This window comes from Actinomyces bouchesdurhonensis (assembly GCF_963540955.1).
GTDB lineage: Bacteria > Actinomycetota > Actinomycetes > Actinomycetales > Actinomycetaceae > Pauljensenia > Pauljensenia bouchesdurhonensis.
Map to the genome: position 1 here is coordinate 1 of NZ_CAUTSL010000018.1, position 42191 is coordinate 42191.

Consider the following 42191-nt stretch of genomic DNA (forward strand, 5'->3'; position numbering starts at 1 on the left):
CGGTGCCGTCGGAGACGACCGCGACCGTGTTGGCCTTCATGGTCAGCAGGTGGGCTTTCTGGGGCATGTCGTGGATGGCGGTGCACACGCGGGCAACGCCGGGGGTGTAGGCGCGCGAGAGGTCATCACGGTTACGCAGGGGCACCTTGGAGTGGATTTCCACCTTGCCGCCGATGTGGCTCATGAAGGTCTGGTCGGCAACCGAGTCGGAGGCCACGCCAGGCAGCGCGTTGATGACGTCACGGACCTCGCGACGGTGTTCGGAATCGCGCATGTCGCACGTCAGGTCGATGATGATGCGCCCGCGATCGGAGTCGGCCACGTCCAGGCCCTTGATCTCCGCTCCGGTTGCGGAGACCACGTCGACGATGGACGCGATCGAGGTGGTCTTCTCGTCCACCTCGATGCGGTAGGAGGCGGTGTACGACGGCGAAGTGCGCATGTCTGTCCTTTCGTTGGGCGCTCGGCCAGGCGGCCTGGCTGTCCTCTGTCGTTCATCCTAGGGACAGTTGGTGGTGCTTCGGTAGGGGAAGGCCACAACGTGGACAGGTGGGCGCGGTGAGGGACGAGGCCGGGGCGGGCTATCGGGGCCGCGCAGGGAGCGCGAACGCGCGGTGAGGGACGAGGCCGGGGCGGACTATCGGGGCCGCGCGCGGGGCGCGAATGCGGGGTCGGGATACGACGGGGGCCGGGATCGCATGCGATCCCGGCCCCCCAACGGGAGTGCGGATGCCTCAGGCTCCGACCATCTCCATGATGAGCTCGCGCACGCGGGCGGCGTCTGCCTGCCCGCGGGTGGCCTTCATGACCGCTCCGACGAGGGCGCCGGCCGCCTGGACCTTGCCGCCCTTGATTTTCTCGACGATGTCGGGGTGGGCGTCCAGGGCCTCCTGGACGGCCGCGGTGAGGGCACCGTCGTCGGAGACGACCTCGAGGCCTCGGGCTTCGACGACCTGCGTCGGGTCGCCTTCGCCCGCGAGGACACCCTCGAGGGCCTGGCGCGCCAGCTTGTCGTTGATGCGGCCCGCGTCGATGAGACCCTGGAGCTCAGCGACCTGAGCGGGGCTAACCCCGGCCTCGTCGAGGGGAACCTCGCGTTCCTTGGCGCGGCGCGAGATCTCGCCCATCCACCACTTGCGGGCGGAGGCGGGATCGCAGCCCGCGGCGACCGTGGCCTCGATGAGCTCAAGGGCGTCGGCGTTGATGACGTCGCGCATCTCCATGTCCGCATACCCCCACTCGGTGCGCAGGCGGCGACGCTTGGCGACGGGCAGCTCGGGCAGCGAGGCGCGCAGCTCCTCGACCCACGCCGAATCCGGGCGGATCGGCACCAGGTCGGGCTCGGGGAAGTAGCGGTAGTCCTCGGAATCCGACTTCTCGCGGCCGGACGACGTGGAGCCGTCCTCCTCGTGGTAGTGGCGGGTCTCCTGCAGGATCGTGCCGCCCTCGGACAGGATCTGGGCCTGACGCTGCATCTCGTAGCGCACGGCGGAGGCGATGCCGCGGAAGGAGTTCACGTTCTTCGTCTCGGTGCGAGTGCCCAGTGGCGAGTCGGGCGTCGGGCGCAGCGACACGTTGATGTCGGCGCGCACGTTGCCGCGCTCCATGCGGGCCTCGGACACGTCGAGGGCACGGAAGATGTCGCGCAGGGCCTGCACGTAGGCGGCGGCCACCTCGGGCGCGCGCTCGCCGGCGCCCTCGATCGGACGGGTCACGATCTCCACGAGCGGCACGCCCGCACGGTTGTAATCCACGAGCGAGTGATCCGCGCCCTGGATGCGCCCGTCCGCACCACCGATGTGCGTGTTCTTGCCCGCGTCCTCCTCCATGTGCGCGCGCTCAATCTGCACGCGGAACATGGTGCCGTCCTCAAGCTCGACGTCGACGTACCCGTCGTGCGCGATCGGCTCGTCGGACTGAGAGGTCTGGAAGGCCTTCGTCAGGTCCGGGTAGAAGTAGTTCTTACGCGCGAAACGGCAGTACTCCGCAATCTCGCAGTTCAGGGCCAGGCCGATCTTGATGGCGTACTCGACGGCCTTGTGGTTGACGACCGGCAGGGAGCCGGGCAGGCCCAGCGACACGGGGGTCACGAAGGTGTTCGGGTCGCCACCAAACGCGTTGGGGGCCGCGTCGAACATCTTGGTCGTGGTGCCCAGCTCGACGTGCACCTCAATGCCGAGAACCGGGTCGAAGCGGCGGGCCGCCTCGTCGTAATCCATGAGCTCAGTCATCACTTTTCCTCCCAGTTAGCTGCGGGGCACTGACCCGCCACGTCGTCGCTGAGGGCTTCCACGAGGGAGGCCACCTTGTACATGATCAGGTCGCCGCGCGCGGGGGCCAGGACCTGGAAGCCGATCGGCAGGCCCTGCGAGGACACGCCGTTCGGGATGTTCATGCCGGGGATGCCCGCCAGGTTCGCGGGGATCGTGGCGACGTCGTAGAGGTACATGGCCAGCGGGTCGGAGGTCTTCTCACCGAACTTGAAGGCCGTCTCGGGGGCCGTGGGCGACACGAGGACGTCGACCTGGTCGAAGACCGCGTCGAAGTCACGCTGGATGAGCGTGCGGACCTTCTGGGCGCTGCCGTAGTAGGCGTCGTAGTAGCCGGCCGACAGGACGTGCGTGCCCAGGATGATGCGGCGCTTGACCTCGTCGCCGAAGCCGGCCTCGCGGGTGGCGGCCATGACGCGCTCGGCGGTCACGGGGCCCTCGGTGGGCTCGACGCGGATGCCGTAGCGCATGCCGTCGAAGCGCGCCAGGTTCGAGGAGACCTCGGCAGGCATGATCAGGTAGTAGGCGCCGAGCGAGTACTCCAGGTGCGGGCAGGAGACCTCGACGATCTGCGCACCCGCCTCGCGCAGCTTCTCGACGGTGGCGTTGAAGGCCTCGATAACGTCCTGTTGGTAGCCCTCGCCGCTCAGCTCCTTAACGACGCCGACCTTCAGGCCCTTCATGGAACCCTGCGCGGCCACGTTTTCAACGGCCTCGCGCAGGGCAGGAACCGGCTCATTCAGGGAGGTCGAATCGTGGGGATCGAAGCCGCCGACCAGCTCGGTTAAGGCAGCCGCGTCGGCGACCGTGCGGGTAACGGGACCGATCTGGTCCAGGGACGAGGCCATGGCCACCAGGCCGTAACGCGACACCGCGCCGTAGGTGGGCTTGGCGCCGACCGTGCCGGTCACGAACGCAGGCTGGCGGATCGAGCCGCCTGTGTCGGAACCGAGCGCGAGGGGCACCATGTAGGCAGCGACAGCCGCGGCGGAGCCACCGCCGGAGCCGCCGGGAATGCGCTCGGTGTCCCAGGGGTTCTTGGTCGCACCGAAGGCGGAGTGCTCGGTGGACGACCCCATGGCGAACTCGTCCATGTTGGTCTTGCCGACAATCGGCAGCCCGGCTTCCTTGATCTTGGTAGTGACGGTCGCGTCGTAAGGAGGCTCCCAGTCGCCCAGGATCTTCGAGGCGCAGGTGGTGCGCAGGCCGCGCGTCACGATGTTGTCCTTCAAGGCGATCGGCACGCCCGCCAGACGGTGCAGCGTCTCCCCCGCGGCGCGGCGCGCATCCACGTCGGCGGCGGTCGCCAGGGCACCCTCACGGTCGACGGTGATGAAGGCGTTGACGCGATCGTCGATTGCGTCGATACGATCCAGGCACGCCTGGGTCAACTCGACGGAGGTGATCTGGCCCACAGCCAGCATGTCCGCCAACTCCAGCGCGTTCTTCTTCAACAGCTCGTTCATCAGTCCTCCCCTAGGATCTGCGGAACCAGAAACATGCCGTCCTGGGCGGCGGGCGCCTGAGCGAGCACCTCGTCTCGGTCCACGGTCTGCCCCACCACGTCCTCGCGCCACACGTTGGTGAGCGGGATCGGGTGGGAGGTGGCGGGAACTTCGGGGGTGGCGACCTCGGACACCTTGGAGACGGCGTCGGCGATCGCGTCGAGTTCACCCGCGAAGCGCGTGATCTCCTCGTCGGTCAATGCAACATGGGCCAGGCCCGCGACGCGGGCGACCTCGTCAGTACTAATGCGTGACATGTGTGGCATCCTACCCGTATGGTCTTTTCACAGCGACGCCAACTCACCAGGCAGACGTGGTCGATCGTCAAAAAAGCGGGAATCGCGCTGCTCGCCGCCCAGGCGGCCGCAGTCGTGACCGTGCACGCGATCGACCGCATGCGCACCGCCCGTATCCCCGGTGGCGTGCACGGTTTCCCGACCCTGCCTCCTGCCGACACGCAGATCGGCGACACCGTGGCGCGCACGTACACGGAGGGACACTCCCTGTACGAGGACATGCTGGAGGCCATCGAAGGGGCGACGCATCACATTTATTTCGAGACCTTCATTTGGCGCTCGGATAGCTGGGGACAGCGATTCAAGGACGCGCTGATCGCCGCCGCGCAACGCGGCGTCGAGGTCTTCTGCGTGTGGGACGGCTTCGGTGTCCTCAACCAGGATCCGCGCTTCTACAAGTTCCCCGCGATACCGAACCTGCACGTGCGCAAGTTCCCGACGCTGCGCTCGGGCCTGTTCACCCTGAACATTCGCCGCACGGGCCAGGATCACCGCAAGATCCTCGTGGTCGACGGCGAGGTCGGCTTTGTCGGCGGCTACAACATCGGCGACCCGTTCGCGAACGAGTGGCGCGACACCCACGTGCGCATCACGGGCGGGGCCGTGTGGGAGCTAGAGAACGGCTTCGTGGACTTCTGGAATCACTTCCGCCCCAAAACCTGCCCGGAGCTGCCTGATCAGGGTGCGCGCGCGTGGAGCGCGGACGTGACTGCGCAGTTCAATCTGCCCCACAACCTGCTCTACCCGATCCGAGGCATGTACATCGACGCGATCGAGCGGGCGACCGACCGCGTGCTCATCACGACGGCGTATTTCATCCCGGACCGCGAGGTCCTCGGCTCCCTGATCGCTGCCGCCCGCCGTGGCGTGCGCGTCCAGGTGCTGATACCCGAGTATTCCAATCACATCCTGGCGGACTGGGTTGCGCGCCCCTACTACGGGGAGCTGCTGCGCGAGGGCGTGGAGATCTGGCTGTACCAGCACGCGATGGTCCACTCGAAGACGATGACGGTGGATGGCCGTTGGTCGACGATTGGCACTGCGAACATCGATCGCCTGTCGATGCGCGGCAACTACGAGGTGTGCCTGCAGTTCTTCTCGCGCCCGCTCGCCGCGCGCATGGAGGAGATTTTCAACAACGACCTGACGACGGCCCGCCGCCTGACGATCGACGAGTGGGAGAAGCGCTCGATGCTGACCCGTTTCGGCGAACTCCTCCTGGGTCCCTTCGAGCCTTTCGTCTAACCGGTCTTTCCGCCCCTCCTAGCGCGCTCAGCCCCGGCCTCGTCACAGGCCGACGGCCGCCAGGCCTCCCTCGAGGAGGTCCGCGAACTGCTGCTCGGTGATCACGGGGACGCCCAGGGCCTCGGCCTTGGTGGCCTTGGATCCCGCGCCGGGACCTGCGACCACGAGCGAGGTCTTCTTCGAGACCGAGCCCGCCGCCTTACCGCCGCGCGCGGTGATCGCCTCCTTGGCGCCCTCGCGGTCGTATCCGGGCATCGCGCCCGAGACGACGATGGTGAGACCCGCGAGGACGTCCGACGCCTCCTCGGGGGCCTCGTCGGCCATGCGCACGCCCGCGCGCGCCCACGCCTGAAGCACCTCCAGGTGCCAGTCGACCGTGAACCAGTCGCGCAGGGAGCGGCCGATTTCCTCGCCCACGCCCTCGACGGCGGACAGCTCCTCGACCGAGGCGGCGCGCAGGGCGTCCATCGAGCGGAAGGTGTCCGCGAGCGCGCGGGCCGCCGTGGGGCCGACGTGGCGGATGGACAGGGCGACGAGGACGCGCGCGAGGGGCTGGCTCTTGGCCTTGTCCAGCTCGGCGAGCATCTTCTCGGTGCCCTTGGAGGCGCTGGGCTCAATCGGCTCGAAGACGGTCTGCCCGCGCAGCTTGCGGGGCTTGTAGGCCTTCGTCCAGAAGTAGCGGACCTGCTTCCAGTCCCCGGTTTCCTCGCCCTTTTTCTTGACGGGCTTCCACACCATGACGTCGCGCAGATCCTCGGCTCGCAGGTCGAAGAGGGCGGCCTCGGTGCGCAGGGCGGGGGCCTGCGGGGCGGGCAGGAGAGCTTCGGCGCGGGTGATCTGCTCGCCGTGGGGCAGGTCGCGGCCGCCCTCGAGGGTGATGACGGTACCGTCCTCGAGCGTGACGGCGTGGCCGGCGACCAGGGCGGCGGCCACCTCGTCGCGGTCGCTCTCGGGCTGGGTCATCGCCAGCGCCGACTCGTCGCCGAGCCCCTCGACGTCCAGGGCGGAGCGTGCGCCCACGTGGGCGAGGCGCTCGGTGATCTGCGCGGGGCACGCGCCCTTGTTGGGGCAGCGCAGGTCGACGTCGCCCTCCTTCTCCTGGACGAGCGCGGTCCCACAGGAGGGGCACTGCTCCGGCATGACGAAGGGGCGCTCGGAGCCGTTGCGCGCGTCCTCGACGGGCGCGACGATCTCGGGGATGACGTCGCCGGCCTTGCGCAGGACGACGAGGTCGCCGATCAGGACTCCCTTGCGGGCGACCTCCTGGGCGTTGTGCAGAGTTGCGCGCGAGACATTCGATCCGGCGACCAGCACGGTGTCCATGACGCCGTAGGGGGTGACGCGGCCGGTGCGGCCCACCTGGACGCGGATGTCGAGCAGGCGCGTGTGGACTTCCTCGGGCGGGAACTTGTAGGCGGCGGCCCACCGGGGCGTGCGCGAGGTCGAGCCGAGGGAGCGCTGGAGGGCCAGGTCGTTGACCTTGACGACGACGCCGTCGATCTCGTGGACGAGGCCGTGGCGGTCCGCGCCGATCTCGGCGATCCGCTCCTCGATGACCTCGCGGCCCGTGAGCACGCGGGTGTAGGGCGAGACGGGCAGGCCCCAGTCGCGCAGCTGCTCGTACCAGCCCATCTGGGTGGTCGGCTCGGTGAAGTCCTTCCCGGCCTCGACGAAGCCGATGCCGTGGGCGACCATCGCGAGGGGGCGCTTGGCGGTCTCGGCCGGGTCTTTTTGGCGCAGGGAACCCGCGGCGGCGTTGCGCGCGTTGACGAAAGTTTTTTCGCCTGCCTCGACCCGGGCCTCGTTGAAGGCGGCGAAGTCGGCGACCGGGAAGTAGACCTCGCCGCGCACCTCGATGCGCGCGGGGACGGTGCCGGTGAGGGCCTGCGGGATCGACGCGATCGTGCGGGCGTTGGCGGTGACGTCCTCGCCGACGTAGCCGTCGCCTCGGGTGGCGGCGCGCACGAGGCGGCCGCTGTCGTAGAGAAGGTTGATGGACAGGCCGTCGACCTTCACCTCGGTCGTCATCTCCAGGTCGGCAATGCCGGTGGCCTCGGCCATGCGATTCTCCCACCCGGCGAGCTCCTCGAGGGAGAACACGTCGTCGAGCGACATCATCTGGGCGAGGTGGCGCACCTCGGTAAAGCCGGTGTCGACGCTGCCGCCCACGCTCATCGTGGGCGAATCCGCGCCGCGCAGCTGCGGGTAACGCTCCTCGATTTCCTCGACCTCGCGGTACATGCGGTCATAGTCTGCGTCCGCGAGGGTCGGCGAATCACGGTCGTAGTAGGCCGCTCGGGCCTCGTTGATGCGCTCAACGAGGTCGTTGTAACGGTCGCGGGTCATCTCGAACGTGGAGTCAGCCATGAGGTCCATTCTTGCATTGTGTGGCTCCCTCGGGCGCCGCTCGGGCGCAACCACCTCCCCAGGTGGCGTTATCCACATCCGTTGGGAGCGCAAACCGGTTATCCACAGGGGTCTCGTCACACTCGGCCCTATCCACAGTGGGCGCGCTCGCGCTTGAAGAGGCGTGAATGCAGCGAGATCGTGGAGATATGAACGATTCCGCCTGCCTGGCACGCACGGCCCTACGCACCGACCTCCACCTGGCGTGCGTGGAGGGACCCGACGTCGGACTCGTCATCGCGCCCGGAACAGTGGGACGCGCCGGGCAGGTGCCTTTGGCGTGCTCGAGCATCGCGCGCGAGCACGCCACGTTTTCCACCCGGGCTGGCAGAGCACACCTGCGTACCGCCACCGGAGCCTCGCCGATCCAGGTGTGTACCCGCCTGGGCCTGTGGCGGCGTCTGCACCGAAAGAATCGGCTCGCCCCCGGCAGGAGACTTCGTGTCGGAGCGGACACCTTCGAGGTCCGCTCGCGCCCGTGGACCCTGGCATGGCCTGGCGTTGATCGACGAGGCAGAGCCACGTCACCGGGAGCCGCTTTCCTTCGCGGTGCTCCCCTCGTCTCGTTCCTCGTCATGGCCTCACTGATGGTGTGGCGGCTCCGCTCGGTGCCCGTATCGCCTCGAGTGCTCTGGACTCTCGGGGGTGTCATTGGGGTCCTCGCGTGCGTTTGCGTCCTCGCAGTGCTCAGGCGTGTACACAGGCGTAAGCGTGGATGGGACGGGGCGGCTTTGGCTCTCGTGCTCGCCTCACTACCCACCGCAAGCGTTCCCCCGCGCGAGCGTAGTGTGGCCGTGTGGCCCGGACGAGCAACGTGGCTTCGGCGACGAGTGGCACTGGTCGCTCCCTCATCGTCCTCGCGACCTGACGACGCCGCCTCGCTCGGCATCGCGGGCAGCCACGGAGCCGAGTGCGCCTTGTGGTGCGCGGGACAAGTGGCCGCACAAATGGGCGGGGCACGCGTCTGGTGGAATCACCGATCTCCTGTTCTGCTCGGTGCGCAGGCCGTGGACATACACGTCACCGACCGAGAAACTTGCCCCTCATGCGCGCGCGGCAACTCCAATGAGAAGTCCATCGCCGTGCTGCACATCGGCTACGCCAGCCACATCGCCGACCTACCCTCCTGGTGCGCGCGCGTGTGCGTGAGCGATGAACTGCCCGTCTCACCACGGTGGTGGTGGACGGTGACGCGCACAACGAATCAAGACTGCCTGCCGAAGCGCGTCGATTGGGATCCTCACGCATCTGTCGGCACCGTTGGCAGTCTCAGCGTCGTTATCGGACACGCGCAGTCCGGACCCGTCGCCCTGGACCTCGTCTCGGACGGACCGCACGCCCTCGTCGCCGGGTGTACGGGATCAGGTAAGTCGGAGGCGCTGCTGGGCTGGCTCGCCTCGATCGCCCACTGCTATTCGCCTGAGCGCGTGCGTTTCATCCTCATCGACTACAAGGGCGGCTCCACGTTCGCGCGGCTGGCAGATCTGCCCCACACGCAGGCGCTGCTCACTGATCTTGACGCGGGGGCCACGGCACGAGCACTGGACGGGATCGCATCGGTCCTGCGGAGCCGTGAGGCAACTCTCGCCGACATGGGGCTACCCGACCTCGCGTCGTGGGAAAGAGCCCACGATACCGCCCCCGACACCGTCGCTGCGCCTCCTCCGCGTCTCATCGTCGCAATCGACGAATTCCGGGTCCTGGCTGACACGCATCCTTCGTCAATGGACGTTCTGCTGCGCTTGGCGGCCCAGGGACGCAGCCTCGGCCTCCACCTGATTGCCGCGACGCAGCGTCCCTCGGGGGCAATCAACGCGAGTATGCGCGCCAACATGGACATTCGCTTGGCCTTGCGGTGTGTGAGCGCCGCCGACTCCACGGACATCCTGGGGGACTGCCGCGCCTCTGCTCTGCCGCGTGTGCCCGGGCGCGCGGTGCTGGCGGGTGTAGGCACACTGCAGCTCACGTATATGGCTGACGTCGCCAGGGTCGTGGATGGATGCGGCAAGCGGTGGCCGAGGGCCTGCTCGGCCCCTCTGTGGGCGCCCGCCCTTCCTGACACTCTCTCATGGGAGGACATTGACGAGGCCTTTGCGGGGGTGAGCGTAGACACCGCTCTTACCCACCACGCCGCCGCCTCATCGCACGACTGCGGGATGAACGGTCCGTGTGCCCTGGCGCTCGGCCTCGTCGAAGGGATCGAGTCTCACTCGGCTCTTGTGTGGGATGGCGGCAGTATCCAGATTCAGACCAGCGCACACGAGGGGTCCCTCGCTGCCCGGTGGGTCCTGGCAATTGCCACAAGGATCGCCGGGGCGATCGACGTTCCCCTCCACGTCATCGCAGAGGAGGATGCTGTCGGAGCATCCTCCCTCTTGTCCGCATCTGACGTCGGGGCAATCGATCTGCTTCAAGGCGTGTGCGAAAACGGTCCTGCGGTCCTTGCTATCACCGACGTCTCGGCCCTACGATCCAATCTGGCCGAAGGACTGTCGATTCCCCAGGCCGAAGAGCTGTGGGCCTCGCTTCTGGGTAGGGCCAGGCGCGCCGGAATCGTCATCGTCGCCGCGTACGCCGGACGATTTACCTCCTCAACCTCAGCGATGGGAGCGTTCTCCATGCGGCTTGTGCGCGCCAGGGAGGCGAACGAGGCCCTACACGCGGGCCTGTCCCCGAGCGACCTTCGTTCCCTTGCGTCCGGACAGGCTCTCCTCGTGCGCCCGGGTGAGCCGACCGTTCTCGCATGCATCCCGATGGAGATGACGCCCCTGCAGCCCCGTCAAAGCGCGCGTTCGCTGTCTGGGGCGCGCGCGTGGCGCATTCCCTCTGCCAAAGAACTTGCATCATTGGTCAGTAATTCATCCATGCCTGCTCTGATAGGGCCTGAATACGCTCCCTCACAATGGCTCTGTGACAAACCTTGGATCGTCATTGGCTCGGACTCTGGTGTGCAGGTCCTGACCGATCTGCACGATGCTCTCGGGTGGAATCCCCCCACGATCGTCGATGTCATACCCGAGGCCGCATGGACTCGTATTACACGCTGGGACGGGCTTCGCGTGCTTGCATTGAATCCGTCCGACAATGTCATTCGGGCGCTTATACGCTCGAGTCACACATACCCATTGTCGATTGTGGCACGCCGCTGGAGTCCCTCATGCGGGCTTGTCTGCGAGGGTGGTACCCTAACAACTATTCAACTGACCATAGGGTCAGTTACAACCTAAGTCCCATTTTTTTCGCTCACCGTGACCAGGCACATAGTGACATCTCCGCATCACTCTCTCCTCCACCTTGCGCGACAAACATGACCATCGGACACTGACAGTCGAAGAATCGAAATCCCATAGCGCACGGTTACCCAAGGAGAACACATATGGATTGGCGCAGCAAGGCAGCATGCTTGACAGTCGACCCCGAACTCTTCTTCCCGATCGGGAACACGGGGCCTGCCATCAGTCAGGTCGCCCAAGCCAAAGCCGTGTGCCGCGAATGCATCGTGAAAGGTATCTGCCTGCAGTGGGCCATCGACAATAACCAGGACTCAGGCGTCTGGGGCGGCATGAGCGAGGAAGAACGCCGCTCCCTCAAACGCCGCGCCGCACGAGCGCGCCGCGCCGGCTGCTAAACGCCTCAACGACACACGACCGAGGCCGGGGATCCGACACGGATCCCCGGCCCGGGCACGTCATGAGGTGCAGCGCACCCGCTCGCCGCTCAGGCGGGATCGAGGTTGATCATCAGTGTCACGAGAGTGCCGCCACCCTCGCGAGGAGTCCACTCGATGGACCCCCTCAGTTCGCCGCGCACCATCTGTTGGACGATCTGCGTGCCCAGGCCAGTCATGGGTGTGCCCGGCGCGAAGCCGAGGCCATCGTCCGCAACGGTCACCGTCATCGACAGGCCTTCGCGCCGAGCACTCACTTCGATACGGCCATCGCGGTCAGCCAAGCCGTGCTCGACGGAGTTCGCTACCAGCTCGTTGAGGACCGTTGCCAGCGCCTGCGCCTGGTCGGCGGAAATTGTCCCGAACTGGCCGGTCGTAACCACCTCGACACCATGATCGGTGGAGGCGATTGCCCCCGCCATGCGCACAATCGTGCGGGCAACCTCGTCGAAGTCGACGGATTCATCAACGTTTTGGGACAGGGCGGCGTGCACAGTCGCAATGGCTTGAACGCGGCGTTCTGCCTCAGCGAGGGCGACCTTGACGGCGTCTTCGCACGAGCGTCGAGACTGTAGACGCAACAATGCGGAGACGGTCTGAAGGTTGTTCTTGACGCGGTGGTGAATCTCGCGGATCGTTGCATCCTTCGTCATGAGTTCCTGCTCGTGGCGATGGACCTCGGAGACATCGCGCAGGAGGATGACGGCACCGAGCCGCTTGCGCCCGTTAACCAGGGGAAGCGCGCGCAGGGAAATGGTCGACGCGCGCGCGGCAATTTCGACGCGCCACGAGGCACGGCCCATCACGACGACGGCCATTGATTCTTCGATGAAAGTTCCCTCGCCGATGACGTCGGTGATTTCTTGGGCCAGGACTTTGCCTTTGACGTCGTAGCGGATGCCGAGGCGACGCAGACAGGACACGGCGTTGGGGGTGACCTGCTGGACACGACCGTCGGCGTCGATAAGAAGTGCGCCGTCGAGGACGCGGGGCACGCCGTGGGATGTGACCTGCGGGGTAGAGTCGTAGGGGTAGTCGCCATTGGCGATCATCTGACACAGCGTGTCTGCGGCGGCTGTGGTCCACCCTTCGAATCCGAGGGATAGGCGCGGGCTGGACAGGTTTTCCTCGCGGGTGACGACGGCAATAATACGACCGTCGTGGCACACGGGCACGCAGGTTTCCATCATTGAGTAGGTGCCCGCCCAGCGTGCGGCGGTTGAGCGCACGACCTTCCCTGTCTGGATGGCGCGGTGCAGGTCGACTTCGCGGGCGGCGGGCAGGTGCAGACCGATGATGTCGTCGACGTGGACGGTGGAGGAGGTTGCGGGGCGGCAGTGGGCGGCGGCGATGAACCTGCCGTCGTCTGTGGGCAACCACAGGACCAGGTCGGCGGCCGCGAGGTCGGCGAGCACCTGCCAGTCGGCTCGGAGCAGGTGCAGCCAATCGGTGTCTTGTTCAGACAGCGGGGTCGATGATGCTTCTTCCGCTAACTGCATGAGGCTACGCATGGCTCTACTCTAGTGGGAGCGGGGACACAAAGCTGACCCGCCTTTGTAAATGAGCGCCGGGCCACGCTTGGGCGACGACATCGAGAGAGGGAAAACCTTGGAATTTAGCCAGTCTGTTACCTACCCGGGCACGGTCGACGAGGTCGTCGCCATGTTCCTGAGCTCGGGCTACCAGGAGCGTCGTTTCGGTTCCTTCGTGGTGGAAGGCTCCTCGTCGACGGTCGTGGAGGGCGAGCGCATCACGTTCTCGGGCACGGTTCGCCCCGAGCTCATCCCCCCGGCCGCGTCGCGCTTTGTCAAGGGCGACCTGCGCGTAACCTTCGTGGAGGAGTGGAGCAGGGAGGAGGCAGTGGCGCGGTCTCGCTCGACGGTGACCGTGGAGGGCGCGCCGGTTTCGTTCCGGGCCGTCTCCGTCCTGTCCCCCTCGGGTCAGGGGGCCGAGCGCGACGTGACGGGCGATGTGTCGGTGCGTATCCCGCTGCTGGGCGGGCGCATCGAGAAGGAGGCGGTGGCACGCGCCGGGCGTGTGATCGAGCGCGAACGCGAGCTTGCCGCCTCGTGGCTGGAGGAGCACCGCTGAGGGCTCTCTACGCTCTGCGAGGAACCCCGCCCGCGCGGCACGAATGCTGGGCGGGCGGGGTCTTTTGGCGCGACAATGGTCCCATGAGTGATACCCCGAAGTCCCTGTTTATGCAGCGTACGGGCGTGCGTCAGTACGTCGCCCGCAACCAGGATGGCGCCGAGATTCTGGTCGGGCACGGCCCGGGCCGTTTCTCCCCCGGTGACCTGCTCAAGCTCGCGATCGCGGGCTGTAAGGCGATGAGCTCGGACGCGCGCATGGCGGCCCGCCTGGGCGACGATTTCGAGCAGTTCGTCGGCGTGTCCGCGGACTACGACCAGGAACACGACCGTTTCACGCACGTGGACGTCGAGCTGGTCCAGGACATGTCGGCCCTGTCCGACGAGGAGATCGCGGACCTTGAGCGCCGCGCCAACGCCGCCATTGATCGCAATTGCACGATCGCGCACTCGGTCGTTGATCAGGCGCTGCCGGCCTCGCACGCGTGGACGAACGAGAGGATCGACTGACATGGCCGGGATCGACCGTCAGTACGAGGATCTGCTCGCGCGCATCATGGCCGAGGGCACCCCGAAGGGGGATCGCACCGGCACGGGCACGCGTTCGATCTTCGGGGCGCAGCTGCGCTACGACTTGTCCCTGGGCTTCCCGCTGATCACGACGAAGCGCGTGCACCTCAAGTCGGTGGTGGGCGAGCTGCTCTGGTTCCTGTCGGGGTCGTCGAACGTGTCCTGGCTCCAGGACAATGGGATCCGTATCTGGAACGAGTGGGCGGACGAGGACGGCGAGCTGGGCCCGGTGTACGGCGTCCAGTGGCGTTCGTGGAACGCCGGGGACGGGCGCCGTATCGACCAGATTTCCCAGGTCCTTGAGACGCTGAAGACGAACCCAGATTCGCGTCGCATGGTGGTCTCCGCGTGGAACGTCGGTGACCTGCCCGAGATGGCGCTTGAGCCCTGCCACGCGTTCTTCCAGCTGTACGTGGCCGACGGCCGCCTGTCGCTGCAGCTCTACCAGCGCAGCGCTGACATGTTCCTGGGGGTTCCCTTCAACATCGCGTCCTACTCGCTGCTCACCCACATGTTCGCCCAGCAGGCGGGCCTTGAGGTCGGCGATTTCATTTGGACGGGCGGGGACTGCCACATCTACTCCAACCACACGGAGCAGGTGACCGAGCAGCTGAGCCGTGAGCCGTACCCGTTCCCGCACCTGGAGCTGACAAAGGCTCCCTCGATGTTCGAGTACTCCTTCGATGACATTTCGGTGACGGACTACCAGCATCACCCCACGATCAAGGCACCGGTCGCCGTATGACGAAGGTCGCGGCGATCTGGGCGCAGGATAGCAACGGGATTCTCGGGTCGGGCACGGCCATGTCGTGGCACGTCCCGGCGGATTTCCGCCACTTCAAGGACTCCACGATGGGCTGCCCGATCATCATGGGTCGGCGCTCGTGGGAGGCCCTTGGCAAGGCGTTGCCGGGCCGCACGAACATCGTGATCACCCGCTCGGGCGGCTACGAGGCGCCGGGAGCGACCGTCGTCTCCTCCGTTGAGGAGGCGCTTGAGGTCGCGCGAGAGGAGACCGCCTCCACGGGTGCCCCCTACATCTGGATCACGGGCGGGGCTCAGCTCTATGCGCAGACTCTCCCGCTCCTGGACGAGGCCGTGGTGACCGACCTGGAGTTGGACGTGGCCGCGAGCGCGCCGGAAGGTTCGTCGTTCGTGTACGCGCCGCCGTTGGATCCGTCGCTGTGGCGCCGGGACGAGTCGCGCTCCGATAGCGAGTGGCGTGAACGCTCGGGCGACGCCCGCTGGAGGGTGAGTACCTGGGTGCAGCGCTGAGCGCTCCCCCGCTGTGGCCTCTGTCCGGCAAGGCCCCGCGCATCGCGCGGGGCCTTCGTCGTAGGATGCATTGTGCCCTCATCACCTTTGCTGACGAATCCGACGCTGCGCGCGCTCGTGGCGATCGCGCTGTTTACGTACACGGCGCAGAACATGCTCAACGTGTCGATCGCTCCCCTGTCACGTGCCCTGAACCTGCCCGAGTGGATCGTGGGCGCCGCCGTGTCGCTGGCGGCGGCCTCGGTGACGGCGCTGAGCCAGTTCTGGGGGCGCCGCTCCATCGCCTGGGGGCGCAGGCGCGTCATCCTGCTGGCTCTTTTCTTAGCGCTCACGGCGGGCACGCTCTTTTCGGCGGCCGTGTGGGCGCGAGCGGCCGGCTCCATCGGCGCTTTCCTGGCTGCGGGTGCCATCATGGCGGCGCGCGGCCCCTTCTTCGGCGCGGCCGTCGCGGCAATCCCTCCGACCGGCCAAGCACTCGTCGCCGAGGTCACCCCGGACGAGGCTTCGCGCGTGCGCGGCACGTCCGCGTTCTCCGGCGCGATCAGCCTGTCCGTCATGGTGGGTTCCCTCGTCTCGTCGGCGCTGGGCGCGTGGTGGATTTTCGGGCCCGTGCACGCGACCCCGCTCTTCGTCCTCGTCGCGCTGGGCATCGCCCTCATCTGGCTGCCCGGCGACGGAGCGTCCACCCGCACAAGGCGGCGCCTAGCCCGCCTGACCGGTGAGGACACGGAACCCGAAGAGGCGGCCCCGGCCTCGTCGACGGAATCGGCGAACGATAACGCGAGCGGGGCGAAGGCCACCGGCGAGCTGCCCCCGCGCGTGCGATGGACCGACCGGCGCATCGCGCCGTGGATCGCCTCGGTGTTCGGCATCTACTTCGCCAATGGCGTCGTTCAGATCACGATGGGCTTTCTCGTGCAGGACCGCGGCGGGCTCGAGCCCGCGCCCGCCGTTTCCGTCACCGCCCTCATGCTGCTGGCCAACGCCGCCGGAGCCATGCTCATGCAGCTGATCGTCGTGCCACGCCTGGGGTGGGGGCCTCGCGCCCTGTTGCGCGCGGGCATGACGCTCGCCCTCGTGGCTCTCGCATGCCTGACGATCGCGCCGTCGCTGTGGGCGCTGGCAGTCTCGACGTTTGCGATGGGCGTCGCCTCGGGCATGGCCTCCCCCGGCTACTCGGCGGGCGCGTCCCTGGCAGTGAGCGCGCGCGAGCAGGGCGGCATCGCCGGCGTCATCAACGCGACCGGCGCGATCACGTGGATCGTGGCCCCCGTGAGCGCCACCGCCCTGTACGGCTGGATGCCCCTGTCACCCTTCCTCCTCGCACTGTCCCTCGTTACACTGTCGTGTTCGTGCGCGTGGTTGCTCCTACGCAAGCTGGACATCTCGTCCCGTGCGCGAGACTAGGACGAGTGCCCCACGCCTCACAGCGCGCTCGGCGCTATCCTAGGGAGGTACGTAAGCCCTACGCGAAGGAGCCACCTGTGGCACAAGAAACCCGCACCGAAACCGACTCGATGGGAGCCGTTGAGGTCCCCGCGAACCGCTATTGGGGCGCTCAGACCGAGCGTTCGCTGCACAACTTCGACATTGGACGCAACACCTTCGTGTGGGGCCGCCCGATGGTGCGTGCCCTTGGCATCCTGAAGAAGTCCGCGGCCCTGGCCAACGCCGAGCTGGGCGAGCTGCCCGCCGACATCGCCGGCTACATCGCGCAGGCCGGCGACGAAGTCATCTCCGGCAAGCTCGACGACAACTTCCCTCTGGTCGTCTTCCAGACCGGCTCAGGCACGCAGTCGAACATGAACGCTAACGAGGTCATTTCCAACCGCGCGATCGAACTCGCGGGCGGCACCATGGGTACCAAGTCCCCCGTGCACCCCAACGACCACGTGAACCGCGGCCAGTCCTCGAACGACACCTTCCCCACCGCCATGCACATCGCGGTTGTCTCCGAGCTGCACGACATGTACCCGCGCGTGCGCCAGCTGCGCGACACCCTGGACAAGAAGGCCAAGGAGTTCGACGACGTCATCATGGTGGGCCGCACTCACCTGCAGGACGCGACCCCGATCCGCCTGGGCCAGGTCATCTCCGGCTGGGTTGCTCAGATCGACTTCGCCCTCGACGGCATCGAGTACGCGGACACGCGTGCGCGCGAGCTGGCCATCGGTGGCACCGCCGTGGGCACCGGCCTGAACGCTCACCCGAAGTTCGGCGAGCTCACCGCGAAGAAGATCTCCGAGGAGACGGGCATCGAGTTCAAGCAGGCCAGCAACCTGTTCGCCGCCCTGGGCGCGCACGACGCGCTGGTGCTGGTTTCGGGCGCGCTGCGCGTCCTGGCCGACGCCCTCATGAAGATCGCGAACGACGTGCGCTGGTACGCGTCCGGCCCGCGTAACGGCATCGGTGAGCTGATCATCCCCGAGAACGAGCCGGGTTCGTCCATCATGCCGGGCAAGGTCAACCCGACCCAGTGCGAGGCCATGACCATGGTCGCCACCCAGGTCTTCGGCAACGACGCGACGGTCGGCTTCGCCGGCTCGCAGGGCAACTTCCAGCTCAACGTCTTCAAGCCCGTCATGGCGTGGAACGTCCTGGAGTCCATCCGCCTGCTGGGCGACGTCTGCGTGTCCTTCGATACGCACTGCGCGTACGGCATCGAGCCGAACTACGAGAAGATCAAGCACAACCTGAACATCAACCTCATGCAGGTGACGGCCCTGAATCGCCACATCGGCTACGACAAGGCCTCCAAGATCGCGAAGAACGCGCATCACAAGGGCCTGTCGCTGCGCGAGTCTGCCCTCGAGCTGGGCTTCCTGACCGCTGAGGAGTTCGACGCGTGGGTGGTTCCCGCCGACATGACGCACCCCAGCGCCGCCGACGAGTGATCCGCTTCAGGCGCGCTGACGTTTCGGCCCCGGTCTCGCATGAGGCCGGGGCCGGTTTCATCTGCACGAGGCCGGGGCCGCTTGCACATTCGAGCCCCGTCCACTCCCCGCCGGCGCCACCGTCACCGACCTACGCCACCGACCGACGCCACCTACACGGTTCCCCAACAATGTCGCACGTAATTCCCCAACTTATCCTTCAAGTTTTGAATGTCCATCGTTGGCAGTTCAAGGAAAAAGGTAGCACTCTAAAACTGACCCAATGAAATTACGTGCGAGAATCTTGGGAAGGGCAGAGGGGATGCGCGGGGGCAAGAGGGACCAAGATGAAATAAACCTCCAGATCACGCAGTTACGTGTCATGTAAACAATCGGAGGGGACCATGACGCACACACTCACCACCTACAACGAGGCCGTCCACACAGCCCTGCACATCCTGGCTACAGATATGGGATACGAGATTCCCCCCTCGGACACGTCGCAGGAGCGCGCCTATCTGCGCGCCCTCATGAACATCCGCGGCCCCGCTCCCCTGCCTGATGGCTACCCGGAGGCCGAGGCGATTGTCCTCGACGCCGAGCGTGAGCGGACAGGAACCGCGACCTGGGAGAATGCCACGGCCTCGCCGGTTCATCCGAGAATGGCGCTGTGGCGCGGTGACATTACGCGCCTGGAGGTCGACGCGATCGTCAACGCGGCAAACTCAGCGTTGCTCGGATGCCGGACGCCCGGGCACACCTGTATCGACAACGCGATCCACAGCGCAGCTGGGCTCGAACTGCGGCAGGCATGCGCCGAGGTCATGGCTGAGCGCGCACGCGGCGACGGCTCCTCGGGATTCCCGACGGGCGAAGCCGTCCTCACCCCCGGTTTCCACCTGCCCTCGCGCTTCGTCATCCACACGGTCGGCCCCATCGTGAGCGGAGAGCTCACTGACGAGCACCGGGAGGCCCTGACCCGCTCGTACCGGCGATGCCTGGAGGAGGCGGCAGCACATGGGCTCAACACGGTGGCGTTCTGCTGCATTTCCACGGGTGTCTTCGGCTTCCCGCAGGAGGAGGCGGCCCGTATCGCGGTGTCAACCGTCACCGATTTCCTTGACTCTGGCACCCCGGGCGCGTCCGAGCTGCGCGTCATTGTCGACGTCTTCGGCGACCACGACGAGGCCCTGTACCGCGCCCTTCTCGGACTCTGATCCCATCAACGATTGAGGAGACACCATGAGCCGACCCACCACCCTGCGCGAGGCTATCGACAGCGCTGACGTGATCCTCATCGGTGCGGGTGCCGGCCTGTCCGCCGCCGACGGCGACAATCACTCTGGCCCGGTTTTCGATGAACGTTTCGCGGATTTTCGCGCCGAGCGCGGCATCACGGACGCCTACTCGGGCGGCTTCTATCCCTTCCCCACGTCGGAGGAACGCTGGGCGTTTTGGAGCCGCATGATTTCCCTGCTGCGCTACGAGGCCGGCCCAGGGCAGGTGTACGCGGACCTGCTGGACCTCGTGCGCGGTCGCGACTACTTCGTGATCACCACGAACGTCGATCACCGTTTCCAAGATTCCGGCTTCGACAAGGAGCGCTTGTTCTACACGCAGGGCGATTACGGGCTGCTGCAATGTTCGGCGCCCTGCCACGACGCGACGTACGACAACGAGTCGTGGGTGCGTGAAGCGGTGGCCAGTCAGGAGGGCATGCGTATCCCGTCGGAGCTGGTCCCCCGCTGCCCGAGGTGCGGGGAGGAGATGACGACGAACCTGCGCGTTGACAACCGTTTCGTTCAGGATGATGGATGGATGGCGGCTGCCGGTCGTTATCAGGACTTCTTGGAGCGCACGTCGAGCGGCCGCGTGCTTCACCTTGAGTTGGGCGTCGGTATGAATACGCCGAGCATCATCAAGTTTCCGTTCTGGCGGCGCGTGTTCGACAATCCGGAGGCGACCTACGCGTGCGTTGCGCTGGATGCTGTGGCTCCCGCAGAGATCTCGGATCGTTCGCTCGTCATTCGCGGCGACATCGCCGAGACCCTGGCGAGCGCGCGCGAATAACGAACCGGACCTCGTCCCTACCTCTGGGCGCGCGCTTTCCGCCGCATCTTCAGGATCGTCGAGGCGATGATGGAGAGCAGGAAGATGTTGAAGAGGATCGCGCCGACGCTCGGGGAGACGAGCGTGGCCACGAGGCGCCCGACGGGGGCAGTGGCCGCCGCGGAGGCGCCGACGATGAGGCCGACACGCAGGTCGACCATGCGGTGGCGCAGGTAGGTGACGGTGCCCGCGATGCCGGTGGGGATCATGACGAGGAGGGAGGTGCCGCGCGCGATCAGGTCTCCCGCGCCGACGGCGAGTTCCATGCCGGGCACGATGAAGGATCCGCCGCCCACGCCGACCAGGCCGGAGAGGATGCCAGCGCACAGGCCGACCAGGATCAGCAGAACGCACGAGGCCGGGGTGAGCAAGACGGCCCCCTCGCGCGTGGGGACGTGCAGGTATTGGGAGACGATGACGAAGAGAGTGAAGCCGATGAGGATCCACGGCAGGGCGGGCGCGGGGAGGCGGCGCAGGAGCCACACGCCGATTTGGGAGCCGACGAGCGCGCCGAGGGCGAGGAGAGCGGCGCCCGCCCAGGAGACCTCGCCGTGCAGGGCATAGGTGCCCGACCCGACGGCGGCCGTCACGATGATGGCGGCAAGGGAGGTGGCCGAGGCGCGGCGCTGATCCATGCCCAGGACGGCCATGAGGGCTGGCACGATGACGAGGCCGCCGCCCACCCCGAAGAGTCCGGAGAGGAATCCGGCGCCCACGCCCGTCGCGATGACGAGGAGAACACGGCTGACGGTGATGCGCTGGGAGTCGGTGTCAGGCATGCCTTCACTGTAGTACCGCGCTGGTGGGCCTTCCGGGGTGGGGATTCACTACGCGCGAAATGCGTTTCCGCGCCCTGTTTGCGTTGGTTTGGCAGGCGTAGACTCCTCCCATCGACGAAAGGAAACAAGATGTCCAATGTTCTGATCGTGTCGGGTCACCCGCGTCTCGGCCAGGATTCGGTGGCGAATAAGACAATCCTGGAGGAGTTAGCGGTGCTTCTCCCCGAGGCTAAAATCGACGTCCTTGACGAGTTGTACCCCGACTATGTGATTGATGTTGAGGCGGAGCAAGCGAAGCTTCGCGGTGCCGACGTCATCGTATTGCAGTATCCACTGTGGTGGTACGGCTGGCCGTCGCTGCTACAGAAGTGGGTGGAGGACGTGTTCGTGCGCGGTTTCAGCCACGGGTCCACGGGTACAGCTCTGAAAGCCAAGAAGCTGGTGGTATCACTGACGACGGGCGCACCGGAATCCTACTATTGCGCTCAGCCGGGAGGCATTGACCGTTTCTTGGCCCCGGTCAAAGCGACGAGCGCACTGACGGGCCTGGAGTTCGCGGGGAACCTGCCGCTGTTCGGGGTGTCGTATGCGAATCGCACGGATGAGGCGGCTCGCACCGACATGGTGGCGCGTTCACGCGAGCATGCGGCTCGCCTCGCGGACTTCGTCTCCGCCCTCTGAGCTGTCCCTCCCCTGCCGTCAGGCGGGATGAGAACCCGTCCCAGGCCTCGTCAATCCCTTCACGAGGCCTGGGCCGTGTCGGGAGAACTCAGTTGGTCTTCGTGTTGGTCGGGTGACGTCCGATGTAGCCGATGTAGACCTTGTTCGTTTTTTTCGTATCCGCGTAGTAGTACATTCGCGGAGCTCTTTGGTTGCGATGCGTCGGGGCAAAGTGCGTCCACATTTCAATATAGCCGCGGCTGTCCACATCGCTAGGAACCGGCAGCATGCGTTCAAGCCGCATCTTGCGCGTTGTCTTCACGCTGTGGCCTTCGTTGCGCTTGTGCCTCTTGAGTCCGCACGTGAAATACCCATCCGGCTGCGCCAGCAAGTATTCCTCGACATCCCCGGCGGTAAAATCGCCCGTCTCACGCGCACGCATGTAGTCGCGCAGCACGAGAATGTAGTTCCAAAACTCAGCCGCGTAGTGGCTTTCCGCCAAGTCATCAAGCGCGAGGATGTCGTCCATCATCTTGTCGGGGGCACTGAATTCGACGTAGCGCGTGACCATCTCATAGCCGCCCTGAGTCATCCGATCGAAGAGTTCTGACATGCTCTTGGGTGAATCAGCCAGCCACGAATCATCGGGTGCCATCCCTTGGTCACTCGCGTCGGGGTGTCTCAGCTTCCATTCGAGGGACCGGTTTCTCTTACTCAGCCTCTCCCTCTCTTGCTGGCTCGCAAGCAGCTGTTCTGCAATCGCTTTCTTCTCTTCCTTGAGCTCCTCGATCTCCCGGCTCTGATGAGAAGCTTCCTCCAGCAGTTCCTCCGCGACACGTAGCTCATCCGCGAGCGCGTCTCGCTTGTGCGCAAGCTGTGCGTGCGCGTCGTTCATGGCGTCCAGGCCGCTCTCCAGCGCGGCGACACCGCTTTCCAGCTCGGTGTGCGAGCGCGGGTTGAACGCGGGCAGGAAGCGGCGAATCAGGCGGCGCAGCGGCTCGTACCATGCCAAGTGCTGGGACTGGCCGCGCTGCGGGGCAGGTTCGGACGTCGCAGGCCTGACGTCCACCTCGCGGGCGCTGGTCCGAAGAGGGGCTTCCTCTTGCTCCTCGCGGGCAGGCACGCGCGCGTCCTCGACCGGTCCCCCCGCGTCGCTGGCGGCTGCGGAGAAAGACTCGGCGACCCGCTGGCGCACCTTCTCGTCGAGCAGTTCCACCGTCCGCTCGCTCTCGCGCAGCGGGTGGAACGTCGGCACCGACAGGCGTTTCTTATCCAAGGGCGCCTGGGCCCGACGAAGCTCCTTGTCGAGGCCGTTTTCCCATAGGTACTCGCAGGGCGTTCGCGCGATGATCGCCGACAGTTCAGGACGGAACTGCTTGTTTTTCTCGTCATAACCACGGAGCAGCGTGCCCGCGGTCAGCACCCTGTGGCGGAGCCTGTCGGTTGGTTCGTCTGCTCGAAAGCCGGGAAGGTAGGTTCGCAGGCTTCCCTTGGGCATGGCGCACCCCTGTCCGATCCTGGCATGGAACTGGCGGTAGGCCTCGGGCGTGAGCAGAAAGTAGGACGCGCAGCCCAGGGAGTTCTTCGTCAGGGAACGCAGGATGTCTTTCCAACGGCATTCCGCCTCGAGGGAGCCTAAGTCGCTCCCGTCCGTGAGCGGGGCGGCCACGACGACGGATGCGCGCCGACGCTCATCACGAATCCAGCCGATCAACTGCTCCACCTGTTCCTCGTCGGCGACGGATTGGGGGGAGTCCGACAGCGGCATGCCGCGGTCGTGGCAGTGGCCCTCGGTGATGAGGTCGCGGACCAGCGCGGGTGGCTTCGCGTCCCATTCGCCCTCGCGCGGAGGGGTAACCTCCACCCAGAGAACGTCCCGATAGCGCGATTCCTTGGTCGCGTGCAACGCGTAGACGCGCGTGGTCCACTGGTCGCCGCCGCCTCTGCGCTCGACCATCTCCAGGAGTTGGCGCTCGTAGTGTCTATCCTCTGACGCTTCTGACAGCTTGGTCGCGACGACGTCTGCTGTCTCGTCCCATTTGGAGGTGAGCTCTCCGAAACGGTAGATCCCCTCAGCGTCGCATTCCACGCCCGCGCGCGAGCCCCCGGGCGGGTACTTCTTGTTCACCCACTCGTGGAAGAGGCGGTCTGCGGTTTGCAGCGCTCCTTCCCGACTGTTCAGTTCGACGATTGCCCTGTAGCCTCGAGCCATAACACTCAACCCTCGTTCGACGCTGACGGACGGATTATGTGCGACAGCATACAACTACCGAATAACCATCAAAGCATCATGAAGCACCCACTTACGAGATGCGCATCACATACAGTTTCCTGATCTCGTGAATGGACGAGGCCGGGGCTGGGTTAGTGAACTCGGTGTCCTTCCTGCGGGCAAGAGACCAGCGAAGCCGTAGGAGCATCATCGACCACGGATGAAGAGCGCATTCGGCCACACGCCTCGGGATGCCGCTGACAGTATGCGAGCAAGCCCTTGACTTGGGAGGGCATGGGACGCAGGTGCACGAACACGATCGGGTGTGCAACGCCCGCCCCACCTGAACCGAGAACGCGGTGCGTACACGATCCTCGATGCCAGGTCGCATAGTCTCCAGTAAAACCGTGCAGCGCACGTCCCTCTTGCCCAACAGGGTGACGGTATCAGCCATGACGATGCGTCTCCATGGGGCAAGGGCAATGCGGATCACTCAACAATCACAGTGAAGACATCACGGGCCACGATCGCCATGCAAGCCACGCCAAGTGGCCAAATACAACGAAGGCCGCGACGCCGCGAGGCCTTCACGCCCCGATAGCATGCGTCCGATCAGCCGCCCGTCCACTTCTTCCAACCGTCGGACCAATGGGTCGATAACATATCCTTAGCGCCTTCCTCAATTCGCTGTTGCACGTCGAGCGGCACGAGTTCTTCGTAGGTAGCAGACACTCCCCACGCAACCAGCGACCCCGCGACGACCGGTGCGGCAGCAGCCGCGATCCCAGATACGGAGACAACCAGGGGAGCGGCGAACGAAGCAGCGACCGCTGAGGCGATAAGCCCCTCTGCTGCGGTCTTGACCGGGGTGTCGCTGGTGTACGCTTCTCCAAAACTCCACAGCGCACCGATCCCTTTTCCGAGCAGGCGCACTCCCCTCTTTGCGACTTTGGCGACACCACTCGCCGCTTCTGCTTCCTGCCCGATTTTGCTCTTGGACGCGGCCTTTTCAACCGCCTCCTCGGACGCCTCTTGCGCTCCTGCTCTCACTGCAGGATTTCCGGAGCGCTCCCTCACTTTCTCGCGGACCGCTTCGAGGGCTTTTGCGCGTTTGCTTGCAACCGGACCATCAATCTTATAATCGGCATACTGAATCAGCGTGTCCATCGTATAGTCGGTACTGACTTGTTCGGCAGCATTAATCATCAATTCACAGAATCTATCGAGGTAATTGGAGGACTCTGCGTCTGAACACCACGGATCAATATAGTCAACGACCGCTTTGGCGATTTTACTACGCGCTTTGTTCGCATCAGCACTGCATGACGCATAGTGGTCGCTTAACTGTTTCTGCCGCGCAAGATCACTATTCTGGTCTTGCGCGGAGCCCACGCACGGGGTACGTTCCACCGTCGGAGGCAAGCCCGGCTGCGCGATCTGAAAGTCAGGGTGAATGATATACCAATCTACGACGGTGAGACCCGCTCGTCGAGCCTCGCCGCGAATACGGCTCATCTCCTGCTCACTCCAGCGAAGCTGATTCGCATAACTGCGCACGCCCTCGGCACTTTTACGACAAAACCGCTGAAACTCGAAAGCCAGATCGCGGAAACGATACCCAAAGTCGTTGTAGGCCTGGCCCGTTTCCCCTTCCCATGCGCCAACACTCGCCTGATACGCATAGTCGTCCCAATCATAAGCGGCATACATCGCCGAAGCGAGTTTCTCCAAGGCATCCGCGCACGAATCCACCGATGCTCGGTCTTCCACCAATTTGGTATCAATATAGGTGGGACTCTCGGTCTCTTGATTCACCATGTCGCAAACCTCTTCTGCAATGCACGGAAACGAGATGCGCAATTCATATCATTCCCGTTGGCCTCGTCCATGAAGTCGCTAGTGATGTCCGCAGCTTGTTGACTGATCCATATAATGGAATCACGTCCGCACGTCATTGTGAGCGCCAGTTCACTAATTTTTTCGGTTGCGTCCCCCGCATCGATAGAAGACACATCAATCTCAGTGAGTCCCACGAATTCCCCTTCGACCTGTGAATAGCGTCGGATGATCTCACGCAGAGCTTGTTCATCAACACGAAAATTACCCCGCGTCACAATGCACCGTCCACGCCCGCCATGACATTTGAATCATCAACGGCAGCATCGAAATAGATGACGTCGTACGGCATAGCGGACTCAAAGTCGGACAGGCGTTCAACGGGATACACAGCCCACGCCTGTTCCTCACCCAGCCGATCGTACAAGCGGTCCAGTGCGGTATAAACCAGCAGAGCAGTACGACCGTCGGACAGGTGGTAGAACTGGATCATGGTCCCTGCGCTCGTGTCACGCGTCTGAATGGGTAGGTAGACGTAGGGAGGGATGATCATTCCCCCAGGCCCACGATAGCGATCAGCATCGCTCATTCTTCAGCACTCCTTCACGTGAGAGACATAGCTCACCTAACTTAACAGCTGGTCATACTTTCTGCAAGAGACTCGGATTGTTTTCCGTTCCTGCAAACAAGGTCCCCGACCTCGTCCATTCACGAGGCCGGGGACCAGTATGCGCGAAACCAGGCGTTAGCTGACGGTTATCTCGACCCCCCTGCTCTGGACGAGGTTCGACAGGGAGTCAACGAACTGGGCGATGATCTTGCGGTTGCGACCGTTCTGCATGAGGTTCGGCATGCCCTTCGTCGTGCAGGTGACCTCGACGACGACGCCCTGTTCGCTCGGGACGAAGCCGACAACGATGCGCTCACCGTATGAGGTGAAGGTGAGGGGCGTCTCGAAAGTGACGAAACGGGAGTTCATGTCGGCGCCCGTCAGGGTCGCCTTCTTGACCATCGGAACGGCTGCCATCGCCGCCTGGAACAGCTGCTCGTATGGGACAGCATACTGGAATGCTTGTCGTGTTGAACTCCAACCCATGAGTGTCTCCTTATGAACGTGGTTGACGTGTCGCCCACTGCGCGAGGCTCACGCGCGTTCCCTTGAACAAGGGAGCGCCCTCACGCACGAATGAGCGCTCCTCAGTATAGCGCCGTGCGCGCATGGCCCCTTCCAGCTGGCCCAAAGTACCCAATCGCCTATTCGCGTCGCTGTTATCAGCCGACCCACCTGTTCCCGCATGTGCCGCAAGCAACCCCACCTGTACAGACACGCGCGCAGTACCTCCGTACCGTTAGAGGAGAATCCCACCCGAAAGGGGAACCATGACCGTCGAAGCAATCATCGTCCTCGGAATCGCCGCCGTGTGCTGCATCCTCCTGACCAACAGATTCAACCTGATCGGCCCGGTACTCCTCATCGCAGCCGGTGTGGGCGCTTCATTCATCCCGGGCACGGCCGAGGCCTCCCTCTCCCCCACGATCGTCCTGACGATCTTCCTCCCCTTCCTCCTGTACTGGGAATCCCTGTCGGTCTCGCTCGTGCGCATGAAGCGAGCACTGCGCGGCATCATCCTGTCCGCCACGGTCCTCGTCATTATCACCGCGGGCATTATCGCGGGTGTCGGCGTCGCCCTCGGTCTCTCTGGAGCCGCCCTGCTGATCGGAGCCTGCCTGGGGCCCACCGACGCGACGGCGGTCGCGTCTCTCGGCAAGGGCATCGCTCCCGCAGGCCGCACGATCCTCCAATCCGAATCCCTCCTCAACGACGGAACCGCCCTGGCGATCTTCGCGATCGCCCTCAGCATCGCGGACAACGGTCAGAGCGTCACGACATCGAACGTGATCACCCAGTTCGCGCTGTCCATCGGCGCAGGCGCGGGCGCGGGCCTGCTCTGGGGCCTGACCTTCACGACGCTCCTGCCCCGCATCATCCGCATCGACAACGACCCCCTCCTGGCTGTCCTGTGCACGATCGTCTCGCCTTTCGTCGCATACTTCGCCGCGGAGGAACTCCACGGCTCCGGCGTTCTCGCCGTCGTCACTGCTGGCGTCGTCTCCTCATGGCGCGGTGTCGGCACCCACATGGTGCACCTGCGTGCCTTCGGCCGCCCCTTCTGGACCGTCACGACCTTCCTGCTCAACACCATCCTCTTTCTCATGGTGGGCGTCTCCCTGCCGGGCATCATTTCCGGCATTCCGCAGGCAACGCTCACCCGCGCTCTCATTCTCATCCCCGCGATCTATGTCGCGATGGTCCTTGCCCGCTTCGTCGGGCACCACTCGATCATTTTCGCGATCCGTGCACTCGATCGTCGCCCGCAGCAGCGCGAGCGACGCACGAACTTCCGTAGCCGCCTCGTCACGACGGTCGCGGGCTTCCGCGGCGCCATCTCCCTCGCCATGGCCGTCTCCATCCCTTTGACCTTCGGGGAGAGCACCTACGAGGAACGAGACATCATCGTGCTGGTCGTCGCCGGCGTGACCCTCCTGTCCCTCATCATCCAGGGCATCGCACTGCCTGTCGTGGTGCGCTGGGCCGCCCAGGCTCCCACGCCCTTCCTCGAGATGAATGCGCGGGCCGAGGCCGGGGAAACACAGGTTGTGGGCGCCACTGTGCGCGACCTTATCGAAGAGATCGATTCGCTCGCCAGCAGCGTGGACGTCACAGACGCAGACACGATCGAGCGCGTGCGCGCAGACTACCTCCAGCGCATGCACAACCTGATGATGAGCGGCGATTTTAAGGAATACAGAGCCTACGCTCCCGACGAGCTGCGCCTACGCCTCGCCTGCTTGTCCTTCCTGCGCAACGCAGCTTTCGAGCAGCGCCGCGCCGGCAACATTGACGACTCCAGCTTCGAGTACATTCGCGATAGCCTCGACATAGAAACCCGCCACATCGAGGGGCCCCTCGAGGTCGAGTAATCGCGCAGGCACCGACGCCACGATCAACGAATAGAGAGAGTGAGTGCCCGGACGGTCCATCCGTCCGGGCACTCACCGCGTCATGGATGTTGTTCTCGATCCCGTCAGGAACGCGGCTCGTAGGGGCCAACCGCGACGGACGCGATGTTCTGACACACTCCCAAGGAGAGGAGGAGACTGGTCGACCCGCCGCCATTCGCGTCCGCGATGTCAACTCGGTCGGTATTTTCGGCTGTACAACCGTCGACGCCATCCACAGACTCCGCTGTGAGCGTCACTCCGACTTGCCCACCCTGAGGGATCGTGTACACATTGCCGGGATCCTCACCGTCACGCACTGCCTCCGACACCGTGGCACCACCAGAAGCGAAGGACACCTGCGGGAAGCCACTAATCCAGCACGGAGTCCCCTCGTTCGTGAACGTCAGCTCCACGTACGTGGTCGTACCGATCTGCTGATTGCTAGAGACGACGGGCTGCAGGTTCGTCAAATCACAGCGCGCCTCGTTATCGCTCACGTCCACGTCGGGCGCCTGATTCCCCCTATCAGTGGACGTACTCTGGGCCGCCTCACCGCTCTGCCCGGCCTCCCCGCTCTGCGTAGGCACCGCGCTAGAGGAAGCCGAAGCACCCGGCGTCGCAGGCGAGGACGTCGCCCCCGACTCAGGCTGGCCGCCCTTCGGGGAGCAGGCGCCGACGCCCAGGACGAGGGCGGACAGTGCGGTCACGGCAAGGAAACGTCGCGTGTTCATCATGCGACCATCCTATGAAAGCGACGCGGGGGCGCTCTTCGCCACGCCGGTCGTTACGAACTGGTGACAAGCGGCGCCCGCCATGCGAGCGGCAGGCCACCCCGGCCTCGTCGATTCCCGATCCGCTGGCGCAGGCGAGGAACGACGCCCTCCCGCGACCACTCAGCGGCCAGAAACCGGCTCAATCTCGACAGGGGCGACATCCATTTCATCGAAAGACACCAGGCGGTCCTTGCACACCAGGTGGTATCCCCACCACACGACTCCGAAGAGAGGCAACCCAATGTAAGAGGACGCGACCTCCCAGACCTGGCCGTGAATTACCGCCTCGTAGTTCTGCCCTGCCATAACCACCAGGCACATGATGAACGCGATGATCGGACCCACCGGGTAGAACGGTGACCGGTACGGCAAATCTTCTAAGCGGTAACCCTGAAGCCAGTACGCGCGACGGAATCGAAGATGACTGACCGCGATCCCAAGCCACATGATGATGCCCGAAATGCCAACAATATTGACCAACCAAATATAGGCATCGTTAAAGACCAGCTGCGTGAGGAAGCCCAACGCCGCCGTCACCGTCGTCACCGCCATCGCATAACCGGGCACTCCGCCCTTCGTGACACGCGCGAAGATGGCGGGCGCCTGTCCCTTGAGTGCCATCGAGTGCAACATTCGCGAGGCCGCGTACAGGCCCGAGTTCCCCGCCGATAGGATCGACGTGAGGATGACGGCGTTCATGACGGCCGCCGCCGCGCCGATCCCCATACGCGCGAACACGAGAGTGAAGGGAGACTGCGCCACGTTGTTCGCGCTGTCGTCGGCGGCGCTGAGCAGGCTCGGATCCGTGTAGGGCAGCAGCGTTCCGATCACCGCGATCGCGCCAATGTAGAAGAACATGATGCGCCAAAACACCGTGCGGATCGAGCGCGGCACGTCCCGGCGCGGATTCTCCGACTCGCCAGCGGCCACGCCGACCAGCTCGGTCCCCTGGAATGAGAAGCCCGCGATCATGAAGACAGCGATCACCCCGACAAAACCGTTATGGAAGGGAGCATCGCCGGTTGTCCAATTCGACAGGCCCGGGGAGTTCGTCCCCATGACGCCCGCGATCATGAAGATCCCGGAGACCACAAAGACGACGACGATGACGACCTTAATGGCGGCCAACCAGAACTCGGCCTCACCATAGACGCGCGCCGACAGGGCGTTGAGGCCGACGACAATCACCAGGAACACGACGGCCCAAATCCACGAGGGCACGGACGGGAACCAGTAAGCCATCACCAGACCGGACGCCACCAGGTCCGCGGCCACCGTCACCGCCCAGTTAAACCAGTAGTTCCACCCCATGGCGAATCCGAACGACGGGGAGATGAACTTCGTGGCAAAAGTCTGGAAGGAGCCAGCGACCGGTTGGTGGGCGCTCATCTCGCCCAGGGACTGCATGAGGAGCAGCACCATGAGGCCGATCGCCGCGTAAGCGAGGAGGGCGCCGCCCGGGCCGGCGTTCGCGACCGTCGCACCGGAAGCCAAGAACAGGCCAGTGCCGATCGCACCACCGATAGCAATCATCTGCATGTGGCGCGACGCCAAGCCACGCTTGAGCTGTGTGTTGGAGCGCTGACGGACGTCGTTAGCAATGTCATCGGGAGTGGGGGTGTCCATGAAGCGGTTCCTCATCTGTCGATTGTTCCCCCCAATAGTAGTCCCAAAATCTTATGTCATGGTTGGAACGTTCTTTCCTTGATCTTTACGAGGCCGTGGATGGGTCACGCATGTCAGCTGCAGACGGGCGCTCACATCACCGCGGAATCTCAACACTTTTTGCGCAACGTACGACGTTGAAGCGCCGGTATCGCTTGTCGTTTCTTCGCTCCCTAATGTTCCTTATCCGGCGCACCCGCATCCGGGCGAGATGAGCGGAACACTTCACGGCCTCGCACATGGTCTGCGCCCGCACCGCGCACGGTCGCTACACTGTAACCCTCACCGCGACAACGAAGGAGGACACTTATGACGCACTCACTCGTCAGCATCGGCTGGATGCTGCTCGCTCTCGTTCTGTCGGCTGCCATCGGCCTCGAGCGTCAGATTCGTGGCAAGAGCGCGGGCATCCGCACCCAGGCCATTGTCGGCATGACCGCGTGCCTCATGATGCTGATCTCCAAGTACGGCTTCTCCGACATCCTGATGGACGGCATCACCCGCTACGACCCCTCGCGCGTCGCCTCCCAGATCGTCTCCGGCATCGGCTTCCTCGGAGCCGGCATCATCCTGACCCGCCACGGCGCCATTCGCGGCCTGACGACGGCCGCAACGATCTGGGAAACCGCTGCAATCGGCATGGCGTGCGGTGCGGGCCTGTGGTTGCTCGCCATTGCAGGCACCGCCTTGCACTTCATCGTCATTGCTTTACTGACCCCGCTTGTTCAGTTCATTCTCATGCGCACCCACGGCCACAAGGTCACGCTCAGCGTCCATTACACGCCGGGACATGGGGTTTTATCCACGCTCCTCACGCAGGTGAGCGCTCTCGGATGGTCGGTATCCGGCGTCTCTACACGCACCGATTCCGCTCGTCACTCGTCCACCGCCAGGTTCACTGCATCGACGCGGCAGGACCTTTCGCGCTCAATGCTTGTCACTACTCTCGCGGACCTTGATGGTGTCGCCGGCGTCGACGCCACAGACGACGACGACGAGTAAAACACAAGAGAAGGAGGGACTCGCGGTTTCATCCGCGAACCCCTCCTTCATGCCCTCAGGCTCTCAGCGCATCACGCTTGAGGACCGAAAGGGTTGTTCAAGGGTTGACCGCCCTGCTGGGGCTGGCCGTACTGGCCCTGCTGGGGCTGACCGTACTGACCCTGCTGGGGCTGACCGTACTGACCCTGCTGGGGCTGACCGTACTGACCCTGCTGGGGCTGACCATACCGAGGCTGACCGTACTGACCTTGCTGGGGCTGACCGTACTGGCCCTGCTGCTGGCCCATCTGAACGCCGGCGAACGCGCCGCCAAAGGCATTCGGATTGTTGATCGGCGCGACCGCGCCGGACTTCAGTTCCATGAGCAGGAAGCCGCCCGCAACGCCGAGCGCGATGGAGAACAACGCCAGCATGTAGGCGCCGAAGCCCGCGTTAAGGTAGTGATCAGTAGCCGCGCGAATGAACTGGACAACACCAAGCAACGCCATCACAAGCGCGCCGATGCCCGCCGAGAGGTACGCCCACTTCTGGTTCGTGAACCAGTAAGCGACCCCCAGGCCGACGACAGCCATCAGCATGATGAGGTGGAATGCCGAATAGCCGCCCATCCAGCCGAACATCGACACGCTGCCATAGGAGCTACTGAGGTAAGGCAGGAGCATCGAGAAGAAGATCAGCACCGCCGACGCCGCGATACCGATGAGCGAGTAGGTCGCGCGAACGGAACGTCCGCTCACCTTACCGCTTTCGTTGGCGACTGCTCTCTGGAATTGATTGAACGCCGAATTGGCGGCAGCGCCGAGCTGCTGAGTAGCGGCGTTGAACTGCTGGCCAGCACTCTGTCCGGGCTGACCGTACTGCTGGCCCTGCGGGGCGCCGTACTGGGGCTGACCTTGCGGGGCGCCGTACTGGGGCTGGCCCTGCGGGGCGCCGTACTGGGGCTGACCCTGCGGGGCGCCGTACTGGGGCTGACCCTGCGGGGCGCCGTACTGGGGCTGGCCCTGCGGGGCCGTCTCGGTGGCAGCGTGTTGCTCAGCGAGTCCTGCGGTGCCCTTGTCGCTAGTGTCCTCGTTAATCGAGCGTTCGACTTCCTCATTCGAAGTGGCGACCGTGTCGTTCGTGGGTTGCTCGACCGGTGCCGCAGCCTCGGAAGATTCCCCGGCTGCGGGCTGTTGCGCGGCAACCGTGGCTTCAGCGGCGGGCGCCTGGGCGGGGACGACCCCGTGCTGGGCCAGCCACTCCCCCAGCGCCGGGTACAGCGACGGGTGGGTTGCGACGTAGGGGCGCAGGTCAGGACGCGCGGCTGTGATGTCCGCGAGGTCCTGCGCAGTCAGCGCCGGATTGCTCATGTCAGCAGCGGTAAGCTGCGACGGATCGATGGTGCTCATCTGTATTCCTCTCGCACCCGAAAGTGCACTTCCTGATGGCGAACAGCCAATTGTATCGTGTGACGCACACGCCTGGTCAAGACGTTCACAGGGCGGGACGCGAGGGAAACAAAAGACCCGGCCCCTTACGGGACCGGGTCTGTGGTGGTAGCGGGGACAGGATTTGAACCTGCGACCTCCGGACATTGGCTGTCGGTGCTGTATTTGCTGGTCTCGCTGCACATGCTGCATTTGCTGTATGGCCTCCGAGGCTTTGAGCTTGTTCGTGAGCTCGCGCCGTCGCGGGCGCTCATCCTTGGTGGATATGGACAAAGATCACATCTTGACGAAGCCGGTACCGGCCGAGTGGGCGGCTGCTCTGGAACGGTGGGAGCTGTATCTGCGAGCGGGTGGCCGCAGTGAGCGCACGGTCGAGACGCGCATCAGGCACGTGCGGCAAGTCGCTCGGGGCCTTGGCACGGCGTCACCTCGCGACGTGGATACGGACACGCTCATGCGATACCTGGGGCGTCAGCGTTGGGCTGCCGAGACCCGGCACGGATACTACGAGTCATTGCGCCTCTTCTATCGGTGGCTGTATCCGAAGGGTGGTTCACCTGCCGAGTGGCTACCCGTGGTCCCCAGGCGTCCGGGTGCTCCACGTCCGGTGCCACTCGATGTGCTGCATGAAGCGGTCGCTGCCGCTGATCGCCGCACCAGGCTCATCTTGTGCCTGGGAGCATGTGCGGGTCTGCGGGCCTCAGAGATTGCCGCTGTTCATGGCCGAGATGTCCTCGATGACGGGACTGGCGTATCCCTCATGGTCGCGGGGAAGGGCGGGCGCGTTCGTCGGGTGCCTCTCGCGGATTGGCTGGCAAGAGCTGTGGTGGCCGCGTGTAGCGGTGGGGGCGGCTGGTGTTTCCCATCGAAGTACGGCGGGCATCTGTCGGGTGCGCACGTCTCTAAGCTCGCGGCCGTCGTGTTACGGGATGGGTGGACTCTCCACACGCTGCGACATCGGTTTGCGACCTCCGCGTATTCGGCCGAGCGGGATCTACTGGCGGTCCAACGACTATTGGGGCATGCGAGCGTGGCGACAACGCAGCGGTATGCGGCCCCTCCCGAAGACGCCCTGCGCCGCGCCGTTGAGGCGGCCGACATCCGCAAGTACCTGCAATGACAGCAAGACCGGCAACGCTGTTATTGCTGGCCTCTGTTTTCCTTCTAATTCCAACAAAATCAAAGGAGAAGATCATGGATGACTACGTCTCCGCAGAAGAGCGCTGCGAGTCGGCGGACGTGGCATACGAGGCGGTGGAGGGCGCCGTCGAGGCAGCTTCGCGGGCCCTGAAGGAGGTCGACGGGGCATGCAAAGCCACGCCCGAGGGCGGGGCAGTCGGAACCAGGATCGCGCATGAGGCGGTCACCGTGGCGCTCGTCGAGTTGCACGACGCCCTCATAGCCCTCGAAACCATCTGAACGGAAGGAGAAACCAAAATGCTAGTTATTTCGATTACGAACCAGAAGGGCGGGGTCGGCAAAACAACGACAACGTACCATCTGGCGCGGGCCGCGTCCCGACGGAATCTAAGAACGCTGGTCATCGACCTGGATCCGCAGGGGAACTTGTCCGATTCGCTCACGGAGTTGGAGGAGAAGCAAGCGGGGATGGCCGATGTCCTCTCGGCTTCCTCGTCTTACTGCCTCGATGAGGTGGTCGTGGAAACCGCGTGGAACGGCGTCTACCTCGCGCCATCGGGAGGGGACGCGCTGGCAGTGATGCGCAACGAATTGATCACATCCGGCCCTGGCCGCGAAATGCGATTGGCGGAGGCTTTGCGGCGACTCGACGGGGCACCGTTCGATCTGGTGTTGATCGACTGCGCTCCCGCCCTCGACGCCTTGACGACGAACGCGTTCACAGCCGCGGACGGCGTCCTGGTGGTCACGCAGTCCAGGCTCTACTCGGCGACCGGCCTGGCCCATCTCCTCGACGCCGTCGAGGCGGTACGGGCCTACTACAACCCGTGTTTGTCGGTGGTCGGTGTCCTGGTGAACCAACACCGGGCGAACACCAGTCAGGGCAAGCACTGGAACAGTGAACTGGCCAGCGCATGCCAAGCGCGTGGCCTCGCGCTACTCGACCCCCCGGTTCCGGACAGGGTGGCGATCTCCGACAGCTCCGAGGCGGGAGTGGGCCTCGACGATTGGCCCGGCGCCCCTGCGGAGCTGGTGGACGTGTATGACTCGCACTTGGCCGCCGTGGTGGCCGCACTGGGAGGTGTTGGGGCATGAGTGCCCGTCCGATGCGCAAGAAATCGGCCCTGACCGGCGGCGCCGCCGCGGTGATCGCCCCCGCAGCCCCCGTACCGCCAGCCGCGCCCGCCCCTGGGGCCGCCCGGGCCGCAGCGGTGGAGAGGCTCACCGTGCGGGTGCCTTCCCATCTCATGGGAGAGGTGCGGGCGGCGTGGTGGACGACGGCGCCGACCACGGGCGTGCGGTCGATGAGCGCGTGGGTGATCGAGGCCCTGGAGGCGCACCTCGCGTCTGAGCGGGCCGCGCACAACCAGGGCCATCCGTTCGTGCCGGTCGGCCCCGGAGAGCTGCCGACGGGGCCCCGCCCCTGAATGACAGCAAGTACAGCATGTGCGGCATGGCCAGCAACGCATGCGTTGCTGGCCATGCCGTCAGGCGACGTGGTTCATGCCGACGATAAGTGCGCGGCGCATGTACTCGCTGCGACTCAGGCCCCGTTCGCTGGCGGCGGTATCGATCTGGTCTTTGACCTTCTGGGGGACGCGGAACTGCACCAGGGGCGAGTTCTCGCCCTTCTCATCCCCTAGGCGCGGACGGCCGCCGCGGATCGCGTCGGTGGCCTCGTCGAGCGAGGCGGCCCCCGTGGCGTCGAGGATGTATTGGAGGGCATCGGCGCGGTCGGCGTCGGTGGCCTCGACGAGGGTGTAGTCCCCGTCGTCGAGGCGGTCGAGGAACTCGGCGGGTGTGTGTGCGGTCATGGTTCTTCCTTCCTTATAGTCCCCGGGTGAATTCGTCACGCGCGCGCATCGCGTGGAAGATGTAGAGCCCCCGGGGACTGACTCTCTCGACTCCGATCTCCAGGTACTCGCGCGCCTGCGGGTGGGGTTTGCCGATGTACATGATGAAGTCGGGATGCCCGTCGCGTCCCCGCATGCGGATCTGACGCACATGGTTGGCGATGGCCCCCATGATGTCCTCGACCGGGTAGTGCCGTTTGAGGGCGTCGGGGTGGAACGCCACTCCATGCCCGGTTTTTCGGGTGCTGACTGTTTCATCCGCCATACGTTTAGTGTACTACAATACTGTTACACAGTCGAGCGGGCGGCCTGGTGGTCGACGTGATCTTGACATCGATCGTCAAGATCTACACAAACTATGAATGTGATCACATTTTGGAGATGGCGCGTCGTATTGTCGCACGGGAAACACCGAGGACTCTTGCTGTGGCTGCGATGCTGTGTCCCTGGGCATGGAGTTGTCGGGCGCTCGTCTTCTGTTCTTCTGTGAGTGCCGGCGGCCGGCCGATCCGCCGGCCGGCGGCACGGGCAGCGTCGAGGCCGGCGCGTGTGCGTTCGCTGATGAGGGTTCGCTCATACTCCGCGAACGCACCTGCGAGTTGGTAGAACATACGCCCCAGGGCTGTTGAGGTGTCGATGCCTTCGGTGAGGCTGCGGAAGTGGATGCCGCGGGTGTGGAGGTTGTCGAGCGTCTCAACAAGGTCAGCGAGGGAGCGTCCGAGGCGATCGATGCGCACGACGACGAGCGTGTCGCCGCGACCTAGGCTGCGGTTACACTCGGCCCATTGTGCGCGTTCCATGGTGGCGCCGCTGGCGTGTTCGATGTAGATGGGGTCGCACCCGGCGCCACGTAGCGCCTCGACTTGGGAGGTGGGGTCTTGATCGTTGGTGCTCACTCGCGCGTATCCGGTGATGCTCATGGCCACAATCGTATAGGTCTAGTTCTGGCCATATCCTTGTTTTGGCCAGGGTTTTTAGACTACTCTAGCGGGGAATACGTAGTATTCCCCGCGCGTATGGCCAAAATCGGTCGTTTTTGGCGCATAGTGGGGCCGCTTTGTTCTCACCGCCCCTATCTGTCCCTCCTGATGCGCATCGTTGTTTCCCTATCTGTTGGTTTTCCAAGCCATGGATAGAGACCCCAGCGGTTGGTGAGTTGACGTGCTCAACGTCGGCGCTTTCCCCAGCCATGCTCTCAGGGTTGCTTGTTTCTTCGTTGGCAACTGTGTGCAGGCGCGCGTAGCGCGGCTGTGCACAGGCGGCAGTAACTCGACGCTCATGGGGCCGCGTGCGTGCGCTCCGTGATCGCCCATGGCGCTACATATGCTGCATTTGCTGTCTATACCGTATACGGCTATCGGTAGTGGCGATTTCCGTCTCCACACAGACCGAGGGCGTACCCGACGATAGACAAGAATGCGACGAGCGATGCAGCCCAGAGCGTGGCGCGAACGATGAGTGCGAGAATGCGAACGGCGCAGCTCACGCCAGTGAGCGTCCAGCCGAGCGCTCGGCTTGCACCGTTGACGATCGCGCGTGTGCGTGAGCTCCACATGCGGGTCTGGCTCCACGCATACGCGGCCGCAGTACTGAGAACGATCGCGAATAGTGTGATTATCGGCCGCGTATCGGGTAAGAGGAACCAGGCTGCGGCCGCTGTGGGGATGAGGATCGGGAGCGCCTTTCCGATGGGCACGGCCCGGGGTGCAGGTCGCATGATCAGCCTCCTTGCTTGATGCATTCATTTGTTCGGCAGTGTATGGCTGCCCATCGTCGTTTGTGTCCGCGCGGCCCCGGCACGTCGTGCCGGGGCCGCGCGGAACTCATGCCCAGTCGGGTGCGTCTGGCCATGCTTCGGCGTCGTCGTCCGGGATTGGCTGGGGCTGGGGTACTGTATTCGCTGTATTCGCTGGTTTTGCTGGTTTTGCTGGTTTTGCTGGTAGCCCTGCGATTTCTTCGTCGGTGAGCGCGTTGATGTGGACGCGCTCGATACGGGTGTCAGCGTCGGCGGCGTTGATCGTGCCGCTGGGCACCTTCACCACGAGGTATGCCCCACCCTGCGGCAAGCTCTTGATGTCGTTGGGATGAAGGATGAATTCATCAACTTCCCGGAGGCTGCCGACGCCGCTTGCGGCGTGCATGCCTCCGAGGGCATCCCAGTCATCCTCTACCTGGACGGTCTCTTTCCAGGTGAGGCGGCTGCCGATGTCCCGGGCGATCGCGTCTGCTGCCTCTCCCCTGGTCTGGCGCAACACGAGCCAGACGTTGGCGTTTGTGCGCACGCTGGCCGCAAACTGCGGGCTAACGGCTTCGAGGTCGGCGTCGAGGTCTTGCGTAGCGAGGAGGACAGCTCCGCCTGCTGATCTGGCGCGTGCGTACAGGTCGGCGACTCTGGGGGTGCCGAGGGCACTGAATTCGTCGAGGATGACGGGGCACATGTGCTCCTTTCCCCAGCCGTCGCGTGCGAGGCGTCCGAACGTCGCACACAAGTCTTGCACTGCGAGCGTGCCGATGGTTCGCGCGATTTGGGGTGTGCCTGCGGCGTCGAGGGAGAAGCACACGATGTCCCCGGCGCGAATCGCGTTCTCCATCGTGAACCCGCTGGCGTCGAGGATGTGGCCTGCGGCTGTGTCGACGATGACGGCGACGCGGTCTCTCACATCGCCTACGTCGCCCTCGTTTTTCGCGGCGTCGAGGTCGGCCAGGTAGCGCGTGAGCGACGCTGCCACGGCTGGGGACACGTATGGAGTGATGCTGCGGAGCGTGTCGAGGTTGAGGAGGTCGGTCACGTCGGCCAGGCTGATCTGCCAGGTGCCGCCCCCGACGCGAGCGACGCGGGCGTCGGCGAGGTCGACGCACACGCGGCACGCCTGCTGCAACAGTCGTCGTGACAGGGTTGCGTAGTGCATGTTGAGCGATTTGTCGGCCGCGAACAACGATTCATACAATGCATCGGACATTTCGTCGGCGGTGAGTCCTGCGAGAGGATTGTACGTGCTACTCATGGCATCGACGGTGACGTGGTAGAAACGGCGGCCACTCTGGGCGGCGACTACGGCGAGGGTGGAGGCGAGGTCGGGGTCGGCTTTCATGTCGACCACAACGACGGGTAGGTGGAGCGCGCGGGCGGCCGGGGCACCGGTGAACCCGTAGATGATGCGTTCCAGGGCTTGGGTTTTACCGACGCCGGTCGGGCCAATGACAACGCCGTGCGTGCGGAATGCTGTGGCGTCGAGGTTGACGGGGCGGGCGGCTTCGTTGACACCAATCGGCACGTTGAGGTTGCTTACTGTCGCGACGGCACGCGCATTGGCGACGGTCGCGCGTTGGCGGGCCTTCGCGCGGCGTACACGTTTGCGCGTGGCGGGGCGCTTGGCACGAGCTCGTGGTCCCGCGTCGTCGTCGTTTTCGCGCCAGGTGGCGTCGAAGCGCCTGCGGTAGGCGAGGAAAATGCCTGCGATGAGGATTCCGGCGCAGGTCGCGAAGGGTAGCTGCATGACTGCCCATGTCTGCCAGTTCGCAGCGAGTACCTGGCCTGGTGTGGAGGCTTCAGCGCTCGGCCCGTTGATCCTGAGAGCATTAATGAATGCGTCAAGGAGCTGGGTGCCAGCCTCCCGATAGGTCCTTAAGTAATCAGCGCACCACCCTGCTGCCCACCCAGACGCGCATGCGGCAATGCCCGTGAGCGGCAGGACCCAGGTCGGCATTCGACGTACCCAAGGAATACGGCCACACAGGATAACAACCAGGGCGATGAGCGTTGTTATTGGGTTGAGGAAACAAGCGATAACGAACCCTATTCGCAGGGCGGCCGTCGAGTCGTCGACGGGGCCGCCGCGCCCGAATCGTAGCTGTGGACTACGTGCAGAATTACTCATGATTGATCTCCTTTCGAGTCATTCATAATGGTGTTGAGTGGGAATACTGCAATTGGTCGGCCGAGTCCACGTGATTGCAGAACAGTGTTGGCTTCCTCGCATGCGCTCGACACCACGGGATGCGATTCTGGCGTCGTCAGGTAGACGCCCATTCGGTAGTGCTGCGAATAGCCGTACCCGTGCATGAGGTGAATGAGCCGTCTCTTATTCTTTGGTGTCCATTCGACTTCGTAGCCAACGCGTTGTCCGTCGTCCCCGCTGATCATGTCCGGCCAGGCGTACCCTTTGGTTCCATTGGCACGGGTAATCGGAATGGCGTAACTGTTTGACTCCGGGTCGAAGCTCAGGGCGCGTGCCTCGCGCTCTGAGATGAGACCGGGGCGGTCTCCTCGACGTGCAAGTGCCAGGTAGACATCGACGCATGCGCAATCGTGAGCGTATTCAGCAAGCTTCACCCCAACGCCTGCGCCGCCCTCAACGCCCATAAAGCTCGCTCCCTCGTCTGAGAGGTAATGCACCTGCGATTGACCGACGACGCTTTGTGAGCAAACGAGGCCAATTTCTCGTAGCTTAGAGAGCCGACGTGATGTGTATGCGACAGCCGTTGCGCGACTCTGGTTTGGGAATACTTCGCGACGGAGTGTTTCGACCGGGACAAAACGGAATTTTGCGAGCAATGCGAGAATGCGTTGATCCGCGTCGCTAATTGCCATGACTTACGCTCCAAGAGTGATCAATGAATACTAATTTTGCAATATGTCTAACGCTACATGACTTATGTTGTTGCATGTGGACATTTCAGAAATTTTTATATTTATTGCGACACGCTACGGTGCGCGCTGCCTTGGCCTTCCTTCCCTCTTCCTTGCCCTGCCTTCACTACCTTTCTTCTCCTTATCCCCATACTTCACACCCACCTTTCTTCTTCTCCTGCCCTGCCGGACCCCGACCCCCCTCTCACAATGCTTGTCGTTGGGGGAGGGGGGTCGGGGTCCGGCAGGGCAGGTTTGCCCAGCGTTTCCCGTGGGTGTGAGTACAAAGCGGATTGTACTGGTGTTACACTCTGGTTTGTATGCAGGTTTGTAGTGATGGCAGGGGGCAGGTTTCGTTAGCTAGCGACTAGACGAGCGGCGGGTTGCTAGCTGTCATCGCGCGGTACATGCGCGTCGTCGTATTCGGCTCCCCAGGCCCTTTCGACCGCTTCTTCAACCAGTTTATAGAGCGATGTTTGCTCTTTCCATTTCCTCCATTGGAGGATGTTATAGGTGCGTTCGCTGATGTCAGCGTTCATCGCTCGCGTGACGCCCCTTGATGGTTTGTATTCTCGTTTTGATTCCATGATGTCCTTTCACTGGTAGTGTCGAAACTGCATGTTCTTGTTGCGTCCGTAGATGGCTTCGATGTTGATGCCCGTCTCTGGGCTATCTGCTGAGACCATTTGTCCATTGCCAATGTAGATTGCGACGTGATCGATTTCGCCGCCTCCAAGGCTCCAGAAAACGAGGTCTCCGGGTACTGCTTCTGCTTCTGTGACTTGCCGCCCAAACGTTGCTTGCTGTGCTGATTGGTGTGGTAGCTCGATGCCGAGTTGGCGCATGAATGGGCGGTGTCAATGGGTGGTAGCAATGAGTTCGTTGAATGCTTCTGTTGGGGTGCG

General features: G+C 64.4%; 40 protein-coding genes. 18 read left to right on the forward strand and 22 right to left on the reverse strand.

From position 1 onward, the window contains the following. From RYL44_RS04545 to gatC, 4 genes are all read right to left on the reverse strand, one after another. The coding region (locus RYL44_RS04545; protein ID WP_314975215.1) for an ACT domain-containing protein at nt 1-442 on the reverse strand (442 nt) is incomplete at its 3' end. Nucleotides 443-734: 292 nt separating this feature from the next. Continuing rightward, nucleotides 735-2231 carry an Asp-tRNA(Asn)/Glu-tRNA(Gln) amidotransferase subunit GatB gene (gatB, locus tag RYL44_RS04550; RefSeq protein ID WP_314975216.1) on the reverse strand — a complete coding sequence of 499 codons (1497 nt, stop codon included), beginning with the start codon at nt 2229-2231 and terminating at the stop codon, nt 735-737. Next, nucleotides 2231-3736 (reverse strand): Asp-tRNA(Asn)/Glu-tRNA(Gln) amidotransferase subunit GatA, encoded by a 1506-nt coding sequence (gene gatA / locus RYL44_RS04555; RefSeq protein WP_314975217.1) that lies wholly within the window; start codon nt 3734-3736, stop codon nt 2231-2233. The genes gatB and gatA overlap by 1 nt, the downstream gene beginning before the upstream one ends. Next, nucleotides 3736-4032 (reverse strand): Asp-tRNA(Asn)/Glu-tRNA(Gln) amidotransferase subunit GatC, encoded by a 297-nt coding sequence (gene gatC, locus RYL44_RS04560; RefSeq protein ID WP_073982962.1) that lies wholly within the window; start codon nt 4030-4032, stop codon nt 3736-3738. Before gatC ends, gatA begins: the two co-directional genes overlap by 1 nt. A gap of 18 nt (nt 4033-4050) precedes the next feature. On the opposite strand from gatC, the gene RYL44_RS04565 reads away from it, so the two are divergent. Next, on the forward strand, nt 4051-5316 hold the full coding sequence (locus RYL44_RS04565) for a phospholipase D-like domain-containing protein (RefSeq protein WP_314975218.1): 1266 nt from the start codon (nt 4051-4053) through the stop codon (nt 5314-5316). 42 nt (nt 5317-5358) lie between these two features. Here the strand turns inward: RYL44_RS04565 and ligA are convergent, their stop codons facing one another. Next, nucleotides 5359-7692 carry an NAD-dependent DNA ligase LigA gene (gene ligA, locus RYL44_RS04570; protein ID WP_314975219.1) on the reverse strand — a complete coding sequence of 778 codons (2334 nt, stop codon included), beginning with the start codon at nt 7690-7692 and terminating at the stop codon, nt 5359-5361. A 179-nt stretch (nt 7693-7871) separates the two neighbouring features. Here ligA and RYL44_RS04575 point away from each other — a divergent pair, with 179 nt between their 5' ends. Both RYL44_RS04575 and RYL44_RS04580 read left to right on the forward strand, forming a co-directional pair. Further along, entirely contained in the window at nt 7872-10949 is a 3078-nt protein-coding gene (locus RYL44_RS04575) for an FtsK/SpoIIIE domain-containing protein (protein WP_314975220.1), read from the forward strand. A 149-nt stretch (nt 10950-11098) separates the two neighbouring features. Further along, nucleotides 11099-11350 (forward strand): WhiB family transcriptional regulator, encoded by a 252-nt coding sequence (locus RYL44_RS04580; RefSeq protein WP_073982964.1) that lies wholly within the window; start codon nt 11099-11101, stop codon nt 11348-11350. A gap of 89 nt (nt 11351-11439) precedes the next feature. Here RYL44_RS04580 and RYL44_RS04585 read toward each other — a convergent pair whose 3' ends face one another. Next, complete coding sequence (locus RYL44_RS04585; protein ID WP_276740019.1) at nt 11440-12900, reverse strand: sensor histidine kinase; 1461 nt, start codon at nt 12898-12900, stop codon at nt 11440-11442. Nucleotides 12901-12997: 97 nt separating this feature from the next. Here RYL44_RS04585 and RYL44_RS04590 point away from each other — a divergent pair, with 97 nt between their 5' ends. From RYL44_RS04590 to RYL44_RS04625, 8 genes are all read left to right on the forward strand, one after another. Next, nucleotides 12998-13480 (forward strand): DUF2505 domain-containing protein, encoded by a 483-nt coding sequence (locus tag RYL44_RS04590; protein ID WP_129582501.1) that lies wholly within the window; start codon nt 12998-13000, stop codon nt 13478-13480. 83 nt (nt 13481-13563) lie between these two features. Further along, on the forward strand, nt 13564-13989 hold the full coding sequence (locus RYL44_RS04595; RefSeq protein ID WP_314975221.1) for an OsmC family protein: 426 nt from the start codon (nt 13564-13566) through the stop codon (nt 13987-13989). Between the two features lies 1 nt (nt 13990). Next, nucleotides 13991-14794: a thymidylate synthase gene (locus RYL44_RS04600; RefSeq protein WP_314975222.1), complete on the forward strand. Its 804-nt coding sequence runs from the start codon at nt 13991-13993 to the stop codon at nt 14792-14794. Next, complete coding sequence (locus RYL44_RS04605; RefSeq protein WP_073982970.1) at nt 14791-15324, forward strand: dihydrofolate reductase; 534 nt, start codon at nt 14791-14793, stop codon at nt 15322-15324. The genes RYL44_RS04600 and RYL44_RS04605 overlap by 4 nt, the downstream gene beginning before the upstream one ends. A gap of 72 nt (nt 15325-15396) precedes the next feature. Continuing rightward, nucleotides 15397-16731 carry an MFS transporter gene (locus tag RYL44_RS04610; protein ID WP_314975223.1) on the forward strand — a complete coding sequence of 445 codons (1335 nt, stop codon included), beginning with the start codon at nt 15397-15399 and terminating at the stop codon, nt 16729-16731. Nucleotides 16732-16808: 77 nt separating this feature from the next. Continuing rightward, nucleotides 16809-18218 (forward strand): class II fumarate hydratase, encoded by a 1410-nt coding sequence (gene fumC, locus RYL44_RS04615; RefSeq protein WP_073982971.1) that lies wholly within the window; start codon nt 16809-16811, stop codon nt 18216-18218. Nucleotides 18219-18601: 383 nt separating this feature from the next. After that, nucleotides 18602-19414, forward strand: coding sequence for a macro domain-containing protein (locus tag RYL44_RS04620; protein WP_314975224.1), 813 nt, complete (start codon nt 18602-18604; stop codon nt 19412-19414). Between the two features lie 25 nt (nt 19415-19439). Beyond that, nucleotides 19440-20267: an SIR2 family NAD-dependent protein deacylase gene (locus tag RYL44_RS04625; RefSeq protein WP_314975225.1), complete on the forward strand. Its 828-nt coding sequence runs from the start codon at nt 19440-19442 to the stop codon at nt 20265-20267. Between the two features lie 17 nt (nt 20268-20284). On the opposite strand, the gene RYL44_RS04630 is transcribed toward RYL44_RS04625, so the two are convergent. After that, nucleotides 20285-21085, reverse strand: a complete 801-nt coding sequence (locus tag RYL44_RS04630) for a sulfite exporter TauE/SafE family protein (RefSeq protein ID WP_314975226.1) — start codon at nt 21083-21085, stop codon at nt 20285-20287. 129 nt (nt 21086-21214) lie between these two features. Between RYL44_RS04630 and RYL44_RS04635 the strand changes: the two genes are divergently transcribed. Then, a complete protein-coding gene (locus RYL44_RS04635) occupies nt 21215-21766 on the forward strand; it encodes an NAD(P)H-dependent oxidoreductase (protein ID WP_314975227.1) in 552 nt (183 codons plus the stop codon). 88 nt (nt 21767-21854) lie between these two features. On the opposite strand, the gene RYL44_RS04640 is transcribed toward RYL44_RS04635, so the two are convergent. The 4 genes from RYL44_RS04640 to RYL44_RS04655 form a co-directional block, all read right to left on the reverse strand. Further along, a complete protein-coding gene (locus RYL44_RS04640; RefSeq protein WP_314975228.1) occupies nt 21855-23957 on the reverse strand; it encodes a hypothetical protein in 2103 nt (700 codons plus the stop codon). Between the two features lie 612 nt (nt 23958-24569). After that, nucleotides 24570-25775 (reverse strand): hypothetical protein, encoded by a 1206-nt coding sequence (locus RYL44_RS04645; protein WP_276740046.1) that lies wholly within the window; start codon nt 25773-25775, stop codon nt 24570-24572. A gap of 292 nt (nt 25776-26067) precedes the next feature. Next, nucleotides 26068-26382, reverse strand: a complete 315-nt coding sequence (locus RYL44_RS04650; RefSeq protein WP_276740051.1) for an SAV_915 family protein — start codon at nt 26380-26382, stop codon at nt 26068-26070. Between the two features lie 156 nt (nt 26383-26538). Beyond that, nucleotides 26539-26889 (reverse strand): hypothetical protein, encoded by a 351-nt coding sequence (locus RYL44_RS04655; RefSeq protein ID WP_073982980.1) that lies wholly within the window; start codon nt 26887-26889, stop codon nt 26539-26541. A gap of 284 nt (nt 26890-27173) precedes the next feature. Between RYL44_RS04655 and RYL44_RS04660 the strand changes: the two genes are divergently transcribed. Beyond that, a complete protein-coding gene (locus RYL44_RS04660; protein ID WP_314975229.1) occupies nt 27174-28775 on the forward strand; it encodes a cation:proton antiporter in 1602 nt (533 codons plus the stop codon). 104 nt (nt 28776-28879) lie between these two features. On the opposite strand, the gene RYL44_RS04665 is transcribed toward RYL44_RS04660, so the two are convergent. After that, nucleotides 28880-29530 carry a DUF4232 domain-containing protein gene (locus tag RYL44_RS04665; RefSeq protein WP_073982982.1) on the reverse strand — a complete coding sequence of 217 codons (651 nt, stop codon included), beginning with the start codon at nt 29528-29530 and terminating at the stop codon, nt 28880-28882. Nucleotides 29531-29689: 159 nt separating this feature from the next. Beyond that, entirely contained in the window at nt 29690-31195 is a 1506-nt protein-coding gene (locus RYL44_RS04670; RefSeq protein ID WP_314975237.1) for an amino acid permease, read from the reverse strand. A 348-nt stretch (nt 31196-31543) separates the two neighbouring features. On the opposite strand from RYL44_RS04670, the gene RYL44_RS04675 reads away from it, so the two are divergent. After that, nucleotides 31544-32236, forward strand: a complete 693-nt coding sequence (locus tag RYL44_RS04675; RefSeq protein ID WP_314769613.1) for an MgtC/SapB family protein — start codon at nt 31544-31546, stop codon at nt 32234-32236. A gap of 71 nt (nt 32237-32307) precedes the next feature. Here the strand turns inward: RYL44_RS04675 and RYL44_RS04680 are convergent, their stop codons facing one another. Next, the gene (locus RYL44_RS04680) at nt 32308-33624 is read right to left on the reverse strand and encodes a proline-rich domain-containing protein (protein ID WP_314975230.1); all 1317 of its coding nucleotides are present in this window, start codon (nt 33622-33624) and stop codon (nt 32308-32310) included. A 322-nt stretch (nt 33625-33946) separates the two neighbouring features. Here RYL44_RS04680 and RYL44_RS04685 point away from each other — a divergent pair, with 322 nt between their 5' ends. The 4 genes from RYL44_RS04685 to RYL44_RS04700 all read left to right on the forward strand — a co-directional run bounded on the left by RYL44_RS04685 (nt 33947) and on the right by RYL44_RS04700 (nt 36230). Beyond that, nucleotides 33947-34783: a tyrosine-type recombinase/integrase gene (locus tag RYL44_RS04685; RefSeq protein WP_276740005.1), complete on the forward strand. Its 837-nt coding sequence runs from the start codon at nt 33947-33949 to the stop codon at nt 34781-34783. 74 nt (nt 34784-34857) lie between these two features. Next, the gene (locus RYL44_RS04690; RefSeq protein WP_276740002.1) at nt 34858-35082 is read left to right on the forward strand and encodes a hypothetical protein; all 225 of its coding nucleotides are present in this window, start codon (nt 34858-34860) and stop codon (nt 35080-35082) included. A gap of 18 nt (nt 35083-35100) precedes the next feature. Beyond that, on the forward strand, nt 35101-35898 hold the full coding sequence (locus RYL44_RS04695) for a ParA family protein (protein ID WP_314975231.1): 798 nt from the start codon (nt 35101-35103) through the stop codon (nt 35896-35898). Next, nucleotides 35895-36230 (forward strand): hypothetical protein, encoded by a 336-nt coding sequence (locus RYL44_RS04700; protein WP_276739996.1) that lies wholly within the window; start codon nt 35895-35897, stop codon nt 36228-36230. The genes RYL44_RS04695 and RYL44_RS04700 overlap by 4 nt, the downstream gene beginning before the upstream one ends. A gap of 60 nt (nt 36231-36290) precedes the next feature. On the opposite strand, the gene RYL44_RS04705 is transcribed toward RYL44_RS04700, so the two are convergent. From RYL44_RS04705 to RYL44_RS04740, 8 genes are all read right to left on the reverse strand, one after another. Continuing rightward, a complete protein-coding gene (locus RYL44_RS04705; RefSeq protein ID WP_276739994.1) occupies nt 36291-36617 on the reverse strand; it encodes a ribbon-helix-helix domain-containing protein in 327 nt (108 codons plus the stop codon). Nucleotides 36618-36630: 13 nt separating this feature from the next. Next, on the reverse strand, nt 36631-36921 hold the full coding sequence (locus tag RYL44_RS04710; protein WP_276739991.1) for a hypothetical protein: 291 nt from the start codon (nt 36919-36921) through the stop codon (nt 36631-36633). A 103-nt stretch (nt 36922-37024) separates the two neighbouring features. Then, entirely contained in the window at nt 37025-37576 is a 552-nt protein-coding gene (locus RYL44_RS04715; RefSeq protein WP_276739988.1) for a recombinase family protein, read from the reverse strand. Between the two features lie 434 nt (nt 37577-38010). Then, a complete protein-coding gene (locus tag RYL44_RS04720) occupies nt 38011-38373 on the reverse strand; it encodes a hypothetical protein (RefSeq protein ID WP_314975232.1) in 363 nt (120 codons plus the stop codon). A 106-nt stretch (nt 38374-38479) separates the two neighbouring features. Then, nucleotides 38480-40534 (reverse strand): type IV secretory system conjugative DNA transfer family protein, encoded by a 2055-nt coding sequence (locus tag RYL44_RS04725; protein ID WP_314975233.1) that lies wholly within the window; start codon nt 40532-40534, stop codon nt 38480-38482. Next, nucleotides 40531-41247, reverse strand: coding sequence for a hypothetical protein (locus RYL44_RS04730; RefSeq protein ID WP_314975234.1), 717 nt, complete (start codon nt 41245-41247; stop codon nt 40531-40533). The genes RYL44_RS04725 and RYL44_RS04730 overlap by 4 nt, the downstream gene beginning before the upstream one ends. Nucleotides 41248-41672: 425 nt before the next feature. Then, entirely contained in the window at nt 41673-41873 is a 201-nt protein-coding gene (locus RYL44_RS04735; RefSeq protein ID WP_314975235.1) for a hypothetical protein, read from the reverse strand. Between the two features lie 9 nt (nt 41874-41882). Next, entirely contained in the window at nt 41883-42131 is a 249-nt protein-coding gene (locus tag RYL44_RS04740; RefSeq protein ID WP_314975236.1) for a C40 family peptidase, read from the reverse strand. Between the last annotated feature and the right edge of the window lie 60 nt (nt 42132-42191).

Excerpts from the sequence above, each read along its gene's own strand:
- gatB (WP_314975216.1), bottom strand. The coding sequence starts at position 2,231 with ATGACTGAGCTCATGGATTACGACGAGGCGGCCCGCCGCTTCGACCCG.
- gatA (WP_314975217.1), bottom strand. The coding sequence starts at position 3,736 with ATGAACGAGCTGTTGAAGAAGAACGCGCTGGAGTTGGCGGACATGCTG.
- gatC (WP_073982962.1), bottom strand. The coding sequence starts at position 4,032 with ATGTCACGCATTAGTACTGACGAGGTCGCCCGCGTCGCGGGCCTGGCC.
- RYL44_RS04565 (WP_314975218.1), top strand. The coding sequence starts at position 4,051 with ATGGTCTTTTCACAGCGACGCCAACTCACCAGGCAGACGTGGTCGATC.
- ligA (WP_314975219.1), bottom strand. The coding sequence starts at position 7,692 with ATGGACCTCATGGCTGACTCCACGTTCGAGATGACCCGCGACCGTTAC.
- RYL44_RS04575 (WP_314975220.1), top strand. The coding sequence starts at position 7,872 with ATGAACGATTCCGCCTGCCTGGCACGCACGGCCCTACGCACCGACCTC.
- RYL44_RS04580 (WP_073982964.1), top strand. The coding sequence starts at position 11,099 with ATGGATTGGCGCAGCAAGGCAGCATGCTTGACAGTCGACCCCGAACTC.
- RYL44_RS04585 (WP_276740019.1), bottom strand. The coding sequence starts at position 12,900 with ATGCGTAGCCTCATGCAGTTAGCGGAAGAAGCATCATCGACCCCGCTG.
- RYL44_RS04595 (WP_314975221.1), top strand. The coding sequence starts at position 13,564 with ATGAGTGATACCCCGAAGTCCCTGTTTATGCAGCGTACGGGCGTGCGT.
- RYL44_RS04600 (WP_314975222.1), top strand. The coding sequence starts at position 13,991 with ATGGCCGGGATCGACCGTCAGTACGAGGATCTGCTCGCGCGCATCATG.
- RYL44_RS04605 (WP_073982970.1), top strand. The coding sequence starts at position 14,791 with ATGACGAAGGTCGCGGCGATCTGGGCGCAGGATAGCAACGGGATTCTC.
- RYL44_RS04620 (WP_314975224.1), top strand. The coding sequence starts at position 18,602 with ATGACGCACACACTCACCACCTACAACGAGGCCGTCCACACAGCCCTG.
- RYL44_RS04625 (WP_314975225.1), top strand. The coding sequence starts at position 19,440 with ATGAGCCGACCCACCACCCTGCGCGAGGCTATCGACAGCGCTGACGTG.
- RYL44_RS04630 (WP_314975226.1), bottom strand. The coding sequence starts at position 21,085 with ATGCCTGACACCGACTCCCAGCGCATCACCGTCAGCCGTGTTCTCCTC.
- RYL44_RS04635 (WP_314975227.1), top strand. The coding sequence starts at position 21,215 with ATGTCCAATGTTCTGATCGTGTCGGGTCACCCGCGTCTCGGCCAGGAT.
- RYL44_RS04640 (WP_314975228.1), bottom strand. The coding sequence starts at position 23,957 with ATGGCTCGAGGCTACAGGGCAATCGTCGAACTGAACAGTCGGGAAGGA.
- RYL44_RS04645 (WP_276740046.1), bottom strand. The coding sequence starts at position 25,775 with ATGGTGAATCAAGAGACCGAGAGTCCCACCTATATTGATACCAAATTG.
- RYL44_RS04650 (WP_276740051.1), bottom strand. The coding sequence starts at position 26,382 with ATGAGCGATGCTGATCGCTATCGTGGGCCTGGGGGAATGATCATCCCT.
- RYL44_RS04655 (WP_073982980.1), bottom strand. The coding sequence starts at position 26,889 with ATGGGTTGGAGTTCAACACGACAAGCATTCCAGTATGCTGTCCCATAC.
- RYL44_RS04660 (WP_314975229.1), top strand. The coding sequence starts at position 27,174 with ATGACCGTCGAAGCAATCATCGTCCTCGGAATCGCCGCCGTGTGCTGC.
- RYL44_RS04665 (WP_073982982.1), bottom strand. The coding sequence starts at position 29,530 with ATGATGAACACGCGACGTTTCCTTGCCGTGACCGCACTGTCCGCCCTC.
- RYL44_RS04670 (WP_314975237.1), bottom strand. The coding sequence starts at position 31,195 with ATGGACACCCCCACTCCCGATGACATTGCTAACGACGTCCGTCAGCGC.
- RYL44_RS04675 (WP_314769613.1), top strand. The coding sequence starts at position 31,544 with ATGACGCACTCACTCGTCAGCATCGGCTGGATGCTGCTCGCTCTCGTT.
- RYL44_RS04680 (WP_314975230.1), bottom strand. The coding sequence starts at position 33,624 with ATGAGCACCATCGATCCGTCGCAGCTTACCGCTGCTGACATGAGCAAT.
- RYL44_RS04690 (WP_276740002.1), top strand. The coding sequence starts at position 34,858 with ATGGATGACTACGTCTCCGCAGAAGAGCGCTGCGAGTCGGCGGACGTG.
- RYL44_RS04695 (WP_314975231.1), top strand. The coding sequence starts at position 35,101 with ATGCTAGTTATTTCGATTACGAACCAGAAGGGCGGGGTCGGCAAAACA.
- RYL44_RS04700 (WP_276739996.1), top strand. The coding sequence starts at position 35,895 with ATGAGTGCCCGTCCGATGCGCAAGAAATCGGCCCTGACCGGCGGCGCC.
- RYL44_RS04705 (WP_276739994.1), bottom strand. The coding sequence starts at position 36,617 with ATGACCGCACACACACCCGCCGAGTTCCTCGACCGCCTCGACGACGGG.
- RYL44_RS04710 (WP_276739991.1), bottom strand. The coding sequence starts at position 36,921 with ATGGCGGATGAAACAGTCAGCACCCGAAAAACCGGGCATGGAGTGGCG.
- RYL44_RS04715 (WP_276739988.1), bottom strand. The coding sequence starts at position 37,576 with ATGAGCATCACCGGATACGCGCGAGTGAGCACCAACGATCAAGACCCC.
- RYL44_RS04720 (WP_314975232.1), bottom strand. The coding sequence starts at position 38,373 with ATGCGACCTGCACCCCGGGCCGTGCCCATCGGAAAGGCGCTCCCGATC.
- RYL44_RS04725 (WP_314975233.1), bottom strand. The coding sequence starts at position 40,534 with ATGAGTAATTCTGCACGTAGTCCACAGCTACGATTCGGGCGCGGCGGC.
- RYL44_RS04730 (WP_314975234.1), bottom strand. The coding sequence starts at position 41,247 with ATGGCAATTAGCGACGCGGATCAACGCATTCTCGCATTGCTCGCAAAA.
- RYL44_RS04735 (WP_314975235.1), bottom strand. The coding sequence starts at position 41,873 with ATGGAATCAAAACGAGAATACAAACCATCAAGGGGCGTCACGCGAGCG.
- RYL44_RS04740 (WP_314975236.1), bottom strand. The coding sequence starts at position 42,131 with ATGCGCCAACTCGGCATCGAGCTACCACACCAATCAGCACAGCAAGCA.